The sequence below is a fragment of the Pseudomonas sp. NFX1 genome, from assembly GCF_051123555.1.
GTDB classification, from domain to species: domain Bacteria; phylum Pseudomonadota; class Gammaproteobacteria; order Pseudomonadales; family Pseudomonadaceae; genus Aquipseudomonas; species Aquipseudomonas capeferrum.
The window spans coordinates 1,828,216-1,882,796 of the sequence record NZ_CP169366.1; the positions used below are offsets into that span (position 1 = coordinate 1,828,216).

At 63.3% G+C, this 54,581-nt stretch carries 60 protein-coding genes (2 of these 60 only partly in view); 34 read left to right on the forward strand and 26 right to left on the reverse strand.

Features of this window, described 5'->3' with window-relative positions:
- On the reverse strand, positions 1-385 hold the 5' end (the start) of the coding sequence (locus tag DJ563_RS07890; protein ID WP_274098061.1) for a glutamine--tRNA ligase/YqeY domain fusion protein. 1,319 nt of this gene lie to the left of the window's left edge; the window shows 385 of its 1,704 coding nt (coding positions 1-385); it begins with the start codon at positions 383-385; its stop codon lies beyond the left edge, outside the window.
- A gap of 247 nt (positions 386-632) precedes the next feature.
- On the opposite strand from DJ563_RS07890, the gene DJ563_RS07895 reads away from it, so the two are divergent.
- A complete protein-coding gene (locus DJ563_RS07895; protein ID WP_274098060.1) occupies positions 633-1,136 on the forward strand; it encodes a peptidylprolyl isomerase in 504 nt (167 codons plus the stop codon).
- Positions 1,133-1,864: a UDP-2,3-diacylglucosamine diphosphatase gene (locus DJ563_RS07900; protein WP_434519204.1), complete on the forward strand. Its 732-nt coding sequence runs from the start codon at positions 1,133-1,135 to the stop codon at positions 1,862-1,864. The genes DJ563_RS07895 and DJ563_RS07900 overlap by 4 nt, the downstream gene beginning before the upstream one ends.
- Before the next feature lie 61 nt (positions 1,865-1,925).
- Here the strand turns inward: DJ563_RS07900 and pvdQ are convergent, their stop codons facing one another.
- A complete protein-coding gene (pvdQ, locus tag DJ563_RS07905) occupies positions 1,926-4,235 on the reverse strand; it encodes a bifunctional acylase PvdQ (RefSeq protein ID WP_434519205.1) in 2,310 nt (769 codons plus the stop codon).
- 196 nt (positions 4,236-4,431) lie between these two features.
- On the opposite strand from pvdQ, the gene DJ563_RS07910 reads away from it, so the two are divergent.
- On the forward strand, positions 4,432-4,806 hold the full coding sequence (locus DJ563_RS07910) for a fe2+ zn2+ uptake regulation protein (protein WP_274098057.1): 375 nt from the start codon (positions 4,432-4,434) through the stop codon (positions 4,804-4,806).
- A 36-nt stretch (positions 4,807-4,842) separates the two neighbouring features.
- On the opposite strand, the gene DJ563_RS07915 is transcribed toward DJ563_RS07910, so the two are convergent.
- A complete protein-coding gene (locus tag DJ563_RS07915) occupies positions 4,843-5,031 on the reverse strand; it encodes a hypothetical protein (protein ID WP_274098056.1) in 189 nt (62 codons plus the stop codon).
- Positions 5,032-5,181: 150 nt separating this feature from the next.
- Here DJ563_RS07915 and DJ563_RS07920 point away from each other — a divergent pair, with 150 nt between their 5' ends.
- The 4 genes from DJ563_RS07920 (at position 5,182) to DJ563_RS07935 (ending at position 7,648) form a co-directional block, all read left to right on the forward strand.
- The gene (locus tag DJ563_RS07920; protein ID WP_274098055.1) at positions 5,182-5,640 is read left to right on the forward strand and encodes a hypothetical protein; all 459 of its coding nucleotides are present in this window, start codon (positions 5,182-5,184) and stop codon (positions 5,638-5,640) included.
- 252 nt (positions 5,641-5,892) lie between these two features.
- Positions 5,893-6,273, forward strand: a complete 381-nt coding sequence (locus DJ563_RS07925) for a Mor transcription activator family protein (protein ID WP_274098054.1) — start codon at positions 5,893-5,895, stop codon at positions 6,271-6,273.
- A gap of 65 nt (positions 6,274-6,338) precedes the next feature.
- Positions 6,339-7,025: a DUF2589 domain-containing protein gene (locus tag DJ563_RS07930; protein WP_434519206.1), complete on the forward strand. Its 687-nt coding sequence runs from the start codon at positions 6,339-6,341 to the stop codon at positions 7,023-7,025.
- Between the two features lie 59 nt (positions 7,026-7,084).
- Complete coding sequence (locus tag DJ563_RS07935; RefSeq protein WP_434519207.1) at positions 7,085-7,648, forward strand: DUF2589 domain-containing protein; 564 nt, start codon at positions 7,085-7,087, stop codon at positions 7,646-7,648.
- 9 nt (positions 7,649-7,657) lie between these two features.
- Here DJ563_RS07935 and DJ563_RS07940 read toward each other — a convergent pair whose 3' ends face one another.
- Genes DJ563_RS07940 through DJ563_RS07950 form a run of 3 tightly spaced genes read right to left on the reverse strand, consistent with a single transcriptional unit; the run spans position 7,658 to position 13,773 of the window.
- On the reverse strand, positions 7,658-11,332 hold the full coding sequence (locus DJ563_RS07940) for a translocation/assembly module TamB domain-containing protein (protein ID WP_434519208.1): 3,675 nt from the start codon (positions 11,330-11,332) through the stop codon (positions 7,658-7,660).
- Positions 11,329-13,071 carry an autotransporter assembly complex protein TamA gene (locus DJ563_RS07945; protein ID WP_274098050.1) on the reverse strand — a complete coding sequence of 581 codons (1,743 nt, stop codon included), beginning with the start codon at positions 13,069-13,071 and terminating at the stop codon, positions 11,329-11,331. The genes DJ563_RS07940 and DJ563_RS07945 overlap by 4 nt, the downstream gene beginning before the upstream one ends.
- Before the next feature lie 51 nt (positions 13,072-13,122).
- Positions 13,123-13,773, reverse strand: a complete 651-nt coding sequence (locus DJ563_RS07950) for a GNAT family N-acetyltransferase (RefSeq protein WP_033698291.1) — start codon at positions 13,771-13,773, stop codon at positions 13,123-13,125.
- A gap of 162 nt (positions 13,774-13,935) precedes the next feature.
- Here DJ563_RS07950 and xthA point away from each other — a divergent pair, with 162 nt between their 5' ends.
- Positions 13,936-14,748: an exodeoxyribonuclease III gene (xthA, locus tag DJ563_RS07955; RefSeq protein ID WP_033698293.1), complete on the forward strand. Its 813-nt coding sequence runs from the start codon at positions 13,936-13,938 to the stop codon at positions 14,746-14,748.
- Positions 14,749-14,857: 109 nt separating this feature from the next.
- Here xthA and DJ563_RS07960 read toward each other — a convergent pair whose 3' ends face one another.
- Together DJ563_RS07960 and DJ563_RS07965 are read right to left on the reverse strand one after the other, a co-directional pair.
- A complete protein-coding gene (locus DJ563_RS07960; RefSeq protein ID WP_434519209.1) occupies positions 14,858-15,610 on the reverse strand; it encodes an anti-sigma factor family protein in 753 nt (250 codons plus the stop codon).
- Positions 15,607-16,128, reverse strand: a complete 522-nt coding sequence (locus tag DJ563_RS07965) for a sigma-70 family RNA polymerase sigma factor (protein WP_033698297.1) — start codon at positions 16,126-16,128, stop codon at positions 15,607-15,609. Before DJ563_RS07965 ends, DJ563_RS07960 begins: the two co-directional genes overlap by 4 nt.
- Positions 16,129-16,259: 131 nt before the next feature.
- On the opposite strand from DJ563_RS07965, the gene DJ563_RS07970 reads away from it, so the two are divergent.
- From DJ563_RS07970 to DJ563_RS07990, 5 genes are all read left to right on the forward strand, one after another.
- Complete coding sequence (locus DJ563_RS07970; protein WP_434519210.1) at positions 16,260-17,306, forward strand: catalase family peroxidase; 1,047 nt, start codon at positions 16,260-16,262, stop codon at positions 17,304-17,306.
- On the forward strand, positions 17,303-17,836 hold the full coding sequence (locus DJ563_RS07975; RefSeq protein WP_274098522.1) for a cytochrome b: 534 nt from the start codon (positions 17,303-17,305) through the stop codon (positions 17,834-17,836). Before DJ563_RS07970 ends, DJ563_RS07975 begins: the two co-directional genes overlap by 4 nt.
- 85 nt (positions 17,837-17,921) lie before the next feature.
- Positions 17,922-19,127: an MFS transporter gene (locus tag DJ563_RS07980; RefSeq protein ID WP_400615250.1), complete on the forward strand. Its 1,206-nt coding sequence runs from the start codon at positions 17,922-17,924 to the stop codon at positions 19,125-19,127.
- A gap of 79 nt (positions 19,128-19,206) precedes the next feature.
- Positions 19,207-19,752: a cupin domain-containing protein gene (locus DJ563_RS07985; protein ID WP_027594799.1), complete on the forward strand. Its 546-nt coding sequence runs from the start codon at positions 19,207-19,209 to the stop codon at positions 19,750-19,752.
- A gap of 2 nt (positions 19,753-19,754) precedes the next feature.
- Positions 19,755-20,054, forward strand: a complete 300-nt coding sequence (locus DJ563_RS07990) for a DUF7693 family protein (protein ID WP_274098524.1) — start codon at positions 19,755-19,757, stop codon at positions 20,052-20,054.
- Here DJ563_RS07990 and DJ563_RS07995 read toward each other — a convergent pair.
- Positions 20,027-20,641 (reverse strand): 2-hydroxychromene-2-carboxylate isomerase, encoded by a 615-nt coding sequence (locus DJ563_RS07995; protein ID WP_434519211.1) that lies wholly within the window; start codon positions 20,639-20,641, stop codon positions 20,027-20,029. The genes DJ563_RS07990 and DJ563_RS07995 overlap by 28 nt on opposite strands.
- 28 nt (positions 20,642-20,669) lie before the next feature.
- Positions 20,670-21,401, reverse strand: a complete 732-nt coding sequence (locus tag DJ563_RS08000) for an SDR family oxidoreductase (RefSeq protein ID WP_274098526.1) — start codon at positions 21,399-21,401, stop codon at positions 20,670-20,672.
- 88 nt (positions 21,402-21,489) lie between these two features.
- Between DJ563_RS08000 and DJ563_RS08005 the strand changes: the two genes are divergently transcribed.
- Both DJ563_RS08005 and DJ563_RS08010 read left to right on the forward strand, forming a co-directional pair.
- Positions 21,490-22,053, forward strand: a complete 564-nt coding sequence (locus tag DJ563_RS08005; protein WP_434519212.1) for a TetR/AcrR family transcriptional regulator — start codon at positions 21,490-21,492, stop codon at positions 22,051-22,053.
- Positions 22,040-22,633 carry an eCIS core domain-containing protein gene (locus DJ563_RS08010; RefSeq protein WP_434519213.1) on the forward strand — a complete coding sequence of 198 codons (594 nt, stop codon included), beginning with the start codon at positions 22,040-22,042 and terminating at the stop codon, positions 22,631-22,633. Before DJ563_RS08005 ends, DJ563_RS08010 begins: the two co-directional genes overlap by 14 nt.
- Positions 22,634-22,676: 43 nt before the next feature.
- On the opposite strand, the gene DJ563_RS08015 is transcribed toward DJ563_RS08010, so the two are convergent.
- Positions 22,677-23,669, reverse strand: coding sequence for a bile acid:sodium symporter family protein (locus DJ563_RS08015; protein ID WP_033698311.1), 993 nt, complete (start codon positions 23,667-23,669; stop codon positions 22,677-22,679).
- 109 nt (positions 23,670-23,778) lie between these two features.
- Between DJ563_RS08015 and ampC the strand changes: the two genes are divergently transcribed.
- Positions 23,779-24,927 carry a class C beta-lactamase gene (gene ampC, locus DJ563_RS08020; RefSeq protein WP_274098529.1) on the forward strand — a complete coding sequence of 383 codons (1,149 nt, stop codon included), beginning with the start codon at positions 23,779-23,781 and terminating at the stop codon, positions 24,925-24,927.
- Between the two features lie 297 nt (positions 24,928-25,224).
- On the forward strand, positions 25,225-25,557 hold the full coding sequence (locus DJ563_RS08025) for a hypothetical protein (RefSeq protein WP_033698313.1): 333 nt from the start codon (positions 25,225-25,227) through the stop codon (positions 25,555-25,557).
- 46 nt (positions 25,558-25,603) lie between these two features.
- Here the strand turns inward: DJ563_RS08025 and DJ563_RS08030 are convergent, their stop codons facing one another.
- The 6 genes from DJ563_RS08030 to DJ563_RS08055 all read right to left on the reverse strand — a co-directional run bounded on the left by DJ563_RS08030 (position 25,604) and on the right by DJ563_RS08055 (position 29,669).
- Entirely contained in the window at positions 25,604-25,915 is a 312-nt protein-coding gene (locus tag DJ563_RS08030; RefSeq protein WP_047583027.1) for a hypothetical protein, read from the reverse strand.
- A gap of 138 nt (positions 25,916-26,053) precedes the next feature.
- A complete protein-coding gene (locus tag DJ563_RS08035; RefSeq protein ID WP_033698317.1) occupies positions 26,054-26,242 on the reverse strand; it encodes a hypothetical protein in 189 nt (62 codons plus the stop codon).
- Between the two features lie 138 nt (positions 26,243-26,380).
- Positions 26,381-26,701, reverse strand: a complete 321-nt coding sequence (locus DJ563_RS08040; RefSeq protein ID WP_008098148.1) for a YbjQ family protein — start codon at positions 26,699-26,701, stop codon at positions 26,381-26,383.
- Positions 26,702-26,756: 55 nt separating this feature from the next.
- Entirely contained in the window at positions 26,757-27,644 is an 888-nt protein-coding gene (locus tag DJ563_RS08045; RefSeq protein WP_434519214.1) for an EamA family transporter, read from the reverse strand.
- Positions 27,645-27,829: 185 nt separating this feature from the next.
- Complete coding sequence (locus tag DJ563_RS08050; protein ID WP_434519215.1) at positions 27,830-28,585, reverse strand: class II aldolase/adducin family protein; 756 nt, start codon at positions 28,583-28,585, stop codon at positions 27,830-27,832.
- A gap of 40 nt (positions 28,586-28,625) precedes the next feature.
- Positions 28,626-29,669, reverse strand: coding sequence for an ABC transporter substrate-binding protein (locus DJ563_RS08055; protein ID WP_434519216.1), 1,044 nt, complete (start codon positions 29,667-29,669; stop codon positions 28,626-28,628).
- Positions 29,670-29,845: 176 nt separating this feature from the next.
- On the opposite strand from DJ563_RS08055, the gene DJ563_RS08060 reads away from it, so the two are divergent.
- The 4 genes from DJ563_RS08060 to DJ563_RS08075 all read left to right on the forward strand — a co-directional run bounded on the left by DJ563_RS08060 (position 29,846) and on the right by DJ563_RS08075 (position 34,823).
- A complete protein-coding gene (locus DJ563_RS08060; RefSeq protein WP_434519217.1) occupies positions 29,846-31,798 on the forward strand; it encodes an FAD-dependent oxidoreductase in 1,953 nt (650 codons plus the stop codon).
- 39 nt (positions 31,799-31,837) lie between these two features.
- Entirely contained in the window at positions 31,838-32,440 is a 603-nt protein-coding gene (locus tag DJ563_RS08065; protein WP_434519218.1) for a helix-turn-helix domain-containing protein, read from the forward strand.
- A 38-nt stretch (positions 32,441-32,478) separates the two neighbouring features.
- The gene (locus DJ563_RS08070; protein ID WP_434519219.1) at positions 32,479-33,534 is read left to right on the forward strand and encodes a GlxA family transcriptional regulator; all 1,056 of its coding nucleotides are present in this window, start codon (positions 32,479-32,481) and stop codon (positions 33,532-33,534) included.
- Between the two features lie 83 nt (positions 33,535-33,617).
- Complete coding sequence (locus tag DJ563_RS08075) at positions 33,618-34,823, forward strand: NAD(P)/FAD-dependent oxidoreductase (protein WP_434519220.1); 1,206 nt, start codon at positions 33,618-33,620, stop codon at positions 34,821-34,823.
- 45 nt (positions 34,824-34,868) lie between these two features.
- Here the strand turns inward: DJ563_RS08075 and DJ563_RS08080 are convergent, their stop codons facing one another.
- The gene (locus tag DJ563_RS08080; RefSeq protein WP_274098537.1) at positions 34,869-35,480 is read right to left on the reverse strand and encodes an FMN-dependent NADH-azoreductase; all 612 of its coding nucleotides are present in this window, start codon (positions 35,478-35,480) and stop codon (positions 34,869-34,871) included.
- A gap of 131 nt (positions 35,481-35,611) precedes the next feature.
- Here DJ563_RS08080 and DJ563_RS08085 point away from each other — a divergent pair, with 131 nt between their 5' ends.
- On the forward strand, positions 35,612-36,514 hold the full coding sequence (locus DJ563_RS08085; RefSeq protein WP_033698334.1) for a LysR substrate-binding domain-containing protein: 903 nt from the start codon (positions 35,612-35,614) through the stop codon (positions 36,512-36,514).
- Entirely contained in the window at positions 36,507-36,866 is a 360-nt protein-coding gene (locus tag DJ563_RS08090; protein WP_033698336.1) for an MmcQ/YjbR family DNA-binding protein, read from the forward strand. Before DJ563_RS08085 ends, DJ563_RS08090 begins: the two co-directional genes overlap by 8 nt.
- Positions 36,867-36,874: 8 nt before the next feature.
- On the opposite strand, the gene DJ563_RS08095 is transcribed toward DJ563_RS08090, so the two are convergent.
- On the reverse strand, positions 36,875-37,279 hold the full coding sequence (locus tag DJ563_RS08095) for a DUF1294 domain-containing protein (RefSeq protein ID WP_434519221.1): 405 nt from the start codon (positions 37,277-37,279) through the stop codon (positions 36,875-36,877).
- A gap of 1 nt (position 37,280) precedes the next feature.
- Complete coding sequence (locus DJ563_RS08100) at positions 37,281-38,111, reverse strand: undecaprenyl-diphosphate phosphatase (RefSeq protein WP_434519222.1); 831 nt, start codon at positions 38,109-38,111, stop codon at positions 37,281-37,283.
- Positions 38,112-38,409: 298 nt separating this feature from the next.
- Between DJ563_RS08100 and mcpP the strand changes: the two genes are divergently transcribed.
- From mcpP to DJ563_RS08155, 11 genes are all read left to right on the forward strand, one after another.
- Positions 38,410-40,044, forward strand: a complete 1,635-nt coding sequence (mcpP, locus tag DJ563_RS08105) for a methyl-accepting chemotaxis protein McpP (protein ID WP_434519223.1) — start codon at positions 38,410-38,412, stop codon at positions 40,042-40,044.
- A 108-nt stretch (positions 40,045-40,152) separates the two neighbouring features.
- On the forward strand, positions 40,153-40,719 hold the full coding sequence (gene pnuC / locus DJ563_RS08110; RefSeq protein WP_274098542.1) for a nicotinamide riboside transporter PnuC: 567 nt from the start codon (positions 40,153-40,155) through the stop codon (positions 40,717-40,719).
- The gene (locus DJ563_RS08115; protein WP_434519224.1) at positions 40,716-41,267 is read left to right on the forward strand and encodes an AAA family ATPase; all 552 of its coding nucleotides are present in this window, start codon (positions 40,716-40,718) and stop codon (positions 41,265-41,267) included. The genes pnuC and DJ563_RS08115 overlap by 4 nt, the downstream gene beginning before the upstream one ends.
- Before the next feature lie 297 nt (positions 41,268-41,564).
- Positions 41,565-42,002, forward strand: a complete 438-nt coding sequence (locus DJ563_RS08120) for a hypothetical protein (RefSeq protein ID WP_434519225.1) — start codon at positions 41,565-41,567, stop codon at positions 42,000-42,002.
- A gap of 1 nt (position 42,003) precedes the next feature.
- Entirely contained in the window at positions 42,004-42,576 is a 573-nt protein-coding gene (locus tag DJ563_RS08125; RefSeq protein ID WP_033698348.1) for a hypothetical protein, read from the forward strand.
- 51 nt (positions 42,577-42,627) lie between these two features.
- Positions 42,628-44,127 (forward strand): heme utilization protein, encoded by a 1,500-nt coding sequence (locus DJ563_RS08130; RefSeq protein ID WP_274098545.1) that lies wholly within the window; start codon positions 42,628-42,630, stop codon positions 44,125-44,127.
- Between the two features lie 64 nt (positions 44,128-44,191).
- The gene (locus tag DJ563_RS08135) at positions 44,192-44,872 is read left to right on the forward strand and encodes a C39 family peptidase (RefSeq protein WP_033698351.1); all 681 of its coding nucleotides are present in this window, start codon (positions 44,192-44,194) and stop codon (positions 44,870-44,872) included.
- A 45-nt stretch (positions 44,873-44,917) separates the two neighbouring features.
- Positions 44,918-45,676, forward strand: a complete 759-nt coding sequence (locus DJ563_RS08140) for a hypothetical protein (RefSeq protein ID WP_434519226.1) — start codon at positions 44,918-44,920, stop codon at positions 45,674-45,676.
- A gap of 46 nt (positions 45,677-45,722) precedes the next feature.
- Entirely contained in the window at positions 45,723-47,003 is a 1,281-nt protein-coding gene (locus DJ563_RS08145; protein ID WP_434519227.1) for a hypothetical protein, read from the forward strand.
- Between the two features lie 137 nt (positions 47,004-47,140).
- The gene (locus DJ563_RS08150; RefSeq protein WP_434519228.1) at positions 47,141-49,342 is read left to right on the forward strand and encodes an LTA synthase family protein; all 2,202 of its coding nucleotides are present in this window, start codon (positions 47,141-47,143) and stop codon (positions 49,340-49,342) included.
- Between the two features lie 96 nt (positions 49,343-49,438).
- Positions 49,439-50,167, forward strand: coding sequence for a DUF899 domain-containing protein (locus DJ563_RS08155; protein WP_434519229.1), 729 nt, complete (start codon positions 49,439-49,441; stop codon positions 50,165-50,167).
- Between the two features lie 32 nt (positions 50,168-50,199).
- Here DJ563_RS08155 and ureG read toward each other — a convergent pair whose 3' ends face one another.
- The 6 genes in view from ureG to DJ563_RS08185 are tightly spaced (at most 18 nt apart) and all read right to left on the reverse strand, a layout consistent with a single transcriptional unit that may run on beyond the window.
- Positions 50,200-50,823, reverse strand: coding sequence for an urease accessory protein UreG (ureG, locus tag DJ563_RS08160; protein WP_033698357.1), 624 nt, complete (start codon positions 50,821-50,823; stop codon positions 50,200-50,202).
- A gap of 11 nt (positions 50,824-50,834) precedes the next feature.
- Positions 50,835-51,509 (reverse strand): urease accessory protein UreF, encoded by a 675-nt coding sequence (locus tag DJ563_RS08165; protein WP_434519230.1) that lies wholly within the window; start codon positions 51,507-51,509, stop codon positions 50,835-50,837.
- Positions 51,509-52,054 carry a HupE/UreJ family protein gene (locus tag DJ563_RS08170; RefSeq protein WP_434519231.1) on the reverse strand — a complete coding sequence of 182 codons (546 nt, stop codon included), beginning with the start codon at positions 52,052-52,054 and terminating at the stop codon, positions 51,509-51,511. The genes DJ563_RS08165 and DJ563_RS08170 overlap by 1 nt, the downstream gene beginning before the upstream one ends.
- 18 nt (positions 52,055-52,072) lie before the next feature.
- A complete protein-coding gene (gene ureE / locus DJ563_RS08175; protein ID WP_033698363.1) occupies positions 52,073-52,570 on the reverse strand; it encodes an urease accessory protein UreE in 498 nt (165 codons plus the stop codon).
- A gap of 10 nt (positions 52,571-52,580) precedes the next feature.
- The gene (gene ureC / locus DJ563_RS08180) at positions 52,581-54,284 is read right to left on the reverse strand and encodes an urease subunit alpha (protein WP_434519232.1); all 1,704 of its coding nucleotides are present in this window, start codon (positions 54,282-54,284) and stop codon (positions 52,581-52,583) included.
- On the reverse strand, positions 54,281-54,581 hold the 3' portion of the coding sequence (locus DJ563_RS08185; protein ID WP_186655819.1) for an urease subunit beta. It continues 17 nt past the right edge of the window; only the last 301 of its 318 coding nucleotides appear in the window; its start codon lies off the right edge, out of view — the gene reads right to left on this strand; it ends in the stop codon at positions 54,281-54,283. Before DJ563_RS08185 ends, ureC begins: the two co-directional genes overlap by 4 nt.

Sequence of the window (54,581 nt, forward strand, 5' to 3'; positions counted from 1 at the left end):
TGATCAGCTCGACGGCCCAGTCGTGCAACTGGTCGAAGTAATTGGAGGCGTAGCGCACATCGCCGGCCCAGTCGAAGCCCAGCCACTTGACGTCGCTTTGGATCGCGTCGATGTACTCCTGGTCTTCCTTGGCCGGGTTGGTGTCATCGAAACGCAGGTGGCAGACGCCACCGAATTCCTTGGCCAGGCCAAAGTTGACGCAGATCGACTTGGCGTGACCGATGTGCAGGTAGCCGTTGGGTTCCGGCGGGAAACGGGTGACGATGCTGCTGTGCTTGCCCGAGTCCAGGTCGGCCTGGATGATCGGCCGCAGGAAGTTCGCAGGGACAGCGGGGGCGCCTTTGGCAGCGGCGTTGGGCGCGTTGTCGGCAGTGGGCTTGCTCATAGGATCCTTGAATGCACGTGTCCGGCCTGGGTAGGCCGATTGAATCAAAGGGCCTATCATAGCCGAAGCAGTCAAGCTGCTGACAGCCGGGCGCTGACAAAGTGGCGCGATTTATCGCAGCAAATTGTCGCGATCCGGCAAAATGGGCACCGCGTACGTGTGCCGCGGCAGCCCGATCCAGCGTCAGGTGACTGAGCGTGAACCTGCGCAACCTATTTCCGAATGCCCTGTAAGAGCGAATTTCAGCATGTCCAAAGTCAAACTGAGCACCAACCACGGCGACATCGTCCTGCAACTGGACGCCGAAAAGGCCCCTCTGACCGTTGCCAACTTCCTGGCCTATGTTGAAGCCGGCCACTACTCGAACACCGTGTTCCACCGCGTGATCAAGGGCTTCATGATCCAGGGCGGCGGCTTCGAGCCAGGCATGAACGAGAAGCGTGACAAGCGTGCCAGCATCCAGAACGAAGCCGACAACGGCCTGAAGAACGACAAGTACACCATCGCCATGGCCCGTACCATGGAGCCGCACTCCGCCTCGGCGCAGTTCTTCATCAACGCCTCCGACAACGACTTCCTCAACCACAGCGGCAAAAACGTCCAGGGTTGGGGCTATGCCGTGTTCGGTAAGGTGACCGAAGGCCAGGACGTCGTCGACAAGATCGAAGCCGTTTCCACCGGTTCCAAATCCGGTCACCAGGACGTGCCGAAAGAAGATGTGATCATCGAGAAAGCCGAGATCATTGAGTGATACTGCTGATCTCTGATCTGCACCTGCAAGAAGAACGCCCGGATATCACCCGGGCGTTTCTTGATCTGCTCGACGGCCGTGCGCGCCACGCCAAGGCCCTGTACATCCTTGGCGATTTCTTCGAAGCGTGGATCGGCGACGATGCCATGACGCCCTTCCAGCAATCGATTTGCCAGGCCATGCGCCAGTTGAGCGACAGCGGTACGGCGATCTACCTGATGCACGGCAACCGTGATTTCCTGATTGGTCAGGATTTCTGCGATGCCGCCGGCTGCACCTTGCTGGCCGACCCGAGCGTGATCGAACTGGGCGGTGAGCAGGTATTGCTGATGCACGGTGACACACTGTGCACCCGGGACCTGGCCTACATGAAGCTGCGTCGTTACCTGCGCAACCCGTTGAGCCTGTGGATTTTGCGGCACCTGCCGCTGTCTTCGAGGCACAAGCTGGCGCGCAAGCTGCGCAGCGAAAGCCGCTCGCAGACCCGCATGAAGGCCACCGAGATCGTCGACGTCACGCCAGAGGAAGTGCCTAAGGTGATGGCGGCGCACGGTGTCAGGACTTTGGTGCATGGCCATACCCACCGGCCGGCGATTCACAAGCTGGTGGTGGAAGGCCAGCCCGCACGGCGCATCGTGCTGGGGGACTGGGACCGCCGAGGTTGGACCCTGCAGGTTGACGAGCAGGGTTTTCAGCTGGCGCCGTTCGAGTTTTCTGCAAACGGATGACAACCGGCTTGTAGGAGCGCCCGGCGAGGCCGCTCCTACGACAACCGCCTCGGACAGAGGCTCAATGCTGAGCCACTGCCCCTTTATCCCCCTCACTGATCACATATTCACGATACTCGGGGTCCGCCTTGATCTGCGCCTCGGTAAACGGAATCACTGCCAACTGCTTGGCCGAGAACGCCTTGGTCTGGTCATGGGCATGCGCCGAACCCGCCTCGCTCGACTGGGAGAACGCCAGCAGCCCCCGAGCCTGTGGGCCCTGATCGGTGAAGCTGACCAGTTGCAGGTAGCTGGTACCACTGACCACCAGGCGCTTGCCCGGCCCATGCGGCACGCTGTGGATCGCGTTATAGACCCCAAGCCCCTGCGGGCCACCCGGTACAGGCGTACCGTCGAGAGCCTGCTGCACCTGCCCCCACTGGCTGTCGCGCCCTACTCCGCTTTTACCCACCTGTTGCAAGGACGCCAAGGCCGCCTCGCGCAACAGCTTGCGCACCGCCGCCTGTTCGACCGCCAGGCCGCGCGGCGTATGCTGCGGGTCCGCCGGGTCGAAGGCCACCCGCCAGCTTTCAGGGTGGGCCGCCAGGGCATTGAACATGTTCTCGAAATGCACCAGGCCAATGCCGCTGTCCAGGTCTGCCTTGCCGTTCCAGGCCAACAGGCTGTCACACACGGGCTGCAGGTCCGCTTCGGCTCCCTTGCACCACGCCAGCAGGTCCGGCAACAGCAGGCTTGCGAGGTAGACTTCATCGTCCGTGACCATGCGCTGCAGGTCGTCGACGCCCAGCTTGGCGCTACCTTGCAGGCGGTTCAGGGCAAAACGCCCGCGCATGCCCAGCGGCTGGTCATTGCGGCTGACCAGCGGTGAAAAACCGGTCAAGGGCTGCGCGGGGTTGGCCATCCAGGCGGGGTCGTTGGAGTTCTGCACAAAGTCCTTGCGCTCAAGGCTGGGCAGCAATCGCGCCGGGAAGATCCCGGGCTGCGCGGCCTGCGCATCGACCTTCCACGCACAGCCACTGCGCGAGCCATCCAGCACCACCAGGCGCCCTGAAGCCTTCGGGTTGCTGCAGGTGCTCAGCAGTTGCTGGTCGACATAGGGCACCACCGACTGGTTCAGGTACAGCGCTTGGCCGTCTTCATCCACGGCAAGCGTGTTGACCCAAGGGATACCCTGCAACTGCTCCACCGAGCCCTTCAGCGCGTCCAGGCTGTCGGCCCGGTTGATGCGGTACCACTGCTGCAGCACCCGGGTATTGTCCAGGTTGGCGTCGCGCAGGCTGTAAGCGGCTTGCGCGTCCCAGTCCAGGCGCCCTGGCCACTGCACCACGGGCCCGAATTTCGAGCTGTAGACCTGGCGTTCGACCTGGCTCAAGGTGCCATCCTCGGCCTTGACCGTGACGCTGACAGCTTGGCGCATCAACGGCAGCGACTTGCCGTCGAGCAGGTAGCGGGTCGGGTCCTTCGGATCGAGCTGAAGACGGTAGAGCGTGAAATGGTTCGACGTGTCGACCGTGTGCGTCCAGGCCAGGTGGCGGTTGAAGCCGATGTTCACCACCGGCAAGCCTGGCAATGCAGCCCCCATCACGTCCAGTTGGCCCGGTATGGTCAGTTGCATCTGATAAAAGCGCATACCGCCCATCCACGGGAAATGCGGGTTGGCCAGCAACAGGCCACGGCCGTTGGCCGAGCGCTGCGACCCGACGGCCACCGCGTTGCTGCCTCGTTCCGAAGCGAAACGCGCCTGCCGAGCCAGCGCCGTGGCAAAACCGGCCGCCGCGCGTTGGCTGGTCAGCGAAGGAGGCTGCGCCCCTGCCAACGCCTCGACGAACTGGCCGACACCCCCTTCAGCCAACAGCCGGCGGGTCAACTTGATCAAGTCCTGGCTGGTGATCGGACGCACCCAGTCCTCAGTCCCGCACTCTGCCGGCAACCCTTGGCTGCGGCGCTCGGCCAGGGCGCGGTTGAAGCCACCTGCATAGCCGTCCAGCAGGTCACGCACCGGCGCTGGCTGAGCGTTTAGAAACGCACCCACGGCAGTCGGCGTGTTGAGCCAGGTGAAAAACAGGTCACTGGCCAAGTTGTCGCGTTGCTCGAAGGTCTTGGCCTTGGCACCAAAATAGCGCGACCGCTCGCCGCTCACCGTCAGCACCTCGTTGGCCAGCAGGCACAGGTTGTCCTGGGCATAAGCATAACCAATGCCATACCCCAGGCCGCGCTCATCCTTGGCCACGATGTGTGGCACCCCGAAGCTGGTACGGCGGATCTGCGCGCTGGCATCGGCGCTGGCGGGCTGCGCTTGCGCGGCAATGCTGAAGGCGACCAGGGCAGCGGCCAAGCTGGCTCGGGTCATGGGACGCGAAATTGAGAACACGGGCACACCTCGGATTCAGGGGTCATCCCGATCAGACGAATGGCTGAATGAAAATTTTACGTATTACAACGAGGTAGAACGTCTTGAACAGCAACAGGCAATTTTTTTTCGAGCGGGCTGCAGATTTTCCGTTCTCATTCGTCCTAGTAAGTGAGGCAACCACATTTCGGGTTAGTCCACGAAAAGGAGCATTCACATGTACAACCCGCAACCCTCAATGCAGGCCGGGCACATCCCGGGGAAGGCGCCCAAAGGACAGGACGCTTTCGTCGAGGAACGTGTTGGTAACGAACAGATTCGCGAGCTGTTGCGCACCTTTGGCCTGCGCACCAGCCTCATTCGGCTCAAAGTGATCGATGCCCTGCATGCGGCAGACCGCAATGGCCGCAGCATCGGCGTGCGTGGTGTGCACGCGCAACTGGAACAACTGGATATCCCGCTGTCGTTCCTCAGTGTGCGTGAAGTACTCAAGCGGCTGTGCGCCGAAGGCGTCATCAACCTGGGCAGCGACAAATGCTACAGCCTCAACCCCCAGGCCCGCGCCGTGCTGGATCAAACCGCCCCGCGCTGAGCGTATGGCCGGCCACAGTTGGCCGGCCCGCACAGCTCAGCGCTTGACCTTGCGCCGCAGAATGCCGTTTATCACGACCACGACCACGGCAATGGCGATCGCCAGCATCTGGAAGGTCTGCTCACTGATCGTGCCTTGCTTTTGCAGGTGGGACATGCCCAGCATGAGGCCCAGTACCACCAGGATGATCAGAAGTGAATATTTGAGGCGCTGCACATGTGTCATTCAAAGTTCCTTGCAACATCAGGGGCAAATGGCTCGCAACGAGCCGCGGCAATGATACAACGCTCACCCGCACCAGCGCTGCATTTCCTGCTTAGCATGGTGCCGTTCGCCTGAAAGCATTGGGCCCTCATCGCCCGTGCCGGAGGCACCATGTACAGATCCATGCTGTTCGCATCCCTTGCCCTGACTTACCTCCCTGCCTACGCGCTGGACACTCGCCAGGCGCCCGCCGAGCAGTTGCTCAATCTAGGCAGCGAACTGGCCGCCAACGCCGGTTCCAGCCAATGGCAGCAACTCTGGCAACGCGCTCGCGAAGCCGGCTACCTGCAAGCCCACACCGGTCAGGTTCATTTCACCGTGCCGGCATCGCTGCTGCCAGAGCTGGCCCGCCAGACCTTGGCGCAGGCCGATCAAGTTTACCCCGTGCAGCAGACCCGAGCACTTTATCGCCGTGACTTTCCCGATCGCACTGTAGGAAAGCGCGGCGAGCATGCGTTCAGTGCTCTGTGCCTGCTTGTGGACTGGCGCGCCCTGCCACAGGGCATGGGCACAACCCCCAAGGCCTACTTGAAAAGTGCCAGCCTGTTGAGCAGCTATCCGTGCGACTGAGGGTCCCAACCCCCAACTTGCAAGCTATGAAGTGCGACAACGGAAAATCAACAGCTGCGGCGAGTAGTTGAAGCAGTGTCCTACAACAAGCGAAATCGCTGCCTGCAAACCCTGTTCACCGAGGCTACAAACCCCAGCCTAAATGCCGCCTAGCGACGTGCCCTGACTCTACCTGAGAATCCAGTCACACCTTCGACATAACGCCGCGGGTGATCGCTTACCGCATCGCAACCCTGAACGAAGGAGCGTCGCATGGAGTTACCAGACCTCACCTGCATAGACATCAGTCATTTGCCGCATTCATTGCAAGCGCTGATCGACTGCATCGGTATCGAAAACGCCTTCCAGCTGACCTGCACCTATGGCGGCAGACCCAAATACATCCCCAAGCATCGCGAGCGGACCAAGCTTGCCGATGTACTCCCGGCCGAGGCGCTCGATGCGCTGATCAAACGCTTCGCCGGCGTAGCCCTGGAAATCCCCAAGGCCGATCACTTCATGCGCCAGCTGCGCAACCTGCAGATCCAGAAAGAAAGCGCCGATGGTTTGTCGCGCAGCTTGCTGGCCGACAAATACGGCTTGAGCCTGCGCCAGATCGGCAATATCCGCCGCCAGGAACCTTGCGTTCGCTAGCCAATGAGCAACGAGGTCGTTACTGACGACCCTTCATGCACCCCCACTAAAAAGAGAATCCAGCTATGTCCATAGACTCTAGCCTCATCGGATCCGTCATCAATGCCTTGCCGATGGACCGTATGATTGCAGGCCCCCTGCAAGCCATGGTCCAGGCGCAGGTCACCGCCAGCAAGTCCTATGCCGACTTCCTGATGCAAGTCTGCGTTCAGGAAGGCAAGGCCGTCGCGATCCAGTTCGACTATGACGAAACCATCGTCGATGAACAGGGCGAATACCAAGGCGTCGTCAGCAAAACGATGAAAGTGCCGCTGGTGGCAGCGATCACCCACCCGAACATCTCCATCGAAGAAGGCAATGTCGAGTTCGAACTGACCATCAATCAGATGTCGGAAGATGTAGCCGACAAGAACATGGCCGCAGAAGCCACCGGGTCGCTTGGCTGGGGGCCATTCAGCCTCAACGTCAAGGGCAGCATCAGCCACAAGTCCACGCAAACCCGCAAGACCGATACCCGCGCCCGCTACGCGTTCAACACTACCTTGAAGCGGCAGGACCCGCCCGAAGCAATGATGAGGGTCATCGACTTCCTGACCGAAGCCGCAACCAAACCCACCATCGTCAAGAGCGCGACGCTTGATAGCTCAGACGCTATCTCGCAGGCCGACAGGTTGAAAGGCCCCACGGCAGGCACCAATCCGCAGGCCCCTGGCAAACAACCAGCTGACAGTGAAACCCCGCCAACAAATTGAAGCTGGCAAGAATCGCCCCCTCGCAGCAGGGGGCACCATCCCACCCAGGAGCCGAATGATTGGACAAGTCCCTAGCCCCCATGACATCCATCGACCTGCGCGAAATCACGCGGGGCCTGCAAGAAGCCGCCAGTGCCACCAACAGCCTGATTGCTCAACAGTACATCAACCTGTTCGATCAGTTCTTCGACTGCGACACCGAAGCACTGGGCGCCCCGATGAAGGCCAAGATGGTCGAAGTGGCCATGGATGAACAGCACATCATGCGCGTGCCCTTGTTTGCGCTGGTATCACCCAAGGGCCTGGCTCTGGAACGCATGCAGGTCGACTTGTCGGTTCGGGTCAAGGGCACCGAGGCGCAAGAAGCATTGCTGACCGCCAGCGAGCACACTGCGGCCAGCTTCAAGGTCACCATTGGCGGCCAAGGCCGTCAGGGCGAAAGTCGCGACCCCGACGAGGTGCAGATCCGCATGCAGTTTCAGGCCAGCGAGCCGCCTGAAGCGCTGAACCGGCTGATCGAGGAATACACCAGCCTGATCACACCGGTACGCAGACCCAGGTCCAGTCCCCCACCCCTCTCCGGCTCCAATGAATTCATCGAAGCGGCCACGGTCCGTTGCTGACCGCGGCTATCAGAAGTCCCGCTTGTAGAAGATATCCAGCGAGCTGGCCAACCCGCTGGCCGCCTCGAGGTAGACCATCCGGCTCAACTTGTAGCGCAACGCGATGGTGTTGGCAGGCTCGAACACCCCTACCCCGTAACGCAGGCTCAGTTTCTCGGTCAGGTTGCCGCTGGCGACCACGCTGGTGGTGTTGCCCGAACCTTCGGTATCCAGCTGGAAATCATCGATGCCCAGGCTCGACGCCAGGCTCCCGGTGATACCGGCACTGCCGGCCAGCCCCAGGCCCAACGCTGCTTCGGCAAGCATGTTGTTGTCTTCACCCGATGTGCCCAACGGGCGCCCCAGCACCAGGTACGACAGCGCCTGCTCCTGGCTCATGGCGGGCTCGGAGAACACCTGCGTGGTCGGTTGCTCGGCACTGCCACTCAAACGGATACCGGCAATCACATCATCGACCTTGCGAATGGCCTCGATGTCCAGATACGGCTGATCAATCGGGCCAGCGAACAGCAGCCGCGCCCGGCGAATGGTCAGGCGCTGCCCATAGGCACGGTAACGGCCATCGGCCAGGCTCAACTCACCCCGGGTATCGAGGTTGTCGCCGATGTGCACATGGCCGAGCAGGTTGGCAGTGAGGCCAAAACCACTGAACGACAGCTTGTCTCGCCCAACCTCGACATCGATGTCCATCGCCATTGCCAGGGGCTGTTTACCCTCTTCTGTCTGATGGCCGATGATCACCGTGTCATCGGACACCTTCACGGTTGATGGCGGAAGTTCGCGTACCGTGATCTTGCCTTTTGGCACCTGGACCTTGCCCGTCACCGCAAGTTTGTCGTCGATCAGGCGCAGGTTCAGGTCGGGAGCGACTTCCAGGGTCGCGTAGGGCTCCACCGTCACCGGCAATTGCTGGCCCTGCAAACGCAGGTCCATGCCCAGCGCCTGGCCCCAGGTGAGGTTACCGGTCAGTTGGCCGCGCCCTGCTTCGCCACTGCGCCAATTGCCATTGAGCTGAACCTGCTCGCCCGCAATGGTTGCCTGCAATGACAGGTCTTGCAGGCTTAGCGGCAACTCGGCGCCGCTGACCTCGCCACCACTCAACACCAGGTTGCCGTTGACCTGTGGCGCAAGCAAGGTGCCCGACAAACGACCGCTGCCATTGAGTTGCCCGGTCAGGCGCTCGACCATGGGCACGAATGGGCGGGCCACCGACAGGTCCAGGCCCGCCAGGCTGAAATCACCCGACAGCGGTTTATTCTTGCCCAGTGGGTCAATGCGGGTATTCACGCTCAGTTCACCCAGGCGCTCGCCGCGAAATGCCAGGCGGGCATCGATACGTCGTGGCGCCAGGGTGCTGTCCAGGCGCAAGGCCTGATAAGGGAAGTCGACCCAGCGGTCCTTGTCACGCACCCGCAGGGTGCCACCACTGGCATCGACAACGATGCTGCCCTTGGGGCCAGTGGCCGGCACATCGAGGTTGACGTCGGCGTTCAGCAGGCCTTGCCAGGCAAAATCTTTTGGCAGCCACTGGGCCAGGCTGTCCAGGGGGAACTGTTTGAGGTGGTAGCGCAGGCGCGGCTCCGGCGCCAGGCGCTGGTCTTCACCACACAGGCTGGCTTGACCGGAACGCCAGCAATGGGCGCCGAAATCCAGCTGGCCGCTGGCCAGGCGCTGCAAGCGTGCCGGTGCCTGCAACTGCCAGTCCTGGCCACCGGCCTGGATCCGCCCACTGGCCAACCGACCACGCCAATCGCCCTTGTTCAGCTGGCCGTCCAGGCCAAGGTCGAGCTTGAGCTGCGGGCCGTCGAGCGCCAGCGTCAGGGCTTGCTGGCGAATGTCACCTTTGCCATTGGCCTGCAAGGTGCCCAGCGCCGTGTCGCCCAGGTGTATGCCACCCGCTTTCAGCTCGATCACGCCACGCTGGGCGTTATCCAGCCGGGCGTCGAGGTCCAGTCGCTGGATACGGTTCTCGGCCTGCGCCAGTTGCTGGCCCTGCAAGGTGAGCGTGCCCTGGGGCGCTTGCAAGTTGCCAGCAATGTCCAGCCGGCCTTTGACTTGCCCTTGCAGCCTGGGCCATAGCTGGCCCAGGCGGGGCAGGTCGAGATCCACCCGCCCTGCCAGCCGCTGTTGCAAGCTGCCGCTGCCGTTGATGCGATTGTCACCCAACTGGATCGCCAGGGCGCCGAGGGTCCAGCTCTGCCCTGCCCCTTGCGCTTCGACCTTGAGCACCGCCGGCTGACCGCGCAGGCGGCCTTTGAGGTCGAGCTGGGCATCGAGCTTAAGCTCCTCACCCTTCATTTCACCTTTGCTGCGCAGAGGCCCGGCCAGGGTACCCGGCAGTTCGGCAAGCCAGTACGCAGGGTCCAGCGCCGAAAGCTGCAGATCGACATCCCACGCCAGTGTATCGGCGAAGCGCACCGCGACACTGCCGGCGGCCTTGCCCTGCCCGGCGGTGAGCGCCAGCTGTGGCAGCTTCACCTGAGTCAGGTCACCCTCGAACGGGCTGGCCAGCGTGAAGGCACCTGCAGGGCCGTCAAGGTCGCCATTGAAGGCGCCCTGGTAGTTGCCATCGCGGTAGCGAACCTGGGCGTTGAAGCGCTTGAGCGTGACGTCGGGCGGCGTTTCCAGTGGGTACAGGCGCAGCCATGGGAAATCCAGCCATTCGAGCTGGGCATCGGCGCTCAGGCCCTGTTGCCAGTCGGCAGTAGCCTGCAGCTTGAGCCGCTGGCTATCGCTGGCGCTGAGGTCAAGGGCATCGAGCTTGGCACCCTTGCTGTCTACCCGCCCGGACAAGGCCAAGGCGATCGGCGACTGTTCTGCGGGCAGACTGGCCGAACCCGACAGTAAATAGCCCTTGAGCAGATCGCCCTTGGCGTTCAGTTCGAGCTGGTTGAACTGCACGGTGTCGGGCAGCGAAGCGGCCGGTTTGAAGGCCTTAGAGCGGATCTGCAACGTTGCCGGCAGGTGTTCGGCCAACGCCTGCAACTCACCGTTCAAGCTTGCATCGAGGTAACCCGAGCTGGTGCCTTCGAGCGTAAGGGTTTTCTGCAGCTCGCCTTTTGCTGCCAGTGCCAGCTGCCAGCTTTTGCCCTCCACCGAGGGCAGTTGAACCTGCCCCTGCAATTGCACAGGCCAGTCGCCTTCGGGCTGCAAGTCACCTTGCAAGTCCAGGCGCAGGTCGTCCCGTTGCAGTTGCAGGCTATCGATGCGCATCCCGGTCCGGGTCCAGTGCGCCGCCAGTTGCAGATCACCGAGCAGGTCGCTGCCGTCCAGGCGCAACTGGCCGACCTTGACCTCACCCAGTTCGATGGCCACCGGCAAACGCAAGGCCGGGAGCTGCAAAGGACCACTGTCGGCAGGCGTTTCACTCGGCGCAAACGCCATGTCGATGCGCTGGGCATGCAACTGCTCGATACACAAGGTGCCACGCAACAGGCACGCGGGCGACCAAGCCAATAGAGGCGCCTGTACTTCGACCCGGTTACCGCCGTCGACCCAGCTCAGCCGACTGGCTTGCCAAGTGCCGGCCAGTCGGCCCGTGAAATCAGCAACCTCAAGCCCCGGCACCTTTGCCAACGCCCAGCGGCTGCCGCTTTCGGTACCTACCAGCACGCCAAGCGCCAGGCCCACAGTCAATACCAGGCCGAGTAGCCCCAGCAGAATGAATTTGAACACACGTGTCACAGCTCAGGCCCCATGGAGAAGTGCAGGCGGATACCACCCTCGTCATCGAGTGCCTTGGCCAGGTCCAGGCGCAGCGGCCCGACCGGTGAAACCCAACGCACGCCAATACCTACCCCGGTCTTGAGGCTGGGCAGTTCGAGCGTGTTGAACGAGTTACCTTGATCGACGAAGGTCGCCACCCGCCACTTCTCAGTCACTGAATATTGGTACTCGACGCTACCTGCCACCAGGTAGCGCCCACCAATGCGGTCGCCATCGCTGTTTTTCGGCGACAGGGTCTGGTAGTCATAGCCGCGCACGCTCTGGTCACCACCGGCGAAGAAGCGCAGCGAAGGCGGGATGTTGTGCTTGTAACCGTTGGTGGCGCTGCCGCCGAACTGCACCCGGCCGAGGAAGCGATGGTTGTGGCCGAGCGTGGTCAGGCCTTTGAGCAATACGTTGCCGTGCAGCAGGTTGGTGTCGGACACCAGCCCTTCCTTGGCCACCTGTGTATCGAACTGCAAGCGGTAGCCGTTGTGTGGGTCGATACGGTTGTCGCTGCGCAGGTACGAAAAGCTCACACCCGGCATCAGCAGGTTGCTCAGCCCCGAGTCATCGCCCAGGCGGTATTCCTCACGCTGGTACTTGAGCGAGATGACCCGCTGCCAGCCACTGGGCAACTTGCTGTGCCATTCCGGGCCAACCGTCAGCAGCTTGCTGAGGGTGTCGGTACCGGCTATTTCCTCGTTCTGGTAACCGCCGGCAAAGCGCAACTTGTCGGTCAGCGGCGGGTCCAGCGGGATGTCGTACCACAGGCCGACGTTCTGACGGGGGGCCGACAGCTCGGTTTCCCAGCCATAGCTGTGGCCTTGGGGGTTGACCCAATGCCGCGTCCAGTTGGCCTTGCCGCGTGGCCCGACGTCGGTCGAGAAGCCCAGGCCCAGGCCCATGGTGCGGGGTTTGCGGGTTTCCAGGCGGACATCCACGGGGATGTCCTCACCTACGGCAGCTGTCGGCGCGGCATCTACCCGCACGCCTTCGAAGTAGCCACTCGATTGCAGGTCGTTGTTGAGCTCGGCGATCAGCTCGGAATCGTAGGGTGTGCCGGGTTTGAACGAGACCATGCGCTGCAGCAGGTCATCATCGAGGGGGGTGTCACCACCGAACTTGACTGCGCCCAGGCGATAACGAGGGCCGCTTTGGTAGACCAGTTCGATGTCGGCCACACCGGCCTGGGGGTCAACCGCCAGGCGCTGGCGGCTGAAGCGGCCGGCGAAGAACCCATAGCGCGAGGCCTGATTCTGGATCAGCCGCTTGGCATCCTCATACAGGCCGTGGTTGAGCTGCTCGCCAGCACGCAACGCCTTGCTGTCGGGCACCCGGAACGCCTTCATTTCACTGGCAGGGCCTTCGATACGCACGGTCACGTCGCGCAGCCTTACCGGCTCGCCCGGCGCGATCTGGATGATCAGTTGCGCGGGTTGGTCGGCCTTGGTCGGAGGCTTGACCTCGGTTTCGATCTGGGCCTGATAGTAGCCAAGTGCCTGCGCTGCTTTGCGCGCCTGCTCCTCGGCCCCGCGGCTGAAGCGCAGTAGCGCTTCTTCGTCGCGGTCGCCAAGGTTGCCAATATAGCCTTCGACATTGGCCTTGAGCGCTTTGTTGGCGGGCTTTACCTTCACCAACAACTCGCTCTGGCCCCATGCTGCAAAACTGGCGACCCAGAAAACCAGGCCCCAGGTCAATCTTCCTGAATACGTCATGCGGCGCATGCTACCAGAGCCGGGCGCTCAAGGGAGCCGTCTGGCGGCCTGTCAGGCAAAAGCAGGATTCGAAGAGACCGGGTTGGGGTGAAAAAATACCCTCTCACGGATAGGCCCTACAGCAACCTCGCCAATTTCCTCATAGCCTTGACGCTGATAGAACGCCAGGTAGTGCTCATTGCCGGTGTCCAGCACCACGCCCTGGGTGCTCGGGTCTTCTGCGCACCAGTCATGCACAGCCTGTAACAATTGCTCGCCGTACTGGCGCCCCTGGAACTGTGGATGCACCCCCAGCAACGGCAACACGTGCACCTGGTCTGTGGGCAGGCAACTGGCCAATGCCGCCTGGTAATCCATGTAGCGCCGCGTACAGCGCAGGCCAGTACCCAGCATCATGCGCAAACGCCAGGCCCAGCTGTCGGCCACCCCCAGCCTGCGCAGCGGCGGCACGATCAGGGCCACGGCAATCAGGCGGTCATCCACCAGCAGGCCGATTGCAGGCAATTGCAGATAGAAATGCTGGCGTACCCATTCACGCACCATCACGCGCAAACGCCGCTCATAGCCTGGGCGCTGCGCTTCGAAAATGTAGGCGAACGTAGGCTCGTGGCGGTAGGCGTTGTACAGCAGCGAACGTGCCTCGCGGCTGTAACCATCGTCGAGCTGGCAGATACGGGCCGGGGTGGCAGTGGTGTCGGGCATTGCGGGCAGTCCTCCTGGAATGGGCTTACAGTGCCTTGGAGGGGCTCCACCGCGCATCGTTCACCCCCTACAGCACGTTAGCAGCAGCACTCGCAACCCGCCATGCTGGTGATGACGTGCGATGTCGGCTAGCATCGCGGCTTTTGCCAGGATTGTCTTTCCATGAAGATCGTCTGTTTCAACATCAACGGCCTGCGTGCCCGCCCGCATCAGCTGGCGGCCTTGATCGACAAGCACCAGCCGGACGTGATCGGCCTGCAGGAAACCAAGGTCAGTGACGATCAGTTCCCGCTGGCCGATGTCCAGGCGCTGGGTTACCACGTGCACTACCACGGCCAGAAGGGTCACTACGGCGTTGCCTTGCTGTCGCGCCAGGCCCCCCTGAGCCTGCACAAGGGCTTTGCCACCGATGAAGAAGACGCCCAGCGCCGTTTCATCTGGGGCACCTTCGCCGATGCCGATGGCAACCCGGTCACCATCATGAACGGCTACTTCCCCCAGGGTGAAAGCCGCGACCACCCCACCAAGTTCCCGGCCAAGCAGCGCTTCTACAGTGACCTGCAGGCGTTGCTCGAAGGTCAGTTCCGCAATGACCAGCCGGTACTGGTGATGGGCGACATGAACATCTCGCCCCAGGACTGCGACATCGGCATCGGCCCGGACAACGCCAAGCGCTGGCTCAAGACTGGCAAATGCAGCTTCTTGCCCGAAGAGCGCGAGTGGATGGAGCGCCTCAAGGGCTGGGGATTGGTCGACAGCTTCCGCCACCTTTACCCGGAAGTGGCCGACCGCTTCAGCTGGTTCGATTACCGTAGCCGTGGTTTCGAGGACGATCCAAAACGTGGCCTGCGCATCGACCTGATCATGGCCTCGCAGCACCTGGTGCCGCGGATCAAGGCAGCGGGCGTGGACTATGAACTGCGTGGGATGGAAAAGCCGTCCGACCATGCGCCGATCTGGCTGGAGTTGAGCTGATCGAGGCTGGGTGTAGGCGGTAGATTTGCAGCGCCTGGGAGATCGAGCGCCGCGCGGGCGGCGCTCGATCTCATAAACGCTGAAAATCCACCGCCCTGCACCTGCCGCCCTACAACCCCAAACGCAGCGCCGCCCCGACCCCCGCCCCACGCGTATCGTCCGCCGCACTGACCAGCGCAAAGTTGTAAGCCCCATGTGACCAATACCGCGCCTCCAGCTGCCCATCAACCCGCTGCCCATCAGGCATGCGTTGGTAATGCTCGCTGGGCGAGCGCATGAACAGGCTGATCCGTTCACCCCTGCCATCCTGAAACACCAACAATGCCGCCGGCCCCTGCTCGTTGCTGAGCAATCGCGCCCCCACCGGCCGGAACCCGTAACCCGCCAAGTCCGGCAACTGCCCCACGCGGTTGAAGTGACGCCCCAGCCATTCACGCAATTGGGTCGGGTCGCTGGCCTGGATATCCAGTGCCTCACTGCCGGCAAACAACCGATGAGCCTGGACCGCATCGGCCATCGGCAGGTCGACCCTTGCCAGCGTGGCATCCCGCACCTGCCAGCCGCCCATCCCCCCCACGCCGAGCGCCAGCAGCAACACCGCCGCCGACGCCCAGCGCCGTTGACGACGCTGGCGCAGCCGCAGGCGCAGCTGGCCCAGGTCGAGTTGCGCAGCCCCTGGTTGTTCACCCAGGCCGGCCAATGCCGCACGCAGGCGGCGGGCATCACTGCGCCACGCCTCGACCCTGGCCGCTTGCTGCGGGTTGGCCGTAAGCCAGGCCTGCACTTCGGCCCGACGCCCCGGCGCCAGGCGTTCATCGACATAAGCATGCAATTCGTCTTCGCTGGGGATCAGGCGCGTCATTTCAGTCTCCGCAAGGCCGGGGGTTGAGGGTTGCCCTCGGTCAGTTCGCGCAAGGCATTGCGGGCGCGCGACAAGCGCGACATCACAGTACCGATGGGGATGCCCAAAGCCTGGGCGGCCTCCTTGTAACTCAAGCCTTCGATGCTCACCAGCAACAGCAAGGCACGCTGCTCGGCAGACAACCGGGCAAACGCCTGCAGGTCAGCCTGGGCCAGGACGATGGCCTCGATATTGCCGCCGACCGGCTCGCTTTCCACCTCGGCACGGCCAAACCAGGACAGCCAACGGGCATGCAGGCGGTCGCGACGCTTGCCGTCGAGAAACAGCCGGTAAAGGATGGTGAACAGCCAGGCGCGCAGCGCCTCTGCCTCGCGTTGCTGACCATGGCGGCTCAAGGCGCGCTCGACGGTGGCTTGCACCAGGTCGTCGGCGCTGCCGGGTTCGCGCGTCAACCACAAGGCAAAGCGGCGCAGACGTGCAAGCAGCTCGCGCCACTGGTGTTCGTCCAGATCGTGCATGGCAAATGTCCCGGCCTCTGGGGTTGTCAGTGTATGGGGCAGACGCCCGGCAACAAAATCTATTCCCTCCCAGGGAATAAGTTTTGCCCTGCCCCGTCGTACCGGCATCTTCACTGAACCGGACGACAACCATGAACTCACCCTTGCACGGCCCCGCCAAGGCCCTGCGCCTGGTCGCCATCGGCGCTGTGATGCTGGCAGCGGGCGTCGGCTTTGCCTATGCCGCGGGCTGGATCGGCGCAGCCAAGCTGACGCCGCAGCGCATCATCGACACCTTCGAAGCCCAGGCCGGGCACTACCCGGGCTACCGCAAGAACCACGCCAAAGGCCTGTGCGTCAGTGGCTACTTCCAGGCCAGCGGGCAGGCTGCCAGCCTGTCCACGGCGCGGGTGTTCAGCCAGGCACGGGTGCCGGTGATCGGCCGCTTCGCCATCGGTGGCGCCAACCCTTATGCGCCAGACACCGCCATCCCGGTGCGCAGCCTGGCGCTTCAGTTGAGCAGCGACGACGGGCAGGTCTGGCGTACCGGCATGAACAACCCGCCCGTGCTGGCGGTGAGCACGCCGCAAGCCTTCTATGAACAGGTACTGGCGAGCACGCCTGACCCAGCCACCGGCAAACCGGACCCGGCCAGGCAGCAGGCGTTCTTCGCTGCTCACCCTGAAAGCGCGGCGTTCCGCCAGTGGGCCGCGAGCTACAAGCCGAGCAACAGCTTTGCCAGTACCCAGTACCACAGCATCAATGCCTTTCGCCTGATCGACGCCGCCGGGGCGGCCCAGCCAGTGCGCTGGCAACTGGAGCCGCAGACGGCGTTTACGGCGCTGCCAGGGCAGGTGGACGACAAACTGTTCCTGCAGCATGACCTGCAACAGCGCCTGGCCCAAGGGCCGCTGCGCTGGACCCTGCGCCTGGTCCTGGCCGAGCCCGGCGACGCCGTGGACGACCCCGCCAGCCCCTGGCCTGCACAGCGACGCAGCGTGGATGCCGGCACGCTCGTGCTCGAACAGGCGGACGCGGCTGAACAAGGCGCTTGCCGAGACTTGAACTTCGACCCGCTGATCTTGCCCCATGGCATCGAAGCGACCGCCGACCCGATCCTCGCCGCCCGTTCGGCCGCGTATTCGGAATCGTTCAACCGCCGTAGCCGCGAATCGCTCGGCACCGGAGCCCGCCCATGAAACCCGAAGCCTTCCATCCCCTCGCTCGCCTGCTGCACTGGCTGATGGCCGTGCTGATCGTGGCCATGCTGTTCATCGGCGTGAGCATGGTCAGCGACCTGTCACTGCGCCATCCGTTGCTGATCGAGCTGCACAAGGCAACAGGCCTGGCCTTGCTGGTACTGGTGCTGCTGCGTATTGCCCTGCGCTTGACGCTGCCTCACCCACCGCTGCCACGCGACCTGCCAACGCTGCAACGGCTCGCCGCCGGGGCCTCGCACCTGGTGCTCTATGCCTTGATGCTGGCCATGCCCCTGCTGGGTTGGGCGATGCTTTCGGCCGGCGGTTATCCGCGGCCCCTGCAGTTGCCTGCGATCGCCCCGCATGACCTTCAGCTGTATGCCGTGCTGCGCCAAGCCCACGGCTGGGCCGGCTACCTGCTGTTCGCGACGGTTGTGCTGCACCTGGGCGCAGCCCTGATGCATGCCTTGGTGCGCCGCGACAGCGTCTTGCGTAGCATGTGGCCTGGCCCCCTGCGTCGCAGCGACTGAGCCGAAGCGGTCCAGGGTGTTCGACAATCGATAATGCTTCTTATTAAGATCGGCATACTTTTCGCTAAAAACTCTGGACTGCCCTATGAACGTCGCAAAGGATCCTGCCACTCTCGTTCCTGCCAGCACCCTGGACTTACGCCCACTGCTGCTGGCCAACATGGCCTGTACCATGTCGATGATGGCCTTCGTCGCCCTGATCGGCCCGATCGCCCGGCAACTCGGCATGGCCACCTGGCAAGCCGGTGCCGCCGTGACCGTGGCCGGTGTGGTCTGGGTACTGCTGGCCCGCCCCTGGGGCCGCGCGGCCGACCGGCTCGGGCGCCGGCGCGTGCTGCTGCTTGGCAGCGCAGGCTTCACCCTCGCCTACTGGCTGTTGTGCCTGTTCGTCGAAGGCGCGCTGCGCTGGCTGCCTGGCGCAACCCTGGCCTTTATTGGCCTGATGCTCGCCCGCGGGTGCATCGGGGCGTTCTATGCCGCCATCCCGGTGGCCTGCAATGCAATGATCGCCGACCATGTCGAACCGCAGCAGCGGGCGCGGGCCATGGCCTCGCTGGGGGCCGCCAACGCCGTCGGCCTGGTGCTGGGCCCGGCCCTGGCCGCACTGCTGGCGCGGCACAGCCTGAGCCTGCCGTTCCACCTCATGTCGCTGCTGCCGGCCTGCGCGTTCTTCGTGCTGCTGTTCACCCTCAAGCCACAGGCACTGGCCAAAAGCCACGCGCCCAGCCCTGTGCACTTGAGCGATCCGCGCCTGCGCCGGCCTTTGCTGGTGGCCTTCAGCGCCATGCTCAGTGTCACGGTGTCGCAAATCACCGTCGGCTTCTTCGCCCTCGACCGCCTGCACCTGGGCCCGGCCGAGGCCGCCCAGGCTGCCGGCATCGCCTTGACCACGGTGGGTGTGGCACTGATCCTGGCGCAGGTGGTGCTGCGCCAACTGGAGTGGCCGCCATTGAAAATGATTCGGGTGGGTGCCAGTGTCTCGGCGGTCGGTTTTGCCTGCGGCGCACTGGCGACCACGGCGCCCTGGCTGTGGGCCTGCTACTTCGTCGCCGCCGCCGGCATGGGCTTTGTGTTCCCGGCATTCTCGGCACTCGCCGCCAATGCCATGCAAGCCTCTGAACAAGGTGCCACCGCCGGTTCGATCGGCGCTGCCCAGGGCATGGGCGCGGTAATCGGGCCACTGGCCGGCACGCTGGTGTATGCCCTCGACCCGCGCTTGCCGTTCCTGGCGGTGGCTGCACTTTTGCTGCTGGTCGGGCTATGGCCGATGCCACGCGAGAAGCGGGCCTGATAAGCACAGCGCGCAAGCGTGCAGAGTGTGTTTTAATGCGTCGCTCATTATTTTTGACACCTCTGATTACAAGGCGGCTATGGACACGGGGACGCGACTCAAACTGGTGCGTGAACGCAACAACCTCTCCCAACGGGAACTGGCCCGCCGCAGCGGGCTGACCAACTCGACGATCTCGCAGATCGAACAGAACCGCGTCAGCCCTTCGGTCAGCTCCCTGAAAAAACTGCTCGAAGGCATCCCGATGAGCCTGGCGGAGTTCTTCAGCTTCGACGAGCCAGTAAGGGAAGAGCGCTTCGTGTTCCGCGCCAGCGAGCAACCAGACCTGGGCCGCAACGGCCTGCGCATGCTGCTGGTCGGCGCCAGTGTCGAGGCACGGCAGATGCGCATGTTGCGCGAGCTGTACGCACCGGGCGCCGACTCGGGCGAGCCGATCGTGCATGCAGAAGGCGAAGAGTGCGGCCTGGTCACCCGTGGCACGGTCGAATTGTGGGTCGATGGCCAGGTCAGCGTGCTCAATTCGGGCGATGGCTACTACATCCCCACCACCCTGCCCCACAGCTTCAAGAACATCGGCCAGGATGAGGCCGAGATCATCAGCGCCAATACCCCGGCGAATTTCTGACAGTGAGCCGTAGCGGTACCGTGAGCACGCGGGAAGCCTATCAGCGCTTGCGCGACGCAGCCCTGGGTGTTCACGCCCTGCAAATAAGCGCTCACCGCCACGATGGCCTGGTCGATGTGACGATCGAAGGCTGGCAGATGACCCTGGCCGTGGACGCTGAAGGCCTTGCCCATTGCGTCCACTGCCAGGCACCCAACGGCGATCAAGCCGGGCTTGAAGACTGGTACCGCTACGGCACCAACCCGGCCGACCTGCTCAGCCAGTGGGAGCGCACTCAGCTGGAAACACGCCTGGCACGCTGACGCAGCGCGTCCTCGACAAAGTCCAGGCGGTCTTGCCCAAAAAACATCTCATCGCCAACAAAGCAGGTCGGTGCGCCAAACACGCCGCGCGCCACCGCATCCTCCGTCGCCTGCTTGAGCGCAGCCTTCACTTGCGCGTCGCCCGCCAGCGCACTGAATGCGGCAATGTCGAAGCCGGCCTGTTCCAGGGTCTGTTGCAACACTGCCGCGTCACCCAGATTCCGCCGCTCGCCCCACATCCCAGTGAACAATGCCTTCAACAGCGCCTCGAAGCGCTGCGGGTCTTGCAACTGCGTGCCGATTACCCCGCGCATCAGCATCAGGGTATTGAGCGGAAACCCCGGCGGCAGCCCGAACGGAACACTGTAGCGGGCAGCGAAGCGCCCCAGGTCGGTGAACATGTAGCGACCCTTGGCCGGGATCATTGCCGGGGACGCATTGCCGGTGGCCTGGAACACCCCGCCCAGCAGCATGGGCCGGTAGTGCAGCGTTGCACCTTGGCGGGCGCAAATACCCGGCAGTTGCGTCCACGCCAGGTAGCTGGCCGGGCTACCAAGATCAAAGAAGAATTCGACGGTATTGGTCATGGATATGGTCCTTGATCGATGAGGGGGCTTACCAGCGTTCCATCCAGGGGCGCAGGTCCAGTTCGAATGTCCAGGCGTCTCGCGGCTGGGCGTGAAGGAACCAGTAGCTGTCGGCAATGTTGGCCGGGTCGAGGATGCCATCCTGGTCCTTCAGGGCGTAGCGCTCGGGGAAGCTGTCACGAATGAACGCGGTATCGATGGCACCATCCACCACCACATGGGCCACATGGATATTGCGCGGCCCCAACTCACGCGCCATGCTCTGCGCCAACGCCCGCAGGCCGTGCTTGGCGCCGGCAAATGCGGCAAAGCCGGCGGCACCCCGTGTACCTGCGGTAGCGCCGGTAAACAGAATCGTGCCGCGTTCACGCACCACCATGCGCCGGGCCACTGCCTGAGCGGTCAGAAACCCGGCAAAACAGGCCATTTCCCAGATCTTGAAGTACTTGCGTGGCGTTTCATCGAGAATGCTGCAAGGCACATTGGCGCCGATATTGAAGACAAACGCCTCGATCGGGCCAATATCACGCTCGATGGTCTCCACCAGCGCCGCTACCTCATCTTCCTTGCGCGCATCGGAGCCAAAGCCATGGGCCTGGCCGCCCGCTGCGCGTATTTCGTCCAGCAGCGGTTGCAGCTTGTCAGCCTGTCGGCGGGTGACGCAGGCGACGTAGCCCTCCCTGGCGAACCGTTTGGCAATCTCGCCCCCGGTGGCATCCCCCGCGCCGATCACAAGCACTACTTTTTGTTGTCGAGTCATGTGTGCCTCTTTGGTGAATGATCGTTTAGTAAACGAACGCTATGTTATGATCGGCCCCATCGTCAAGCCAGTGCGCAGAGGTTCGTGAATGCGCTATTCCAGCGAGCACAAGCAACAAACCCGGGAAAAGCTGTTGGCCACCAGCGGTGCGCTAGCCAAACGCGGTGGCTTTACCAGCACCGGCGTGGCCGGGCTGATGAAGGCCATCGGGCTGACCGGCGGTGCCTTTTACAACCACTTCCCGTCCAAGGATGATCTGTTCACCGAAGTGGTGCGTCAGGAACTCTGCAACAGCCCACTGGCACGCCTGGCCAGCCAAGGCGCCAGCCGCGAACGCCTTGGCCGTTGCCTGCAGCAGTACCTGAGCCTGGCTCACTTGCACAATGCCGAAGGTGGCTGCCCCTTGCCGCCGCTGGGGGTGGAGATCGCTCGGGCAGACCTTGCAGTGCGAGAGGTGGCCGAGCATTTGCTGGTCGACCTGCACAAGGCCTGGGCTGCCACACTGGAGGATGAAGCGTTGGCCTGGGTATTGATCAGCCAATGCGTCGGCGCGTTGCTGGTCGGGCGCATGCTGGCCAGTGAGGCGGTGCAATCGCAGGTACTGGACGCCAGCCGCACGTTCGTTGAAAAGGCCTTGAATGAAACCCGTTGACCTGTTGCTTGGCCTATTCCTGAGCGCGCCGGTGCTGGCCGAGCAAGCCTGCCCGCCGGGGCAGTATCAGGTATGCCTGATGGGGTGTTTTTGCGCCCCGGTCGACCCAGGGCAGGCCGGGCAGATCCTCAAGGACGTGGAAGCCATGGCGTCGACCAGCCTGGCCTACGCATTGCGCCAGGCCCGCGACGAAGCCAATGCCAGCGGCAGTGAACCGATGCCCCTGCACATCCACGCCCAGCTTGAAGCCTGGTATGACTTCGCCGTGCTCGATGCCGTTCGCTTCAGGGTGGGCGACGAACAGCAGATGAGCGCAGCCAATGCCATGCTGCAGAATCCCGACGTGAATGCGGTGACGTTGATCGACACGATCATCTTCCGCCATGCCAGCGATGCCGAAGACAATGTGGCGCTGTGGGCGCACGAGCTCAAGCACGTGCAGCAGTACCAGGTGCTGGGGGTAGAGGAATTCGCCCGGCGCTACACACGTGATTTCAATGAGCTTGAAGGGCCCGCTTACAAGATAGAGGCCGAAGTGGCCAAGGCGCTCCGAGAGCGCAGTTCCGGCCAGGCAAGGTAACGTATAGGAGCGGCCTCCCGGCGAGGCCGCTCCTACACACACATCATGACGCCGCAGGAGCCTTTTCGGCCAACCCCTCACGGCTGGCATAACGCTGCGCCAGCACCGCGCAGACCATCAGCTGGATCTGATGGAACAGCATCAGCGGCAGGATCATCGCGCCAATGCCACTGCCCACGAACAGCACCTGAGCCATCGGCACTCCAGTGGCCAGGCTCTTCTTCGAACCGGCGAACAGGATGGTGATGCGGTCTTCCAGGTCGAAGCCAAGCAGTTTGCCAAGCAGGCGGGTACCGTACAGCACCACCGCCAACAAGATCCCGCAGACGACAAACAGCCCCGCCAGATGTTGTGGCGACACCGTGTGCCACAGGCCGGTAACCACCGCCTCGCTGAACGCGGTGTAGACCACCAGCAGGATCGAACCCTGGTCCACGACCTTGAGCCAGCGCGCGTTGCGCTTGACCCACGCGCCAATCCAGCGGCGGGCGATCTGCCCGGCTACGAAGGGTACCAGCAGCTGCAGGGTAATCTTCAGCACCGCATCCAGCCCTGAGCCGGTATCACCGCTGGCGCCCAGCAGCATCATCACCAGCAATGGCGTGAGGAAGATACCCAGCAGGCTGGAAGCCGCCGCGCTGCAAATGGCTGCCGGCACGTTGCCGCGGGCCAGCGAGGTGAAGGCAATGGCCGACTGTACCGTGGCTGGCAACGCACACAGATACAGCACGCCCAGGTACAGCTCGTTGCCCACCAGCGGCACGAACAACGGCTTGAATGCCAGCCCCAGCAAGGGGAACAGCACGAACGTGCAGGAGAACACCAGCAGGTGCAGGCGCCAGTGCCCGGCGCCGGCGATGATCGCTTCGCGCGACAGCTTGGCACCGTGCAGGAAGAACAGCAAGCCGATAGCCAGGTTCGTCAGCCAGCCGAAATACACCGCCCCGTCGCCCGAGCAAGGCAGCACGGTGGCGATAAGCACCACCCCCAGCAAGGCCAGGGTGAAATTATCGAATAACATGCGCAAATACTTCATAACAGTTTCCGTCTTGTCGTTATGCAACGGCAGACGATAAGGTCTCGGGTTAATTTTCGCTAACGCCGGAACCCCCACCGGTATCGCTCAACGGACAAAGGAGTACTTGATGCCACGCTATCGCCTCGCGCCCTTCCCTCTCGCGGCTGCACTTGCCATGAGTGCAATCACCGCGCAGGCGGCCGATCCACTGCAGGCCCAGGTCGACGAGGTCATCCGGCCGCTCATGCAGGAACACCAAATCGCCGGTATGGCAGTGGCGCTGTACGCCGATGGCCAGGCGCATTACTTCAACTATGGCGTGGCCAATAAGGCCGATAACTCGCCGGTTAGCGCCGATACCCTGTTTGAGGTCGGCTCACTGAGCAAGACTTACACCGCCACGCTTGCGGCGCTGGCCAGCGCCGAAGGCAAGCTTGACCTACACGCCCCTGCCCAGCGCTACCAGCCCGCCCTCGCCGGCACGCCGCTGGGCGAAGCCAGCGTGTTGGAATTCGGTGCCTACAGCGCCGACTGCCTGCCATTGCAGTTCCCCGACGCGGTGCACACAGACGAACAGGTGCTGGCCTTCTTCCGCCACTGGCAACCCGTTGCCAAACACGGCACCCAGCGCTGCTACTCGAACCCCAGCCTTGGGTTGTTCGGTGACCTGGCGGCGCGCGCGCAGCACCGCCCATTCGCCGAGCTGATGACCGAGGGGCTTCTCCCGCAAATGGGCCTCAAGCACACCTACCTGCACGTTCCGGCCGATGCACAGCGGCTCTATGCGCAAGGGTACGACGCGCATGACCAGCCGGTGCGCGTCAGCGCGGGGCCCTTTGCCGATGCGGCCTATGGCATCAAGACCAGCGCCACCGACCTGCTGCGCTACGTGCGCCTGCACATGCAACCGGCCGAACTTGCGCCAGCCCTGCAAAAGGCTGCCGCCATTACCCAGGCCGGCTACTTCCAGGTCGGTAGCATGACCCAAGGCCTGGGCTGGGAACGTTACCCCTACCCAGCGTCACTCGACACCCTGGTCAACGGCAACAGTTCCAAGTTCGCCCTTGCGCCGCAGGCCACCCGCCGCCTCAACCCCGCGCTCCCGGCCGTGCCTGACGCCTGGTACAACAAGACCGGCGCCACCAACGGTTTCGGTGCCTATGTGGCGTTCATTCCGGCGCAAGGCAAAGCCATCGTACTGCTTGCCAACCGCAACTATCCCAACGAGGCACGCGTGCGCGCCGCGTACCGGATTCTCTCGTCCCTCGACCACTGACAGGCCCTTCCGACAGGATTGTCGGACAAGATGTAGTGAGCAAAAATATTCACTACAAAACGGTTGACGCCGTTCATCGCCCTTGGGCATGATGAGGCTGTCTCCCCGATCGGGAGCGGTGGCAAGGGTGTTCCAGACGGCCTGCGCGGTAACGCAGGCCGTCCGTGGAGAGGGAACTGTCCAAAAGGCAGCGTGTGAAAGCCCCTGTTGCGATGCTGCTGTAGCAGCGTTGGTAGTGCGCTACACCGTGGTAGCGCCAACTGTGAAAATCACCTACGAATGGGTAATGGGGGCTTTATGATGAACTTGAACAACAATCCCACAATCGACCAATTGGCCCAGCTGTTCGCCGTGCGCAAAGACAGCCTCGACGACCATCTGCTGTGGGTCAGCCAGACCGGTGAGGTGCGTCTCGACCGCCTGCCACCGAACACCATCGAAGATGAATTCGAAGAGCACCTGCCAAGCATGCGTGCACGCTTCAAGGTCTACCGCCGTGGCCAGGGCTACGTCGGCAAGAAGGCCGCCGCCGACACCGAGTTCGTTGGCCGCGTCCTGCAGACCCTGCAACAAGAATGGCCCGCCGCCCGTGAGCGGGGGGCAGTCAAGGTGATCGAACCACTCAACTGAGTGGCCTCACCCGCCATTGAGCCCGGCCCGCAAAGGCCGGGCTTTTTCATGCCCGCCGACGCGTGCGCGCCATGGCCGGCAAGGGCAATGCGCCGGTGGCCAGCGCGCGGGCCCGCTCGACGCCCCAGACCAACGCCCGGGTCATGGTCTCACCCGGGCGCGCTGGGTAATACTCTTCCAGCAATGCCCGGCCATTCCCAGCGTAGATACCGAGAAACAGCTGGGTAGCGCCCAGGCGCGATAGGCGCACCTGCACGTCGAGCGTGGTCCCGTCACTGAGCGCTTCATCGTGGCTGCGGCTGTGCAGTTGAGCGTCCGCCCACTGCCAATAGGTCTCTTCCCTGACTCGCATGAGCATTCAATCTCCCTTTGCTGAAATGCCGCGCCAGAAAACCACATTCACGGCTATCCGGCGAGTGCAACCCGGCGATGCCATGAGCAGCGTCAACGAATATCAACAAAAACCCCGCCGTTCGGCGGGGTTGCTGGAGCGGGATCACTTTTTCAGCGGAACCCGCGGCATGAAGCGGCCCTTTTTGCTGCGCTGCAGATGTGCAGGCTGAAGCTGTTCCGAGTCATCCAGCGTCATGTGGGCGAAACCCAGGCGGAATGCCGACTGGCCGCAACGCACCTGGCTGTTGATCGGGAATGCGTCGTTCAGGTCTTCGAAAAAGGATTCGCTCATGCCCTGTCTCCCTCCAGTGAGGTCGCGTCGGCAAGCAGATACGTTGCCTAGGTGAACGCGCCCGGTAAAAGTGAGACTAGCTGGTCATTTGCGGACCGCCCAGACTAAAACCCTGGAACCGACCAGTGGCACAATGCCTTATTTCAACCTGACCGCCGTGCCGGTGGCGAATACCACGACCATGCCACCCTGCACCGACGGCATGCTGATTTCGAAGTCCACGCCCACCACTGCATCGGCGTGCAACTGCCGTGCCCGCGCCTTCAACTCCTCGGTGGCCTGCTCGCGGGCCTCGCGCAGGGCGCTTTCCAGGGTTTGCGAACGGCCACCGAAGAAGTCGCGAAAACGGGCAAAGAAATCGCGCACGAAGTTGATGCCCTGCACCGATTCGGAGCTGACGACGCCCAGGTACTCGGCAATAGGACGGCCTTCGAGCTGGCTGGTGGTAGAGATGATCATGACGGTGCTCCGTTGGCCTGGCGAAAAGCGCCGATTCTAACAGAGCACCCGGCCCTCAGTGCGCGCTAGCCGCCCGCAACCGTTGGCCAATTTTGGCGCCAAACACGTTCACCAGCAGCCCAAGCATCACCAGCAGCGCCCCCCAGCCCTGCAGCTCGGTCAGGCGCTCGCCGAGCAACCACGCCGAAGCGCTCAGGCCGATAACCGGCACCAGCAACGAGAACGGCGCCACTTTGCCGGCCGGGTGGCGCGACAACAAGGTACTCCACAGGCTATAGCCGAGCATGGTGGCGACAAATGCCAGGTACGCCAACGCCAGTACCGAGCTCCAGCCAATATTGGCCAGGGCATGGCCGATGCGTTCAGGCCCCTCCAGCCACCACGACAAGGCCAGAAACGGCAGCGGTGGAATCAACCCACCCCAGATCACCAGCGCCACCAGGTCGACCGAGCCGAAACGCCGCGTGATGATGTTGCCCACGCCCCACATCGCGCTCGCGCAGAGGGTCAGCACCAGCGCCAGCATCGGCACATGGCCACCATCCTCGCTGCCGATCAGCGCCAAGCCGCTGGCGGCCACCAGCAGCCCCAGCAGGCTGGCGAGGCGCAGTCGCTCGCCCAGAAACAACGCGGCAAACCCCAGCGTGAAGAATGCCTGGGATTGCAGGATCAACGACGCCAGCCCCGGCGGCATGCCGCTGTACATGGCCTGGAAAAGGAAAGCGAACTGCCCCAGGGAAATGGTCGCGCCATAAGCGATCAGCCAGCGCCACGGCAGTTTCGGGCGCTTGACCAGCAACACTGCCGGGAAGGCCACCAACAAGAAGCGCAATGCCCCCAGCAGCATCGGCGGCAGGCCATCCAGGCCTACCTTGATGACCACGAAGTTGACTCCCCACGCAATAATCACCACCAGGGCGATCAGTAGGTCCTTGAGTGGCATTGCGACATCCTTCTTCAGGCTTTCTAGACATATTTCGTTACAGCATAAGGCTATTCCTTTTCGAGAGACCAGCACAGTTGGGAGGTAGGGTTGCGCAACAGTGGGTGGCGCTTTGCGCACCGTTCCGACCGGTCCGGCGCCCCGGCAAGGCCGCGCCTACAGGAGCCGCGCCGGCCCGCCAGGCCTCAGTCCCGGTAACCCGGCGCTACCCGCTCCAGCATCCGCAGCAATGCCCCCCATGCCAGCGCCACTGCATCCGGGTCTGACAACTCCCCCTGTTTCAGCCCCTGCATCGGTGCATTGAACTGCCGCTCGGTCCGTTCACACACGGCGGCAGGCGGCAGTATCAGCTGCCCGGCACTTTGCGCCGCCAACTGGATCTCGCAGGCCTTTTCCAGGTAGTACATGCGCAAGAACGCTTCGGCAACGCTGCGGCCGGTCGTCAGCAGCCCATGGTTACGCAGGATCATCACCGGCCTGTCCCCGAGGTCGGCGACCAACCGCTGCTGCTCATCCAGGTCCAGGGCAATACCTTCATAATCGTGGTAGGCCACCTTGCCATGGAACTCCATGGACATCTGGTTCACCGGCAGCAGGCCGCACGCCAGCGCCGCCACCGCGCACCCTGCACGGGTGTGGGTATGCAGCAAGCAGTGGGCGTCTCCACGGGCTGCGTGGATAGCACTGTGGATGACGAACCCGGCCGGGTTGACCGGGTGCGTGGTCGGCGCTACAGGCTGCCCATGCAGGTCGATTTTTACCAGGTTGGAGGCTGTGATCTCGTCGAACAGCAAACCGTACGGGTTGATCAGAAAGTGGTGATCCGGCCCGGGCACACGCAGGGATATATGAGTGAAAATCAGGTCGCTCATGCGAAAGTGGGCGATCAGGCGATAACAGGCAGCCAGCTCCTGGCGCAGGGTCTGTTCGGTAAGGGTCATTTATCGTTGGTCCTGTAGAAGGGCAGCATTGAACGTCAGGTTACTTGCTGGCCCAGGCATTGAATCGCTGTTCCAGTTCTTCACCATGGTCAACCCAGAATTCCACATTCATCGCCAAAGCCCCTTCCAGGTTTTGCGGCGATGTCGGCACCCAGCTGGCCAAGGACGGCGCGAGCTTGGCCGCTGCCTGAGTATTGGTCGGCCCGTAAGGGATCTGCTCGACGTAACGCACCTGAGTATCGGCTTGGTTGGCATAGGCGATCAGCCGTTTGGCCTGGTCGACATGCCGCGAACCCTTGATGATCGCCCAATAGTCCATGCCATACAGGCTGCCCGGCCACACCAGTGCCAGCGGGCTGCCCTGCTGGGCCGCCACGGCGATGCGCCCGCTGTAGGTAGACGTCATCACCACATCGCCGGCAGCCAGCCACTGCGCCGGCTGAGCACCGGCGTCCCACCACTGCACATAGGGCTTGAGCTCACTGAGCTTGGCAAAGGCGCGGTCGACACCGGCCGGCGTTGACAGCACCGTGTAGACATCCTCGACCTTGACCCCGTCGGCCAACAAGGCGAACTCCAGGTTGTACACCGCACGCTTGCGCAGGCCGCGCTTGCCCGGGTACTTCTGCACGTCCCAGAAGTCGGCCCACGAGACCGGGGCATGGGCCAGCTTGTTGCGGTCATAGGCGATCGCCACGCTCCACACCAACGCGGCAGACCCACAGTCCTGGGCGGCGTCCGGGATCAACTCGGCGGCATGGCCCAGGCGCTGCCAGTCGAGGTGCTCGTAGATGCCCTCATCGCAACCGCGCATCAGGTCGGGCCCTTCGATCTGCACCACGTCCCAGTCGACGTTGCCGGTATCGGCCATCACCTGGATGCGGGCCATTTCGCCGTTGTACTCGCTCTGGATCAACTGGCTGCCGTCCTTGGCGCTGAACGGTTTGAAGATCGCCTCATCCTGGGCTTTCTGACCGGCGCCGCCATAGCCGACCACAACCATCTGCGGCGCCGCTTGCGCACTGCCTAGCCCCAAAGCCAGAAGCGCTGCGCAAAGGCCGGTACTGCGAGGGAATGCATGCATCGAGGTTTCCTCCTGCCGGTGCCCGTGGGGCCCGATTTCTTGTTGTTGTGAGGTCACGCCCTCCTCGGAGGGTGATGAAAACCTAGCTGCGCCAAAGTAAAAAAACAAGTTGATTTTTTACTGGCGCTACACTTTCATAACCAAAACAAGAACAACACCTCACCGGAGCCGCCTGTATGCAAACCGCCTTCCCGCACCTGTTCGAAGCCTTGCAGATTCGCGGCAAACGCCTGAAAAACCGCATCATGTCCACGGGCCACGACACCTGCCTGCCCACCGACAACCTGGTCAACGACAAGCTCATCGCCTACCAGCGTGCCCGAGCCGCAGGTGGGGTCGGCCTGATCGTGCTGCAGGTGGCCGGCGTGCACGACAGCGCCCGCTACACCTCGCACGTGCTGATGGCTACCGACGATACCTGCATCGAAGGCTACCGGCGCTTGGCCGAAGCCTGCCATGAGCACGGTACGGTGGTGCTCTCGCAACTGTTCCACCCTGGGCGGGAGATCATGGAGTCTGCCGATGGCTTGCTGGCGGTCGCCTACTCAGCCTCGCCGGTGCCCAATGAACGCTTCCGGGTGATGCCGCGCGCGCTGGACCAGGCGATGATCGATGAAATCGTCCAGGGCTATGCCAGCGCGGCGCGGCGCCTGTACCAGGCGGGGCTGGATGGCGTCGAGGTAGTGGCCAGCCATGGCTACCTGCCCGCGCAGTTTCTCAACCCGCGGGTCAACCTGCGTACCGATGGCTACAACGGCGACCTGGCGCAGCGCCTGAGGTTTTTGCGCGAAGTCCTGGCGGCCGTGCGTGCTGCCACCGACGAGCAGTTCATCGTCGGCCTGCGCATCAGCGCCGACGAACGTGACAGCGAAGGCCTGAGCGAGGACGAGTCGCTGGCCGCCGCCGAAGCGCTGCAAGGCCAGCTCGACTACCTGCACATCGTCGCCGGTACCTCGGCGTCGCTGGGCGGTGCGGTGCATATCGTACCCCCCATGGCCATCGAGCCTGCGTACCTGGCACGCGAAGCCGGCACGTTCAAACAGCGCCTGGACATTCCGCTGTTCGTCACCGGGCGCATCAACCAGCCGCAGGAGGCAGAGCTGATCCTGGCGCGTGGCCAGGCCGACGTGTGTGGCATGACCCGCGCGCTGATCTGCGACCCGCTGATGCCGACCAAGACCGAGCACGGCCAGGTCGAAGACGTGCGCGCCTGCATTGCCTGCAACCAGGCCTGCATCGGACACTTCCATCGCGGCCTGGCGATATCGTGTATCCAGCACCCGGAAACCGGCCGCGAACTGCAGTACGGCCACCTGACGCCAACCCCTTCGCCCAAACGGATCCTGGTGGCAGGCGGCGGCCCGGCGGGCATGAAGGCAGCAGCCGTCGCCGCCGCGCGCGGGCACCACGTCACACTCTTTGAAGCCGGCCCGCAACTGGGCGGCCAAGTGTTGCTGGCACAACTGCTGCCCCGGCGCAGCGAGTTCGGCGGCGCCAGCACCAACCTGCAACGGGAAATGGCCTTGGCAGGCGTGGAGGTGGTGCGCCACACGCGAGTCGACCGCGCACTGGTCGAGCGCGAGCGCCCTGACCTGGTGATCGCCGCCACCGGCGCCACGCCCTACTGGCCGGCGTTCGAGCGCGCCGGTGACCTGCAGGTGGTGGATGCTTGGCAAGTGTTGCGCAACGAGGTCAAACTCGGGCGTTCGGTACTGGTCATCGACTGGCGTTGCGACTGGATAGGCCCTGGCATCGCCGAGCGCCTGGTGCGCGAGGGGCATCAGGTGCAACTGGCGGTCAACGGCACCCACTGTGGGGAAAACCTGCCGTTGTATGTACGCGATCAACTGGCTGGCGAACTCCATCGCCTGGGCATCCCCATCACCCCCTACGCCCGCCTCTACGGCTGCGACGACAACACCGCGTACCTGCAGCACACGGCCAGCGGCGAACCGATGATCTTTGAAGGCATCGACACCCTGGTGCTGTGCCTGGGCCACCAGCCCAATGACACCCTGGCGGCGGAGCTGGACGGCCTGGTGGAAGTGCGGCGCATCGGCGACTGCCTGGCGCCGCGTACTGCAGAAGAGGCGATTCACGATGGCCTGACGGTTGCCTGGGCGCTCTGAGGCTGTACATACTGCCGCTTTCCCGATGGACCGATGCGCATGAGCCAACCCTCGCAGCCCCCCTGCGCCACCGAAGACGGCGGCGGCGCCCCGCAGTTCCTGGGCACCCGCATCCGCGGCCTGCGCAAGCGCCGCGGCATGACCCTGGCGGAGCTGGCCGCACAGAGCGAACTGACGGCCGGCTACATCAGCCAGCTGGAGCGTAACCTGTCTTACCCGTCGATCCCGGCACTGTTCAACATCGCCCGCAGCCTGGGGGTGACGATCCAGTGGTTTTTTGCCAGCGAGGCCAGTACCGCACCCGAGGACCAGGGCTACGTGGTACGCCGTAACAGCCGCCTCAGCGTGCACTACGAAGACGGCATCGTCGACCAGCTGCTCACGCCGCAACCCAACCGCCAGCTGGAAATCCTTCATTCGCGCTTTCCACCGGGCACCTATAGCCAGCAGAGTTACAGCCATGACGGCGAAGAGGCTGGCTATTTGCTCAGCGGCAGTTTTGAATTGTGGGTAGGCGAGCGGCACTTTCAGCTGGGTGAAGGCGACAGTTTCAGCTTCTCCAGCCAGGAACCCCATCGTTATGGCAACCCCGGTGACGTGGATGCCCTGGTGATCTGGGTCATCACGCCACCGACGTTCTGAAGCCGCCACACGGCCCCTTTCGATCAGGTCATCTGCCTATGACTGAACACGCTCAGCAGCTCGAGCCTGCGTTGCAACCGGTCGACCATCCGCGCGCCGTTGTCTTCGTCGCCTACCCGCAAATGGGCCTGCTCGACCTCACGGGTGCGCAGACGGTGTTCTGGGCTGCCACCAAAGCCATGGCTGCACAGGGCAGGCCGGGCTATCGACTGCACACTGCAAGCCTCGACGGCGGCCTGCAGCCAACCGCCGAAGGCCTGGCGGTAGCGACTGAAACACTGGACGCCGTGATGGCGCAGGCCGTCGACACCCTGGTAGTACCGGGCGCACCGGATATCATCCGCACCCTCCCCGACCACGCCGCATTGGTCGCCTGGCTGCACCGCGCCGCAGTAAAGGCCAGGCGTACGGCCTCGGTATGCAGCGGTACCTTTCTGCTGGCCAGCGCGGGCTTGCTTGACGGGCGCCGCGCCGCCACCCACTGGGCGATGTGCGAGGTGCTACGCCGCGACTTCCCTGCGGTGCAGGTGGACCACGAATCGATCTTCGTTCAGCAAGGTACGGTGTGGACTTCTGCCGGCGTCAGCGCCGGCATCGACCTGGCCTTGGCCCTGGTCGAGCAAGACTGCGGCCGCGAAGTCGCGATGCAAGTGGCCCGCGAGCTGGTGGTATTTCTCAAGCGGCCCGGCGGCCAGGCGCAGTTCAGTGAACTGCTCAAGCTGCAGGGGCGCGATTGCAGCGAATTCGAAGCACTGCACCTGTGGCTGAACGCGCACCTCGGCGACCCCCGCCTGACCGTCGAGCACCTGGCCGAGCAGGCGCACATGAGCGTGCGCAACTTCACCCGGGTGTACAAGCTCAAGACCGGCCGCACACCGGCCAAGGCCATTGAAGTGTTCCGCCTGGAAGCCGCCCGCCGCCTGCTGGAAAGCGCCGACAGCCACATCGAGCAGATTGCCCGGCAATGCGGCTTTGGCAGCGAAGAGCGCATGCGCCTGGCGTTCCAGCGCCACCTTGCGGTCACCCCGCGCGACTACCGCGCGCGCTTTGCGCGCAATCTATCGTTGGCCGAAATTCAGGGTTCTTTGGCCTAGGGTGTAGCACTTCGTCACTCGTAACATCGTTGTCCACAAAGACGGGCTACTTTTGTTTACCCGGACATTCCAGGAGCACAACGATGAAAAATATCCTGATCATTGGCGCGGGCTTTGCTGGCCTGTGGAGCGCCCTCAGCGCCGTACGCCAGCTGGACCTTAACGCGCGCAAGGATGTCGAGGTGACGCTGCTGGCGCCGCAGGCCGAACTGCATGTGCGCCCGCGCTTCTACGAACCTGATGTACACACCATGGCCGCGCCACTGCAGGCGCTGTTCGAAGCGGTCAACGTGCATTTCGTCCAAGGCACCGCCTTTCACATCGACGAAACCGCCCGGCGCGTGCGCTATCGCACGCAAAGCGGTACCGAGTGCGAACTGGGCTATGACCGCCTGATCATGGCCTGCGGCAGTGTGCTCAACCGCCCGGACATGGTCGGCATCGAGCATGTTTTCGATGTCGACAAGATTGACAGCGCCGCACGGCTGGAGACGCACCTCAAGTCCCTGGCCAACCTGCCAGACACGCCTGCCCGTAACACCGTGGTGGTGGCCGGTGGTGGCTTCACCGGTATCGAAACAGCCACCGAGCTGCCGGCGCGCTTGCGCAGCATTCTCGGTGAGCAGGCAACACTGCGGGTGGTGGTGATCGACCGTGGCGCCAGGGTCGGCGCAGCCCTGGGTGACGGCATCCGCCCTGCGATCGAGCAGGCCTGCGAGGCATTGGGGGTGGAATGGATCTGTGGCGCCACGGTGGCCTCGGTGGACCCCGACGGCGTTCTGCTGGACAACGGGCAACGCATCGATGCCAGCACGGTGATCTGGACCGTGGGCTTCAAGGCCAACCCGTTGACCGAGCAGATCAGCGGCGAACGTGACCGCCAAGGCCGGTTGCACGTGGACGGCAACCTCAAGGTCAAGGGCAACGACGCGGTCTATGCGGCGGGCGACGTGGCCTACGCAGCTTGCGACGAGGTGGGCAACCATGCGGTGATGTCGTGCCAGCATGCCATCCCACTGGGCCGCTACGCCGGCAACAATGCGGTTGCCGAGTTGATTGGCGTGGCACCGATGACCTACAGCCAACCCAAGTACGTCACCTGCCTCGACCTGGGCGCCTGGGGCGCGGTGTACACCGAAGGGTGGGACCGCCAGGTATCGCCCCCGCAAGACAAGGCCGAGGCCAAGTTGCTGAAGTCGCAGATCAACACGCTCTGGATCTACCCGCCCGCTGCCAATGATCGTGCAGCAGCCTTGGCGGCGGCTGACCCGACGATACCGGTAGCCTGATACGCCTCAAATCGCCGGCAAGCCGGCGATTTGAGGCTGGTGCAATCAGGCGGCGGCAAACAGCTCGTTGGCAATCTGCGCCTGTGCCGCGTCGATGGCCTGGCTGCGGTGCTCTGGGCCGTAGGCCAGGCCGTGGGCGCGAACGATCTCCAGGTCGGTGACGCCGATGAAGCCCAGGAACACTTTGAGGAAGTCCTCATGGCCAGCACCGGTCGGCTGGCCAGCGTGCAGGCCACCGGCGGTGGACACCAGCACCACCTTCTTGTCACCGCACAGGCCTTCAGGGCCGGCTTCGGTGTAACGGAAGGTCTTGCCGGCGACGGCAACACGGTCAATCCAGGCCTTGAGCTGGGTCGGCACGGTGAAGTTGTACATCGGCGCACCGATCACCACGGCATCGGCGGCGAGGAATTCTTCCAGGGTTTCAGCGCTCAGCTTGGCTTCGAAAGCCTGGGCCGCATCGCGCATGTCTTCGGGGGTGCCCGCGGCTACCAGGGTTGCGGCGGAGAAATGGGCGATGGCATCGGCAGCCAGGTCACGGTACACCACTTCCAGGCTCGGGTTGCTGGCCTTCCAGCCTTCGACCACTTCGCGGCTCAGCTGGCGGGAGGCGGAATTGTCGCCCAGGATGCTCGAATCGATGTGCAACAGTTTCATGGGACTCTCCTGTAATGAAGACCGCGGCGTGGGCGATCATGATGGGGAGAATCCTACCGGGAGGACTAATAGCTGATAAGCAGGCAAAAATGCGTTAGTTTGTCCCACTGATGGAACAGTGAGAGATTCCCATGCAAGACCTCAATGACCTCTTCTATTTCGCCCGCGTCGTCGAGGCCGGCGGCTTTGCCGCTGCCGGGCGCCAGCTGGGTATCCCCAAGTCGCGCTTGTCACGGCGTATCGCCGAACTTGAAGAACGCCTGGGTACACGCCTGCTGCAGCGCACCACGCGGCAACTGAAACTGACCGCTGTGGGCGAGCGCTACCTGCACCATTGCCAGGCCATGCTGCTGGAAGCCGAAGCCGCCGACGAGGCCGTGGCCAGCATGAGCAGCGAGCCGCGCGGTCGCTTGCGAGTCTCCTGCCCGGTGGCACTGGCCCATGCCTTTTTGCCGGACGTGATCAGCCGCTTTCTCGAACAGTACCCGCTGGTGCAACTGGACATGGTGCTGCTCAACCGCCGAGTCGATCTGATTTCCGAGGGTATCGACGTCGCCCTGCGTGTGCGCGACTTGGGCGATGAGGACCCGGCCCTGGTCACGCGCCGGCTACGCCAGGCTCAGATGCAACTGGTCGCCGCGCCGGGCTTTGCCGATCACATTCGCGAGCCTGGCGAGCTGGCCTCGTTGCCCGTGCTGGGCGCTGCCGAGGCTGACCGGCTGGTGCACTTCCGCCTGTTCGGGCCCAATGGCCGCCAACAGGAAATCGCCCTGGAACCGCGCCTGGCCATCGACGATTTCGTGGTGCGCAATGCCGCGGTACGCGCCGGGCTGGGCTTCACTGCGCTGCCCAGCATGTTCTGCGAAGAGGAACTGGAACGTGGCGAGCTGGTGCGCTTGTTACCCGACTGGCAACTGCCGGGTGGCTATCTGCAGGCGGTGTACCCACACCGGCGCGGTGTATTGCCCGCAGTGCGCGTGTGGATCGATCATCTGGCGGCGTCGTTCGAGGCCTGTGGAGAGCGTTATGTCTGAGCGAAAAATGACTGAAGCGCAGGTGGCAGCCTTCTGCCTGAGCCTGCCGGGTGCTCGAGAAGACTATAAATGGGGCGGTATCCGGGTGTTTTCGGTGGCAGGCAACAAGATGTTCGCCGTGCTCGACCTGGCGGGTGCAGGGTTGTCGTTCAAAGTCGCCGATGAGCTTTTTCTGGGCTATTGCGACCGCCCTGGCGTGCGCCCCGCGCCGTATCTGGCGCGGGCGCGATGGATCAGCATGGCGCCCCCTTACCCCATGGGGCGCGACGAGCTGTGCGACCTGCTGCAGCGCTCACACCAGTTGGTGGTGCGGCGGCTGGCGAAGCGCCTGCAGGTGGGGCTGCTGCTCTGATCGAGGCGTCAGAGCCAAGACAACAGGTGGCGCCCGAGGAACAGGTAATCGAGCCAGAACACCTGATGCAGTAGCACAATCCCCCAGTACATCAGCTGATACGACACTTTGCGCGTCTTGTGCCGAAACAGCTGCTGGGCAACCAGTGCGCCGGGCCAGCCACCGCACAGTTCGCTGGCATGCAGCACGTTCTCTGGCGTGCGCCAGGCCTGGGTGCGGGCCTGCTGCTTGTCCTGCCAGTACAGCAGCAGGCTGATCAGGCTCACCGCCGGGTACAGCGCCAAGGGCAGCCAGGACTGATCGTTCCAGGCCATCTGCGCCGCACCCAGGCCCGGTAGCAGGCACAGCACGCCCAACACCAGCAACTTCAGGCGCACGTTGCGTACGCCCTCCTCGTTTTGCGCCCTGGCCATGTCAGCTGTGCGCCGTCGACCAGTCGACCCAGCCAAACTGCCAGGTCGCCAGAATCAGCAGGCCAAAGGCAATGCGGTACCAGGCGAACGCCGCGTAGCTGTGGTTGGCGATGAACTTGAGCAGCGCACGCACGGCGATCATGGCGAAGATGAACGAGGTCACGAAACCGATGGCGAACACCGGCAAATCGCTTGGCTGGAACAGGTCGCGGTACTTGTAGCCCGAATACACCGCCGCGCCGACCATGGTCGGCATCGCCAGGAAGAACGAGAACTCGGTAGCCGCCTTGCGCGACAGCCCGAACAGCAAACCACCGATGATGGTCGAACCGGAGCGCGAGGTGCCGGGGATCATGGCCAGGCATTGGACAAAGCCAATCTTCAAGGCATGGCTCCAGCGCATCTCGTCAACGTGGTCGACCTCCACGCGGTGCTCGCGGCGCTCGGCCCAGAGCATGATCACACCGCCCACTACCAAGGCCGCTGCCACCGTGATCGGGTTGAACAGGTATTCGTGGATCAGGTCGGCGAACAGCACGCCCAGTACCACCGCCGGCATGAACGCCAGCAGCAGGTTGCCGGTGAAGCGCCGGGCCGTGGGCTGGCTGGTGAGGCCGAACACCACGTCCAGAATCTTGCGGCGAAACTCCCACACCACGGCCAGGATCGCAGCAAGCTGGATGATGATGTTGAACGCGATGGCCCGTTCGCCATCAAAGCCGATCACGTCGGCGACGATGATCTGGTGCCCGGTACTGGAGATCGGCAAGAACTCCGTCAACCCTTCGACCACGCCTAAGATGATTGCCTGTAAGGCAGTCCAAAAATCCATCATTCCCCCGATGGAGCGCTGCTGCTTGCAGGCCCCTTGTTCTTGATTTGCTTGAAGTTGCCGCACGCGGCCCGGCTGTTTTACAGCGACTGTTGGGCGCAATGCCAGTGGAAAAGTTCACGCTGCCTAAAGGTTTCATCTTGCGCGGCCGAAATCCTATCAGAGCGGCTTTGCAATGGCTTGCGCCGCCTGCTGCAGAGTACGCCTAGACTAGCACTTAGCCATTAGTCGGGTGGGGGGCTGTCGCAAAGCATGCTTGGATGCACCTGAAGAACAAGAACAAGGCGGGAGTGCCTGGATGAAAACCCTGAGATCGATGTCGATCAGCCGCCGTCTGTGGCTGATCCTGCTGGTGGCGGTTGCCATGCTGGTGTTACTGGGCCTGCTGATGCTGCGCCAGATCCACGGCGACCTGTACCAGGCCAAGGCGGAAAAAACCCGCCATGTGGTGCAGACTGCAGCCGGTGTACTGGCCTACTACCAGGGCCTGGAGGCGGCCGGCAGCTTGAGCCGCGATGCCGCCCAGCAACAAGCGTTGCAGGTGGTGCGCGCGCTGCGTTACGACCACGACGACTATTTCTGGATCAACGACCTGGGGCCGAAGATGATCATGCATCCGGCCAACCCCAAGCTCGACGGCCAGGACCTGTCTGCCATTCGCGACCCCGACGGCTTTGCCGTGTTCAACGAAATGGTCAGCCTGGCCCGCAGCCAGGGCGCCGGCCCAGTCAATTATCGCTGGCCCAAACCCGGCGCCAGCGAGCCGGTAGCGAAAACCTCTTATATCCAGCTGTTCAAGCCGTGGGGCTGGGTCATCGGCTCGGGCGTGTACATCGATGACGTGCAGGCCGAATTCGCCCGGCAATTGCGCGATGCCTCGCTGGTGGGCCTGGGTATTGCCCTGCTGATGGCGCTGCTGGTCATGCTGATTGCCCGCAGTATCGCCCGCCCGTTGCAAGAGGCCGTGCAGGCCATGGGCAACATCGCCAGTGGCGAAAGCGACCTGACCCGGCGCCTGGACACCCACGGCCGCGATGAAATCACCCACCTGGGTGAGCACTTCAACCGCTTCAACGGCAAGCTGCAGGGCGTGGTCGGCCAATTGCAGGGCGCCGCCCACGACCTGGCCCGGTCCGCCGGCCACGTCGGTGACAACGCCGGTGCCGCGCAACAGCACAGTGCCCAGCAGTCACAACAGATGGACCAGGTTGCCACGGCTGTCAACGAAGTGACCTATGCCGTGCAAGACGTGGCCAAGACGGCCGAGCAGGCTGCGGGCGAAATGCGCGCGGCGCAGCAACAGGTGGAGCATGGCCAGCAGGCCATTCATGGCAGCCTCGAACAGATCGATCGCCTGTCGCTGACCATCGACCAGGCAGTCCAGGTGATTCGTGACCTGGCCGGGCACAGCACGCGCATTGGTGGCGTGCTCGACGTGATCCGCTCCATTGCCGAACAGACCAATCTGCTTGCGCTAAACGCGGCCATCGAAGCAGCCCGCGCCGGCGAGCAAGGCCGAGGTTTTGCCGTGGTCGCCGACGAGGTGCGCCTGCTGGCCCAGCGCACGGCCCAGTCCACGGCTGAAATCCACACCATGATCGAGCACCTGCAAGGCCAGTCGGACGCTGCGGTCAGGGCGATCGACACCAGTAGCGAGGCCTCGCGCCAGACTGTCGAGCAGGCCCGTGAGGCCGGTGCCAGCCTGGATGCCATCAGCCAGGCGCTGCATAACCTGACTGCACTCAATGCGTCCATTGCCAGTGCAACCTTGCAACAGTCGCATGTGGTCGAAGAGATCAACCGCAATGTGCTGGACACTGCGGGCTTGTCCCAGCAGACCGCCGAAGCGGCGCGCCAGTCGAGTGATGCCGGGGCGGCGCTGGGGCGGTTGAGCGAGGAGTTGGAGCAACTGTTGCGGCAGTTCCGCGTATAGAGAGGCCTTGCCCTTGAGGGTGCCGCGTTGCAGGTGCGCTGCACCTACTCCTGGCACCCTCGACAAGCTACAATCGCGCCCCTCTTCTCGCCCCTCCAAGGATCGCCGATGTCCGGCCTTGAACTCATCGCCGCCGTACTCGGCGTTACCGCCGTCTGGCTCACCGTCAAGCAGAACGCCTGGTGCTGGCCAATCGGCCTGGTCATGGTACTGATCTATGGCTGGCTGTTCTTCGAGGTAAAACTGTATTCGGGTATGTTGCTGCAGGGGGCCTACGCCATATTGCAGCTGTACGGCTGGTGGCAGTGGAAGCGCCCGGGCCGCTCGCAGGACGCCCGCCAGGTCACGCGCCTGCAAACCCGGGCGATCTGTATCGGCCTGGCCATCGGCGCGCTGCTCAGCGCCGCCCTGGGTGCTGCCATGGCCAACTGGACCGACGCCGCCCTGCCCTGGCTGGACGCCACGCTGACCGGTTTCAGCCTGGTCGCGCAGCTATGGATGGCCCAGAAGCGCCTGCAGTGCTGGGCTTTGTGGGTGGTGGTGGACATCGTCTATGTCGGCCAGTACCTGCATCAGCAGTTGTACTTCACCGCTGGCTTCTTCGCGGTGCTTACCCTGATCGCCGTGCGCGGCTGGCTGGAATGGCGGCGTGACCCGGCACTGGTGCAAGCATGAAGGTGCTGGTGCTGTGCGGGCCGGAATCCAGTGGCAAGAGCTGGCTCAGTGGTGTGCTCCAGGCGCATTTCGGTGGGCGGGTGGTGGCCGAATACGTGCGCCATTTCATTGATCAGGAAGGCCGTGATACTTGTTACGCCGACATCCCCGCCATCGCCCGCGGCCAGCTTGAATGGGAAGACCGCGCCCGCGCGCAAGCCCCAGAGCTGTTGATCCTCGACACCCACCTGCTCAGCAACATGCTCTGGAGCCGCGCCCTGTTCGACGACTGCCCGGCCTGGCTGGAACAAGCCTTGCTTGCTCGGCATTACGACCTGCACCTGTTACTGAGCCCGCAAGGCGTGGACTGGGTTGCCGATGGCCAGCGCTGTCACCCTGATTTGGCCGATCGCCAGCGCTTTTTCTACGACAGCCTGCACTGGTTGCAGCGCCACCGGCAGACCTTTCAGGTGATTGATGGCAATTGGCCGCAACGCCAGTTGCAGGCGCTGCAAACGGTGGCTACGCTGCTTGATAGCGATACGCCAGCCTGCCCGACCGAGTGTTAAGCCCCTGACACACTCAGGTGGGTGATAGTCCCCGCAAATGCGGGGGTTTCCCCCGTTTCGGGGGCAGTGTCAAGTCCGTGAAACACCCTTGCAAAATCCCTCCAAGCCATGCCCATGCTGGCTCCAGCCTCTTCGGCCTCGATAATCTGTATCAGCTCTGATACAGAAAATGCGAAACACTCCCAGCGTGTTGAGCTAACTCATTGATTCAGAATAAATTTCAAAACACGGCACAGCTTCTGCTCTCTTCTTTGCATCGCTGAATCGGACCAGCACGCCAAAGAAGGAATTGCCGTCGTGGGGATACTTGATAAAGGCGTCCATCGCCTCCTGCTAATCGCTTGCATTGTGGGGTCAGGGTTGACCCAGCCCGCCCAGGCCGAAAACGGGATCATCACCATTACCCGCGATGTGCAGACGCGCAACGCAGTCATCCCGCCGATGATTCCCGACCCCACCCCGACCACCGTCAATGCCAACCCCTCCGCGCAGATCCTCAGACAGACCCACGAACTGAGCGACGGTGACTTCGCCAGCATCAGCAGCGGTGCTGGCATCAGTGCCCTGGTCAATCAACAGACCAACAACCTGGGCGGCAATCTTACCAACCAGACACAACTGCCCAACCTCGCCGGGGGACGTGGCTCAGGTTCCGGCAACGGCATCTCGAACATGGTCAATTCAAGCGTCCAGCGCGGCCTGGCCCCGCTGCAAATCTTGACCGGAGGCAAATGAGATGAGGCCTACGCTGCTGCTTCTGGCCACGCTCTGCAGTGCGCCAGCCTTCGCTCAGTCCCCTGTGATCAACAACGCCAGCATCGACAGCTCGGGCAGCCAATACCAGGGCAACCTCACGGTCAACCAGGCGGCCGGCGACCTGCAGCAGCAGGCCAACGCCCGCGCCATCGCTGTGGGGCACGAGGCCAGCGCCACCACCCAGATAAGGCAAAGGCTCGGCAGCCCTGTCGACCGCGCCATGGATGCCAGCTCAAGCATCCAGGGCGATGCTTTCAGCCAAGGCAGCGGCGCGCTGGGGGTCAACCAGAGCGCCGGGGCCGGCACCCAGCAAGCCAACGCACTGCGCATCAGCCTCAGTACTCAACCGCAAAGCATCGACGACAGCGTCCTCATGCAACAGAACGTGGCGCTGCTCAACAACTCCGATCCAACTGACGCCGCATCCGGCCATCGCCAGGTCACCACCAGTGACCAGGCATTCACCGGTAGCCGTGGGGTGATTCAGGTGAATCAGAGTGCCGGGGTGGGAAACCGAATGGCCAACACCCTGAGCATACGGGTCGCGGATTGACCCAATCAGTTAAGAACAACACTTAACCTAAATAAAGTACGGAGAATCACCATGAAACCCTCGATGGCAATCAAGCCTCTGGTTTTCGCAATTGCTGCGGTCATGGCTGTTGCTGTACAAGCTGATCAGAACGACCGGCGTGGCGGGCACCACAATGGTCACCATAACAACGGGCAACACACTCCCCCTCCTACGAGGATCCCTGTGTACGCCACCGCCAATGCCCTCGATAGCCAGAGCAGCACCGACAACAGAGTCACTAACCAAGGCACCATCAACGAAGCCGAAATGAGCAGCTCGGCCACCGGCGCCAGCGGCAACGTCGGGGTCAACGTGGCAGCCGGTAACGGCAACCAGCAAGACAACGCCGCTGCCATCGCCAACGCAGCGTCCGACTCGAGTCTGGATAACAGCTTCGTGTTCGGCACCGCCGAAGCCACTGCCGACGTCCGTCAGCACAGCGACAACAACCGTGTCGACAACTGGTCTACCCAAAACTCCGCAGTGATGAGCGGATCGGGTGATGGCGCCTCCGGCAACGTCGGCGTCAACATTGCGGGCGGCGACCTCAACCAACAGAAAAACACCATGGCGATCGCCAACACCAATGCGCCATTGGGTAATGCCACCGCCACCGCTTCTGCCGACCAGAACGGCCCTGGCCTGACCGTGAACAACAGCGCCGACCGCACCTACCGTGTCGATACGCTGAGCTTCACCACGTCAGCCAGCGGTTCGAGCTCGCGCGACGGTACGTTCACTTCGAGCGATGACCGAAGCTCGTCCTCAAGCTTCAGTGTGGCGGGCGCCCAAAGCGCAAGCTCCAGCGGCTCCAGTGGCTGGAACTCCAGTGGCTCGAGCAGCTCGAACGCCAGCGGCTCCAATAGCTCCAGTGCAAGCGGGTCCAACAACTCGAATGCCAGCGGCTCCGTTGGCTGGAATGCGAGCGGGTCCAACAGCGGCAGTGCTAGCTCGTCCAGCAGTGCCAGCCTGAACGCTACCCTTGCTGCCGCCGCCGATGCCACTCGCACCGTGACCACCGACGATGGCCGTCGTGAACGTACGCGTACCGACAGCTTCGATGGTTCGCTCAATGCGTCGGTCGATGCCTCGATCGACAAGTCGCATGAAAGCGCCTACGACTCCTCGTTCGAGAAAGCGTTCGACTCTTCCTACGACAAAACCAGCAGCTCTTCGTACGACAAGTCTCGCGACTCTTCGTACGAGAAGTCGCGCGACCGTTCGTATGAGAAGGCCCACGATTCTTCCTACGCAAACGCTTCGGAGTCTGCGTATGAAAAATCCGGCGAAAAAACCAAGGAAACCTCGAACGACGTGGCCAAGGCCTACAGCGAAAGCAGCTCGTACGACCTGAGCAATACCGTCTCGTTCCAGGTGCTGACCCCAACTGGCTGGGCTAACCCTGTGACCAACACTGCAACCCTGAGCGGTTCGGTGAATGGTGGCAGCGGCAATCTCGGCGTCAACGTGGCCGCAGGTGTGGGCAACCAGCAAAGCAACTCGCTGGCCATCTCCAACACCTCGTTCTGACGGCTGTGCACGCAAGGCCCCCCTCGGGGGGCCTTTCTTCAACAGAACAAGAAGGCATCCGATCATGCGCATTATTGCCCTGGCGTTGCTGCTGTGCCTGGCCAGCGTGAGCGAAGCTGCACAAATGCCACTGTCCGTGCTGCCGGGCGGCGCGGTGGTATTCAAGCCGATCCAGAGCATTCGCGAGCGCAAGTTCGCCGACCTGGTGCAACAGAAAACCGACTTCAGCTGTGGCGCCGCCGCGCTGGCGACCATCTTGCGCCAGGCCTACTGGCTGGACGTGGACGAACAACACATCATCGAAGGCATGCTGGCGCACGCGGACCAGGACCTGGTGCGTACCCAGGGCTTCTCGATGCTGGACATGAAACGCTACGTGGAAAGCCTGGGCATGCGCGCCCGCGGTTACCGGGTGGCACCCGAAACCCTGACCAGCATACGTATCCCGGTCGTGGTCCTGATGGACATCCGAGGCTACAAGCACTTCGTGGTCATGCAAAAGGTCGACAAGGGCTGGGTGTACATCGGCGACCCGGTACTGGGACACAAGCGCTTCAAGGTCGACGACTTCGTCAAAGGCTGGAACGGCATCATCTTCGCCGTGATCGGCCAGGGCTATGACAAGAACAATGTCTTGCTCGACCCGCCTCTGCCACTGACCGCCAAGGGCCGCGTCAACAACTTCGCCCCGGTGCAGGACGCAGAGCTGATGGACTTCGGCTTCATCAAAAGCGACTTCTTCTAACGACTCTTCTAACGATAAGGGAGCATGACGCTCCGGGAGCAATCAATGAAGACTCCACTCTGGCTAGTCGTGGCATGCCTCGCCGCCAGCCTGCCGACCCATGCCGAGACGTTCAAGCCCATCGAGCTGAAGGACCAGGAACTGGCCAACCTGCGCGGTCGTTATGTGATGCCGGGGCGGATCGTCAGCTTTGGCATTGTCATGACCAGCACTTGGCAAAATGCCAAGGGCGACGTGATCGGCGCATCGTCCACCCTGCAAGTGCAGCAAAACACCATCAAGCCGCAGTTCTACGTGTCGATGATTGACGAAAAAGGCACCGGCGCGGCGCACTCGCAAAGCGCCAGCAGCGCCGCCGGCACCGGCACCGTCACCGGCGGTGGCGGGCTCAACACCACCGAAGGCGTGACCCAGGTCGTGCGCGCAGCGGGCGACAACAACACCGCCTACAACAACGTCGACATCAACGTCACCAAGGCCAACCAGGCGCCCGTGGCGCAGCCGCAGGGCCACGCCCTGGCCGCCGGCTCGACCTTGGTCGGCGAAAACGGTGCGGGGGCATTGAGCGTTTCCTCGACCGGCGTGGGTGTGCAACTCAACATCAATGCCGCCAACAACCAGGGCACTAGTGTGCAGCGCCTGGCCCAAGGTGGCCTGATGCAGAACTCGACGTTGCTCGGCAACGGCAACCAGGTCAGCAACCTCACGTCGCTCAATGTCGTCATGCGCGAGAACGTACCCACCGCCGCTTCACTGAACGGTAGCCTCGACCAGCTCAAAGGTCTTCGCACTCTCGGATACTGATCTACGCTCAGTCTCATCAAAAGTAGTCGGAAGGGACGGCAAATCCATGCACCGATCGTTAACGTTCAGAGCTTTTGTCTGTTTGGCTACCTTGGCCCCGGCCACCTCCCTTTATGCAGCAGCAGACCCACAGGTCGAAGCGCTGAAACAAGAACTGATGGCGTTGAAACAGCGCTACGAAGCACAGCAGCAAGCGTTGATGGTGCTTGAACAGCGCGTTCGCCAGGTCGAGGAAGCGCCTGCGGCGCCGCCCCCCAAACGCCTGACCCGCTCCCCGGCCGAAACGGTCAAAGGTGGCCAGACCGTCGCTGCAGGGGCGCCGGGCACCACCGGCAGCTCCTATGGCCAATCACTCAAGGAAGACGCCGAGCCCGCACAGAGTGTGTCCAACCTGTACGACGAGGCCAGCGGCTTCTTTGGTGGCGGCAAGTTCAGCTTCGAAACCGGCGTTACCTACACCCATTACGACACCCGCGCACTGGTGCTCAATGGTTTTCTGGCACTGGATTCGATTTTCCTCGGCAACATCAACCTCGACCGTATCAAGGCCGACAACTGGACCCTGGACATGACCGCCCGCTATAACCTGGCGCAGCGCTGGCAGTTCGACATCAACATCCCAGTGGTCTACCGCGAATCGACCTACTCGTCAGGCGGTGCAGGCGGCGCGGCGCCGGTTACCAGCGACGAAACTGTGACCCGCGACCCGGAAATCGGCGACATCAACGTGGGCGTTGCCTACAAGTTCATGGACGAATCAGAAAACTGGCCCGACGCGGTGGCGACACTGCGAATCAAGGCGCCAACCGGCAAGGACCCCTACGGCATCAAGCTGCGCGAGGTGCCAGGCAACGACAACTTGTCGGTACCGGAAAGCCTGCCCACGGGCAACGGCGTCTGGGCGATCACGCCGGGCATCTCGCTGGTCAAGACCTTCGACCCCGCCGTGCTTTTCGGCAGCTTGTCCTACACCTACAACATGGAGGACTCGTTCAGCGACATCAGCCCCCAGGTCAACAGCAAGGTGCCGGGGGACGTGAAGCTCGGTGACTCCTGGCAGATCGGCGCTGGTATCGCCTTTGCCTTGAACGAGAAGATGAGCATGTCGTTCTCCTTCTCTGACCAGTTTGCCCGCAAGAGCAAGATCAAGCCTGATGGCGGCGACTGGCAGTCGATCAGCAACAGTGACTACAACGCGGCCAACTTCAACATCGGCATGACCTTTGCGGCCAGTGACAACCTGACCATCGTCCCCAACCTTTCCATTGGCCTGACCGACGATGCCCCAGACTTCTCCTTCAGCCTCAAATTCCCTTACTACTTCTGACCTGTACCCACCAGCCGGGCCTGCGCAAGCGCGCCCGCTTTTGGTTACCAGCCTTGTAGTGGCCCGCCTTCCCTGGCCCAGCCTGTTATCATTCAGCACAGATGTATGACGATTTAATGGCTAAAGGGAAGTTTTCTGTGAAGAACCTGTTCGACCACCCACGCACCCGGCTCGTCGCTTTGGCGGGCCTGGTGCTGGTGATCCCACTGGGTACGCGCGCCATGCTGGGTTGGTCCAACCCGCTCGGCTATCTGTCCGACCTCGCCCTCGGCAGCCTGCTGGTCTTGCTGCTGCATCGCCGGCCGTGGTGGCTGGCCTTACCGGTGTTGCTGGCCTGGGCCGCACTCTGGGTGGCTTCGGCCGAGTTGGTGAGCGCGGTGGGCAGGTTGCCCACCAGCGCCGACCTCGGTTACCTCGCCGACCCACAATTCATGGAGAATTCCACCGGTGGCGGCCTCGCCCACGGCTGGTTGCCGGGGGTGCTGGCGGTCGGCCTGCTGGCCTGGCTGCTCAGTGTCTGGGGCAGCCGCAGCCAACCTGCCCCTGCCCTGCCGCGCAAGGCCTGGGCAGCCCCGCTGCTGCTGTTTGGTGCGCACTGGGGCAGCCAGCACCTGCTGCCCTCCGACGCCGACCAATGGCGGCAGTACAACCTCTCCCATCAGTTGCTGTCTGCTGGCGTCGGTAACCTGCAACGCCAGGTGCAGGGCTGGATGGGCCACGAACAGGTGATCACGCCGTTGGCCAGCAGCGGCCTGACCCAGTCCGACCTGCATGGCCAGAAGCTGCTCAAGGCGGCGGGCAGCGCCCGCAACCTGCTGGTGATCACCGTCGAAGGCATCCCCGGGGCCTACATTCGCCCCAACCGCCAGGCACTGCACAGCCGTTTCGACGAAGACCTGATGCCAAAGCTCAGCCGCTGGGCCGAGCGCGGCATGAACACCCCGGACTACGTGTTGCATACCCACCAGACCATCCGTGGCCTGTACGCGATGCTTTGTGGTGACTACGACAAACTGGCCAACGGCACCCCCAAGGGTGTCGAACTGCTGACCCAGAACGAACGCAACCAGGCCTGCCTGCCGGCGCAATTGCGCCAGGCCGGGTTCACCACCCACTACCTGCAAGGTGCCGGCCTGCGCTTCATGGCCAAGGACCGCATCATGCCGCACATCGGCTTTGACTCGGTGCATGGCCTGGAATGGTTCCGCAACAAGAACTATCTGGACTTCCCGTGGGGCAAGGACGACCGTGCCTTCTTCGAAGGCGCCCTGGACTACGTCGGCCAGCTTCGAAAACAGGACAAACCCTGGATGCTGACCTTGCTCACCGTCGGCACCCACCAGCCCTATTCGGCACCGGCCGACTACCTTGAGCGCTACGACACGCCCAAGCAGGCTGCGGTCGCCTACCTGGACGACGCGATCGGCGCGTTTCTCGACAACCTCGAACGCCAGGGTGTGCTCAAGGACACCTTGGTGGTGGTGACCTCCGACGAGTCCCACGGCATCGATGGTGTGCGCCTGGCGTCGTCCTGGGGCTTCAACCTCACCCTGGCACCGGAGCAAGCGCAACTGCCGCACATCAAGCGTGGCACCTATGGCCATATCGACCTGACCACCTCTCTGCTCGACTACTTCGCCTTGCCGATCCCGGTCGCGCTGGGCGGGCGCTCGCTGTACCGCGACTACGACACGGGCCGCGAAATGATCTCCTACACCAACGGCATGCTGCGCTACCACAACGGCCAGGGGGTGTTCACCGAGTGCGACTTCCAGCAGCGTTGCCGGCGCTATGCCAGTGAAGGCTTCATCGCCGACCAGGCGCGCTACCTCGGCCCTGGTGACAACATGCTCGGCCAGCAGATCGTCAGCCTGGCCGGGGTACTCGACCAGTCGCTGCTGCAAACGCCGCTCAACCTGCGCTACCAGTTCGGCGGCCCTTCGCCAATCCAGCTGCGCAAACGCATTCACGATGACTGGGCCGACAACCTGATCGGTGCCCAGTACCTGGAGATGCCCGAGGGCTCGCATACCCGTGTACGGGTCAAGGTGCGTTCACTGGACCCGCGACGTGTGGCTTACATCAAGCTCAAGGCCAAGCAACTGGAACAGGACGTGCCATTGGGGCTGCCCGAAGAGATTCGGGTGACGGCGGACCAGCCGCTGGAAATGGAGTTCGGCTTCGACAACCCGACCGAGCGCAAGGCGTTTTCCTTCCATTTGCTGGGCTATGGCGGCGGTGCGGTCGAGGTCAGTGACTTCAGCGTGATTACCGCATTGCCCGGGGAAGACAACGTGCAGGACGAACTGACCGAAGGGCATATCGCGCATTCGGGCTGACGGCAAGCCCACCATTCATCGCTCGGCCATCGCTGCCTGTCGATCCGGCCGAGCGCTGCTCGACTAGTGCTGAAACCCTTTCGCGGAGTCAGCGCCATGAGCACGCATGAAAACAGGCATGATGTGGTATCCCGCAGCCAGTGGCTGGCCGCACGGCGGCAACTGTGGCTGCACGAAAAAGCCTTCACCCATCAACGCGACGCGTTGGCCGCAGCCCGTCGCGCCCTGCCCTGGGTCAAGATCGAACAACCCTATCGCTTCCAAGGCCCCGCGGGCGAGCTGAGCCTGGCTCAGCTGTTCGCCGGCCGCAGCCAGTTGCTGCTCTATCACTTCATGTTTGTCGAGGGTTGGGATGAAGGCTGCCCAGGCTGCTCGTTCCTGGCCGACCATTTTGACGGCGCCAACCTGCACCTGGCGCACCACGACGTGTCACTGGTGGCCGTGTCGCGGGCGCCCTACGCTGAATTCCAGGCGTTTCGCCAACGCATGGGCTGGCAGTTTCCCTGGTACTCGTCGGCGGGCAGCGGCTTCAACGCAGACTTTGGGGTCAGCGTTGGCAGCGAAGGCCCTCGGCAGTACAACTATGAGCCCTACACCGGCAGTGAAAGCGAGCTGCCAGGGCTGAGCGCGTTTTATCGGGACGATGACGGCAGCGTTTACCACACCTACTCGACCTATGCCCGTGGGTTGGACATTCTGGTCAATACCTACAACTTTCTCGACATCGCGCCATTGGGGCGCAATGAAGCCGGGACCATGGACTGGGTGCGGCACCATGATCGCTATGAAGGGCAGCCTGGCACGGCGCATTGCTGTCACGATTGAATGTTGGGGCCGCAAAGCGGCCCCCTGTATTTTCAGCCCCGCACGCCAAGCATGCCGCGTTCGATGATGAAATCGATCACCGCCTGCAAGCCCTCACCCTTCTTGAGGTTACTGAAGGTCCAGGGCCGCTGCGGGCGCATGCGCTGGGTATCGCGCTCCATCACTTCCAGCGAAGCGCCGACATACGGCGCGAGGTCAGTCTTGTTGATCACCAGAAAGTCGGACTTGGTTATGCCAGGCCCGCCCTTGCGCGGAATCTTTTCACCCTCGGCAACATCGATCACGTAGATGGTCAGGTCAGCCAGCTCCGGGCTGAACGTGGCACTTAGGTTGTCGCCACCGCTCTCCACGAAGATCACTTCAAGGTTACCGAACTTGCGCGCCAGGGCTTCCACCGCCGCCAGGTTCATCGAGGCATCTTCGCGTATCGCCGTGTGCGGGCAACCGCCGGTTTCCACGCCAACAATGCGCTCGGGCTCAAGGGCGCCGGCTTCGGTGAGGATGCGCTGGTCTTCCTTGGTGTAGATATCGTTGGTCACTACGGCGATCTGGTAATGATCGCGCATGGCCTTGCACAGGGCTTCGAGCAGCGCGGTCTTGCCAGAGCCGACCGGGCCGCCGACACCGACGCGCAGGGGTTGTTGATAGCTTTGCATGAAGGCAGTCCTCAGGAGCGGAACAAACGGGTGTATTGAGTTTCATGACGCGATGAAGCGATTGCCAACAACGGCAGGCCGCCACCGAGCTGGTCATCGCTCAGGGCCAGGGCATGGTCGAGCACAGCAGGCAGCGCTTGGCCAAGGTCGCGGAGCAAGGTTTGCGCCGCCTGCTGGCCGAACGGCACCAGCTTGACCCCGGCCATGACCGCGCCCTCCAGCCAGGCAAAACCAAGGCCCAACGCCAACTGGCGCAGCGGGATCGACCAGTGCGCGCCAAGCCAGGCCATGCCGCCCAGTTGTGTGAGTTCAAGGCTGGCCCGCCAGGCCGGCGCCTGCCCCAGTTGCCAGCCATCGAGCAGGCGCGCCAGCGCCGAACCGCGTTGCTGTTCTTCCAGGCGCAGCTCGGCGGTTTCGCGGTTGGCCAGCAGAAAGCGGCTCCAGTGGCTGAATGCATCGGCATCTGCGCCCAGACAGGCCTGATACAGGCGCGCCAGCACGGGCCAGTCGATGCAGCCCAGGGTGTCGTGCTGTTGCTCGCGTTGCCAGGCGCTGAAGCTGCCGATATCTCGTACCCAGCCCGCTTCGACCGCCCACTCAAGGCCTTGCGAGTAGGTGAACCCACCCACCGGCAAACCTGGGCTGGCCAGTTGCAGCAGGCGCAGCAGCGCCAGGTCGCTGTCCATCAACCGGCCAGTACCAGTGCGGCGCCGGCCAGCAGGCCACCACCAAAGGCTTTTTGCAGGCCGCTGTGGCGGCGCAACAGGCAACCGACCGCGAACCCGACCGCCAGCAGCAGGCCACTGACCGCCACAAAGCCTGCACTGAACTGCCAGAACGCGCTGGGCGTGGCCTCTACACCATGCGCCCAACCGTGGAACAAGGCGAACACCGGCATGGCCAGCGCCAGCAACAGCTGGCGGCTGGGCAGCAACAGGGCGCCTGCAGCCACCAGCAACGACACGCTGATCATTGCCTCCATGCCCAGCACATCGCCAAACAGATGGCCGCACACCGCGCCCGCGAACATGGCGGCCAGGGTTGCCAAGGGCAACGCCAGGTTGCGTCGGGTCAGCGCGGCGAGCACGCCGGTGCCCAGCAGCATCAGCAGATGATCGAGGCCGGTCAGCGGGTGCAACAGGCCATCCTGCAAGGGGTTGTTGTCGTGGCCCGGGTGGGCGAAGGCCGGCAGGGCCAGCATCAGCAGAAACAGGGCGAAAGTCTTTTTCATCGGTTGCTCCAGGGCAGTTCAGGAATGGGCAGGCAGGCGCACGAACGGGTGGTCGTGGCCATGGCTGTGGCTATGCGGTGCGCTCTGGTAGGCGCCGGCCTCGGGTTCAAACGGTGCCTGCTCGGTGACCACCGTCAGGCCCAGGCCACGCAGCATGTCGTCGAGCACATAGTCGTGCTGGTAGCGCAACAGGCCGGGCTCGATCTGCAGGGGTACATGGCGATTGCCCAGGTGGTAGGCCGCGCGCGCAAGCAAGTGCGGGTCGGCGCAACGCACCGTCGAGACCGTCTCGGGCGCGGCCAGCACCCGGATGACCTGGCCGCCGTCGGCATCGGCCAACAGTTCACCGCCGCGCAGCAAGTGGCCGCGCGCGAGCATAAGCCCGGCGTCACGGCCATCGTCCAGGGTCACCCGCAAACGGCTCTTGATGCGGCTGTCCACATCCAGGGTGACGGTGCCGGTGACGGTTTCGGGAAGCGCGCCAAGCGCGGTAATCCGACGATTCAGGACTATCATCTGTGCTCCTTCAGAACAGAAAGTAACGCTGGGCCAGCGGCAGTTCGCGGGCCGGTTCGCAGACCAGCAGCTCGCCATCGGCACGCACCTGGTAGGTTTGCGCATCGACCTCGATGACCGGCTGCAAGGTGTTGTGGACCATGTCGGCCTTGCGCACGCGCCTGCAGCCATGGGCCACACCAATCAGGCTGCGCAGGTTCAGCTCCTCGGCCAGGCCGCGGTCCATGGCGCTCTGAGACAAAAACGTCATGCGCGTGGCATGGCGCGCCGCCCCCAGGGCGCCGAACATCGGCCGGTAATGCACCGGCTGCGGCGTAGGGATCGAGCCATTGATATCGCCCATGGGCGCGGTGACGATCATCCCGCCCTTGATCACCAACGCGGGCTTGACCGCGAAAAAGGCCGGCGCCCACAGCACCAGGTCGGCCAGCTTGCCCACCTCCACCGACCCCACCTCATGGGCAATGCCGTGAGTCAGCGCCGGGTTGAGGGTGTATTTGGCGATGTAGCGCTTGACCCGGAAGTTGTCGCTGTAGCTGCTGTCGGGGGCCAGTGGCCCACGGCGCAGTTTCATCTGGTGGGCTACCTGCCAGGTACGCAGCACCACCTCGCCGACCCGGCCCATGGCCTGCGAGTCGGACGAGGTCATGGCGAAGGCGCCCATGTCGTGGAGGATGTCTTCGGCAGCGATGGTTTCGCGGCGGATGCGCGACTCGGCAAACGCCACGTCCTCGGCGATGCTCGGGTCCAGGTGGTGGCAGACCATGAGCATGTCCAGGTGTTCGTCGACCGTGTTGATGGTGTACGGCAAGGTCGGGTTGGTCGAGGACGGCAGCACGTTGGCCTGCCCTGCAGCGCGGATGATGTCCGGCGCATGGCCGCCGCCAGCGCCCTCGGTGTGGAAGGTATGGATGGTGCGGTCACCGATGGCCGCCAGGGTGTCTTCGATGCAACCGGACTCGTTGAGGGTGTCGGTGTGGATCGCCACCTGGATGTCCATCTCCTCGGCCACGCCCAGGCAGCAGTCGATGGCCGCCGGGGTCGAGCCCCAGTCCTCGTGCAGCTTCAGGCCCACGGCACCGGCGGCGATCTGCTCGCGCAACGCCTCGGGGCGCGAAGCATTGCCTTTGCCCAACAAGCCGATGTTGATCGGCAGGCTGTCGGCCGCCTGGAGCATGCGCGCCAGGTACCACGGCCCGGGCGTGCAGGTGGTGGCATTGGTGCCGGTGGCCGGCCCCGTGCCGCCGCCAATGAAGGTGGTTACGCCGCTGGTGAGCGCCTCCTCCACCTGCTGCGGGCAGATGAAATGGATGTGCGAATCGATACCGCCGGCCGTGACGATCTTGCCTTCAGCAGCGATCACTTCGGTACCCGGGCCAACCGGCACGGTGACCCCCGGTTGCACATCGGGGTTGCCGGCCTTGCCAATCGCGGCAATGCGCCCGTGCTTGACGCCGATGTCGGCCTTGACGATCCCCCAGTGGTCGATGATCAACGCGTTGGTCAGCACCAGGTCCATGGCCTCGGCCGCCAGCATCTGGCCCTGCCCCATGCCGTCACGGATGACCTTGCCACCGCCAAACTTGACCTCTTCGCCATACACCGTGAAGTCCTTCTCGACCTCGACCCACAGCGCGGTATCGGCCAGGCGCACGCGGTCGCCGACGGTAGGGCCGAACATGTCGGCATAGGCGCGACGGGAAATACGGCTCATACCCTGCCCTCCAGTGCGCCCATCACCTTGCCCTGGAAGCCATACACCTCACGCTTGCCGGCATAGGCCACCAGTTGCACGGTGCGGGCCTGGCCCGGCTCGAAGCGCACGGCGGTGCCGGCCGGGATGTCCAGGCGAAAGCCCAGGGTGGGCGCACGTTCGAACACCAGTGCGTCGTTGACTTCGTAGAAGTGATAGTGCGAGCCGACCTGCACCGGTCGGTCGCCATGGTTGGCCACACGGACGCTCACCGTCGCACGGCCGCTGTTGAGTTCGATGTCGCCGGCGGCGACCTGG

Bases quoted from the DNA above. Each gene is read 5' to 3' on its own strand.
- DJ563_RS07895 (WP_274098060.1), top strand. From the start codon at position 633: ATGTCCAAAGTCAAACTGAGCACCAACCACGGCGACATCGTCCTGCAA.
- DJ563_RS07910 (WP_274098057.1), top strand. From the start codon at position 4,432: ATGTACAACCCGCAACCCTCAATGCAGGCCGGGCACATCCCGGGGAAG.
- DJ563_RS07915 (WP_274098056.1), bottom strand. From the start codon at position 5,031: ATGACACATGTGCAGCGCCTCAAATATTCACTTCTGATCATCCTGGTG.
- DJ563_RS07920 (WP_274098055.1), top strand. From the start codon at position 5,182: ATGTACAGATCCATGCTGTTCGCATCCCTTGCCCTGACTTACCTCCCT.
- DJ563_RS07925 (WP_274098054.1), top strand. From the start codon at position 5,893: ATGGAGTTACCAGACCTCACCTGCATAGACATCAGTCATTTGCCGCAT.
- DJ563_RS07930 (WP_434519206.1), top strand. From the start codon at position 6,339: ATGTCCATAGACTCTAGCCTCATCGGATCCGTCATCAATGCCTTGCCG.
- DJ563_RS07945 (WP_274098050.1), bottom strand. From the start codon at position 13,071: ATGACGTATTCAGGAAGATTGACCTGGGGCCTGGTTTTCTGGGTCGCC.
- DJ563_RS07950 (WP_033698291.1), bottom strand. From the start codon at position 13,773: ATGCCCGACACCACTGCCACCCCGGCCCGTATCTGCCAGCTCGACGAT.
- xthA (WP_033698293.1), top strand. From the start codon at position 13,936: ATGAAGATCGTCTGTTTCAACATCAACGGCCTGCGTGCCCGCCCGCAT.
- DJ563_RS07960 (WP_434519209.1), bottom strand. From the start codon at position 15,610: ATGACGCGCCTGATCCCCAGCGAAGACGAATTGCATGCTTATGTCGAT.
- DJ563_RS07965 (WP_033698297.1), bottom strand. From the start codon at position 16,128: ATGCACGATCTGGACGAACACCAGTGGCGCGAGCTGCTTGCACGTCTG.
- DJ563_RS07970 (WP_434519210.1), top strand. From the start codon at position 16,260: ATGAACTCACCCTTGCACGGCCCCGCCAAGGCCCTGCGCCTGGTCGCC.
- DJ563_RS07975 (WP_274098522.1), top strand. From the start codon at position 17,303: ATGAAACCCGAAGCCTTCCATCCCCTCGCTCGCCTGCTGCACTGGCTG.
- DJ563_RS07980 (WP_400615250.1), top strand. From the start codon at position 17,922: ATGAACGTCGCAAAGGATCCTGCCACTCTCGTTCCTGCCAGCACCCTG.
- DJ563_RS07985 (WP_027594799.1), top strand. From the start codon at position 19,207: ATGGACACGGGGACGCGACTCAAACTGGTGCGTGAACGCAACAACCTC.
- DJ563_RS07995 (WP_434519211.1), bottom strand. From the start codon at position 20,641: ATGACCAATACCGTCGAATTCTTCTTTGATCTTGGTAGCCCGGCCAGC.
- DJ563_RS08000 (WP_274098526.1), bottom strand. From the start codon at position 21,401: ATGACTCGACAACAAAAAGTAGTGCTTGTGATCGGCGCGGGGGATGCC.
- DJ563_RS08005 (WP_434519212.1), top strand. From the start codon at position 21,490: ATGCGCTATTCCAGCGAGCACAAGCAACAAACCCGGGAAAAGCTGTTG.
- DJ563_RS08010 (WP_434519213.1), top strand. From the start codon at position 22,040: ATGAAACCCGTTGACCTGTTGCTTGGCCTATTCCTGAGCGCGCCGGTG.
- DJ563_RS08015 (WP_033698311.1), bottom strand. From the start codon at position 23,669: ATGAAGTATTTGCGCATGTTATTCGATAATTTCACCCTGGCCTTGCTG.
- ampC (WP_274098529.1), top strand. From the start codon at position 23,779: ATGCCACGCTATCGCCTCGCGCCCTTCCCTCTCGCGGCTGCACTTGCC.
- DJ563_RS08025 (WP_033698313.1), top strand. From the start codon at position 25,225: ATGATGAACTTGAACAACAATCCCACAATCGACCAATTGGCCCAGCTG.
- DJ563_RS08030 (WP_047583027.1), bottom strand. From the start codon at position 25,915: ATGCTCATGCGAGTCAGGGAAGAGACCTATTGGCAGTGGGCGGACGCT.
- DJ563_RS08035 (WP_033698317.1), bottom strand. From the start codon at position 26,242: ATGAGCGAATCCTTTTTCGAAGACCTGAACGACGCATTCCCGATCAAC.
- DJ563_RS08040 (WP_008098148.1), bottom strand. From the start codon at position 26,701: ATGATCATCTCTACCACCAGCCAGCTCGAAGGCCGTCCTATTGCCGAG.
- DJ563_RS08045 (WP_434519214.1), bottom strand. From the start codon at position 27,644: ATGCCACTCAAGGACCTACTGATCGCCCTGGTGGTGATTATTGCGTGG.
- DJ563_RS08050 (WP_434519215.1), bottom strand. From the start codon at position 28,585: ATGACCCTTACCGAACAGACCCTGCGCCAGGAGCTGGCTGCCTGTTAT.
- DJ563_RS08055 (WP_434519216.1), bottom strand. From the start codon at position 29,669: ATGCATGCATTCCCTCGCAGTACCGGCCTTTGCGCAGCGCTTCTGGCT.
- DJ563_RS08060 (WP_434519217.1), top strand. From the start codon at position 29,846: ATGCAAACCGCCTTCCCGCACCTGTTCGAAGCCTTGCAGATTCGCGGC.
- DJ563_RS08065 (WP_434519218.1), top strand. From the start codon at position 31,838: ATGAGCCAACCCTCGCAGCCCCCCTGCGCCACCGAAGACGGCGGCGGC.
- DJ563_RS08070 (WP_434519219.1), top strand. From the start codon at position 32,479: ATGACTGAACACGCTCAGCAGCTCGAGCCTGCGTTGCAACCGGTCGAC.
- DJ563_RS08075 (WP_434519220.1), top strand. From the start codon at position 33,618: ATGAAAAATATCCTGATCATTGGCGCGGGCTTTGCTGGCCTGTGGAGC.
- DJ563_RS08080 (WP_274098537.1), bottom strand. From the start codon at position 35,480: ATGAAACTGTTGCACATCGATTCGAGCATCCTGGGCGACAATTCCGCC.
- DJ563_RS08085 (WP_033698334.1), top strand. From the start codon at position 35,612: ATGCAAGACCTCAATGACCTCTTCTATTTCGCCCGCGTCGTCGAGGCC.
- DJ563_RS08090 (WP_033698336.1), top strand. From the start codon at position 36,507: ATGTCTGAGCGAAAAATGACTGAAGCGCAGGTGGCAGCCTTCTGCCTG.
- DJ563_RS08095 (WP_434519221.1), bottom strand. From the start codon at position 37,279: ATGGCCAGGGCGCAAAACGAGGAGGGCGTACGCAACGTGCGCCTGAAG.
- DJ563_RS08100 (WP_434519222.1), bottom strand. From the start codon at position 38,111: ATGGATTTTTGGACTGCCTTACAGGCAATCATCTTAGGCGTGGTCGAA.
- mcpP (WP_434519223.1), top strand. From the start codon at position 38,410: ATGAAAACCCTGAGATCGATGTCGATCAGCCGCCGTCTGTGGCTGATC.
- pnuC (WP_274098542.1), top strand. From the start codon at position 40,153: ATGTCCGGCCTTGAACTCATCGCCGCCGTACTCGGCGTTACCGCCGTC.
- DJ563_RS08115 (WP_434519224.1), top strand. From the start codon at position 40,716: ATGAAGGTGCTGGTGCTGTGCGGGCCGGAATCCAGTGGCAAGAGCTGG.
- DJ563_RS08125 (WP_033698348.1), top strand. From the start codon at position 42,004: ATGAGGCCTACGCTGCTGCTTCTGGCCACGCTCTGCAGTGCGCCAGCC.
- DJ563_RS08130 (WP_274098545.1), top strand. From the start codon at position 42,628: ATGAAACCCTCGATGGCAATCAAGCCTCTGGTTTTCGCAATTGCTGCG.
- DJ563_RS08135 (WP_033698351.1), top strand. From the start codon at position 44,192: ATGCGCATTATTGCCCTGGCGTTGCTGCTGTGCCTGGCCAGCGTGAGC.
- DJ563_RS08140 (WP_434519226.1), top strand. From the start codon at position 44,918: ATGAAGACTCCACTCTGGCTAGTCGTGGCATGCCTCGCCGCCAGCCTG.
- DJ563_RS08145 (WP_434519227.1), top strand. From the start codon at position 45,723: ATGCACCGATCGTTAACGTTCAGAGCTTTTGTCTGTTTGGCTACCTTG.
- DJ563_RS08155 (WP_434519229.1), top strand. From the start codon at position 49,439: ATGAGCACGCATGAAAACAGGCATGATGTGGTATCCCGCAGCCAGTGG.
- ureG (WP_033698357.1), bottom strand. From the start codon at position 50,823: ATGCAAAGCTATCAACAACCCCTGCGCGTCGGTGTCGGCGGCCCGGTC.
- DJ563_RS08165 (WP_434519230.1), bottom strand. From the start codon at position 51,509: ATGGACAGCGACCTGGCGCTGCTGCGCCTGCTGCAACTGGCCAGCCCA.
- DJ563_RS08170 (WP_434519231.1), bottom strand. From the start codon at position 52,054: ATGAAAAAGACTTTCGCCCTGTTTCTGCTGATGCTGGCCCTGCCGGCC.
- ureE (WP_033698363.1), bottom strand. From the start codon at position 52,570: ATGATAGTCCTGAATCGTCGGATTACCGCGCTTGGCGCGCTTCCCGAA.
- ureC (WP_434519232.1), bottom strand. From the start codon at position 54,284: ATGAGCCGTATTTCCCGTCGCGCCTATGCCGACATGTTCGGCCCTACC.